This is a genomic window from Bifidobacterium sp. 2450 (genome assembly GCF_041900695.1).
GTDB classification, from domain to species: domain Bacteria; phylum Actinomycetota; class Actinomycetes; order Actinomycetales; family Bifidobacteriaceae; genus Bifidobacterium; species Bifidobacterium longum.
The window spans coordinates 1-57,671 of sequence record NZ_JBHEEA010000011.1 but is presented as its reverse complement, the minus strand read 5'-3'; the positions used below and the strand labels follow the sequence as shown (position 1 = coordinate 57,671).

49 protein-coding genes, 1 tRNA gene and 2 pseudogenes (1 of these 52 running past the window's edge) are annotated in these 57,671 nt (G+C 59.9%); 39 read left to right on the top strand and 13 right to left on the bottom strand.

Annotation, left to right across the window (positions count from 1 at the left end; all coding sequences use genetic code 11):
- The 8 genes and pseudogenes from ACEUKI_RS07590 to ACEUKI_RS07555 form a co-directional block, all read left to right on the top strand.
- A protein-coding gene (locus ACEUKI_RS07590; protein ID WP_007052143.1) for a CTP synthase crosses the window boundary here: on the top strand, positions 1-1,352 show its 3' portion. 310 nt of this gene lie to the left of the window's left edge; only the last 1,352 of its 1,662 coding nucleotides appear in the window; its start codon lies beyond the left edge, outside the window; it ends in the stop codon at positions 1,350-1,352.
- Between the two features lie 246 nt (positions 1,353-1,598).
- Positions 1,599-3,195: pseudogene (locus ACEUKI_RS07585) on the top strand (L,D-transpeptidase).
- A gap of 223 nt (positions 3,196-3,418) precedes the next feature.
- Positions 3,419-4,918 (top strand): Fe-S cluster assembly protein SufB, encoded by a 1,500-nt coding sequence (sufB, locus tag ACEUKI_RS07580; RefSeq protein WP_007055081.1) that lies wholly within the window; start codon positions 3,419-3,421, stop codon positions 4,916-4,918.
- 5 nt (positions 4,919-4,923) lie between these two features.
- On the top strand, positions 4,924-6,159 hold the full coding sequence (gene sufD / locus ACEUKI_RS07575; RefSeq protein WP_374156671.1) for a Fe-S cluster assembly protein SufD: 1,236 nt from the start codon (positions 4,924-4,926) through the stop codon (positions 6,157-6,159).
- A gap of 25 nt (positions 6,160-6,184) precedes the next feature.
- Positions 6,185-6,964: a Fe-S cluster assembly ATPase SufC gene (gene sufC / locus ACEUKI_RS07570; RefSeq protein WP_080784896.1), complete on the top strand. Its 780-nt coding sequence runs from the start codon at positions 6,185-6,187 to the stop codon at positions 6,962-6,964.
- A gap of 137 nt (positions 6,965-7,101) precedes the next feature.
- The gene (locus ACEUKI_RS07565; RefSeq protein WP_374156670.1) at positions 7,102-8,376 is read left to right on the top strand and encodes a cysteine desulfurase; all 1,275 of its coding nucleotides are present in this window, start codon (positions 7,102-7,104) and stop codon (positions 8,374-8,376) included.
- Between the two features lie 11 nt (positions 8,377-8,387).
- Positions 8,388-8,942 carry a Fe-S cluster assembly sulfur transfer protein SufU gene (gene sufU, locus ACEUKI_RS07560; protein ID WP_181896214.1) on the top strand — a complete coding sequence of 185 codons (555 nt, stop codon included), beginning with the start codon at positions 8,388-8,390 and terminating at the stop codon, positions 8,940-8,942.
- 6 nt (positions 8,943-8,948) lie between these two features.
- Positions 8,949-9,542, top strand: a complete 594-nt coding sequence (locus ACEUKI_RS07555) for a metal-sulfur cluster assembly factor (protein WP_374156669.1) — start codon at positions 8,949-8,951, stop codon at positions 9,540-9,542.
- An 89-nt stretch (positions 9,543-9,631) separates the two neighbouring features.
- Here the strand turns inward: ACEUKI_RS07555 and glgC are convergent, their stop codons facing one another.
- The 3 genes from glgC to ACEUKI_RS07540 all read right to left on the bottom strand — a co-directional run bounded on the left by glgC (position 9,632) and on the right by ACEUKI_RS07540 (position 12,106).
- Complete coding sequence (glgC, locus tag ACEUKI_RS07550) at positions 9,632-10,876, bottom strand: glucose-1-phosphate adenylyltransferase (RefSeq protein WP_115770332.1); 1,245 nt, start codon at positions 10,874-10,876, stop codon at positions 9,632-9,634.
- A 203-nt stretch (positions 10,877-11,079) separates the two neighbouring features.
- Positions 11,080-11,958 (bottom strand): RNA methyltransferase, encoded by an 879-nt coding sequence (locus ACEUKI_RS07545; RefSeq protein WP_080784892.1) that lies wholly within the window; start codon positions 11,956-11,958, stop codon positions 11,080-11,082.
- 60 nt (positions 11,959-12,018) lie between these two features.
- Positions 12,019-12,106 (bottom strand) — tRNA-Leu (locus ACEUKI_RS07540).
- A gap of 95 nt (positions 12,107-12,201) precedes the next feature.
- Between ACEUKI_RS07540 and ACEUKI_RS07535 the strand changes: the two genes are divergently transcribed.
- The 6 genes from ACEUKI_RS07535 to era all read left to right on the top strand — a co-directional run bounded on the left by ACEUKI_RS07535 (position 12,202) and on the right by era (position 17,693).
- Positions 12,202-12,999, top strand: a complete 798-nt coding sequence (locus ACEUKI_RS07535; RefSeq protein WP_115770333.1) for a 16S rRNA (uracil(1498)-N(3))-methyltransferase — start codon at positions 12,202-12,204, stop codon at positions 12,997-12,999.
- A gap of 48 nt (positions 13,000-13,047) precedes the next feature.
- Complete coding sequence (locus ACEUKI_RS07530) at positions 13,048-13,386, top strand: histidine triad nucleotide-binding protein (protein ID WP_007055091.1); 339 nt, start codon at positions 13,048-13,050, stop codon at positions 13,384-13,386.
- An 18-nt stretch (positions 13,387-13,404) separates the two neighbouring features.
- Complete coding sequence (locus tag ACEUKI_RS07525; RefSeq protein ID WP_251848050.1) at positions 13,405-14,580, top strand: PhoH family protein; 1,176 nt, start codon at positions 13,405-13,407, stop codon at positions 14,578-14,580.
- Positions 14,570-15,118, top strand: coding sequence for an rRNA maturation RNase YbeY (gene ybeY, locus ACEUKI_RS07520; protein WP_007052156.1), 549 nt, complete (start codon positions 14,570-14,572; stop codon positions 15,116-15,118). The genes ACEUKI_RS07525 and ybeY overlap by 11 nt, the downstream gene beginning before the upstream one ends.
- Before the next feature lie 75 nt (positions 15,119-15,193).
- Positions 15,194-16,627 carry a hemolysin family protein gene (locus ACEUKI_RS07515; protein ID WP_115770335.1) on the top strand — a complete coding sequence of 478 codons (1,434 nt, stop codon included), beginning with the start codon at positions 15,194-15,196 and terminating at the stop codon, positions 16,625-16,627.
- 1 nt (position 16,628) lies between these two features.
- The gene (gene era / locus ACEUKI_RS07510; protein ID WP_007052158.1) at positions 16,629-17,693 is read left to right on the top strand and encodes a GTPase Era; all 1,065 of its coding nucleotides are present in this window, start codon (positions 16,629-16,631) and stop codon (positions 17,691-17,693) included.
- Between the two features lie 51 nt (positions 17,694-17,744).
- Here the strand turns inward: era and ACEUKI_RS07505 are convergent, their stop codons facing one another.
- Complete coding sequence (locus tag ACEUKI_RS07505) at positions 17,745-19,778, bottom strand: long-chain fatty acid--CoA ligase (protein ID WP_181896215.1); 2,034 nt, start codon at positions 19,776-19,778, stop codon at positions 17,745-17,747.
- Between the two features lie 418 nt (positions 19,779-20,196).
- On the opposite strand from ACEUKI_RS07505, the gene ACEUKI_RS07500 reads away from it, so the two are divergent.
- Genes ACEUKI_RS07500 through ACEUKI_RS07490 form a run of 3 tightly spaced genes read left to right on the top strand, consistent with a single transcriptional unit; the run spans position 20,197 to position 23,105 of the window.
- Positions 20,197-21,360, top strand: coding sequence for an NAD(P) transhydrogenase subunit alpha (locus ACEUKI_RS07500; RefSeq protein WP_007052160.1), 1,164 nt, complete (start codon positions 20,197-20,199; stop codon positions 21,358-21,360).
- A gap of 15 nt (positions 21,361-21,375) precedes the next feature.
- Positions 21,376-21,681, top strand: coding sequence for an NAD(P) transhydrogenase subunit alpha (locus ACEUKI_RS07495; protein WP_003829267.1), 306 nt, complete (start codon positions 21,376-21,378; stop codon positions 21,679-21,681).
- Positions 21,681-23,105, top strand: a complete 1,425-nt coding sequence (locus tag ACEUKI_RS07490; RefSeq protein ID WP_115770338.1) for an NAD(P)(+) transhydrogenase (Re/Si-specific) subunit beta — start codon at positions 21,681-21,683, stop codon at positions 23,103-23,105. The genes ACEUKI_RS07495 and ACEUKI_RS07490 overlap by 1 nt, the downstream gene beginning before the upstream one ends.
- A gap of 135 nt (positions 23,106-23,240) precedes the next feature.
- On the opposite strand, the gene ACEUKI_RS07485 is transcribed toward ACEUKI_RS07490, so the two are convergent.
- Positions 23,241-24,278 (bottom strand): alpha/beta hydrolase, encoded by a 1,038-nt coding sequence (locus tag ACEUKI_RS07485; RefSeq protein ID WP_080784884.1) that lies wholly within the window; start codon positions 24,276-24,278, stop codon positions 23,241-23,243.
- 428 nt (positions 24,279-24,706) lie between these two features.
- On the opposite strand from ACEUKI_RS07485, the gene ACEUKI_RS07480 reads away from it, so the two are divergent.
- The 4 genes from ACEUKI_RS07480 to ACEUKI_RS07465 all read left to right on the top strand — a co-directional run bounded on the left by ACEUKI_RS07480 (position 24,707) and on the right by ACEUKI_RS07465 (position 29,065).
- A complete protein-coding gene (locus ACEUKI_RS07480; RefSeq protein WP_374156668.1) occupies positions 24,707-25,330 on the top strand; it encodes a 50S ribosomal protein L25/general stress protein Ctc in 624 nt (207 codons plus the stop codon).
- A gap of 224 nt (positions 25,331-25,554) precedes the next feature.
- A complete protein-coding gene (locus ACEUKI_RS07475) occupies positions 25,555-26,682 on the top strand; it encodes a branched-chain amino acid aminotransferase (protein WP_029679590.1) in 1,128 nt (375 codons plus the stop codon).
- A gap of 196 nt (positions 26,683-26,878) precedes the next feature.
- Positions 26,879-27,769, top strand: coding sequence for a MazG nucleotide pyrophosphohydrolase domain-containing protein (locus tag ACEUKI_RS07470; RefSeq protein WP_374156667.1), 891 nt, complete (start codon positions 26,879-26,881; stop codon positions 27,767-27,769).
- Between the two features lie 531 nt (positions 27,770-28,300).
- Positions 28,301-29,065: a trimeric intracellular cation channel family protein gene (locus ACEUKI_RS07465; protein ID WP_115770847.1), complete on the top strand. Its 765-nt coding sequence runs from the start codon at positions 28,301-28,303 to the stop codon at positions 29,063-29,065.
- A 277-nt stretch (positions 29,066-29,342) separates the two neighbouring features.
- On the opposite strand, the gene rpsT is transcribed toward ACEUKI_RS07465, so the two are convergent.
- Positions 29,343-29,603, bottom strand: coding sequence for a 30S ribosomal protein S20 (gene rpsT, locus ACEUKI_RS07460; protein ID WP_007052167.1), 261 nt, complete (start codon positions 29,601-29,603; stop codon positions 29,343-29,345).
- Positions 29,604-29,749: 146 nt separating this feature from the next.
- On the opposite strand from rpsT, the gene lepA reads away from it, so the two are divergent.
- On the top strand, positions 29,750-31,630 hold the full coding sequence (gene lepA, locus ACEUKI_RS07455; protein ID WP_374156666.1) for a translation elongation factor 4: 1,881 nt from the start codon (positions 29,750-29,752) through the stop codon (positions 31,628-31,630).
- Complete coding sequence (hemW, locus tag ACEUKI_RS07450; RefSeq protein WP_374156665.1) at positions 31,630-33,060, top strand: radical SAM family heme chaperone HemW; 1,431 nt, start codon at positions 31,630-31,632, stop codon at positions 33,058-33,060. The genes lepA and hemW overlap by 1 nt, the downstream gene beginning before the upstream one ends.
- A gap of 78 nt (positions 33,061-33,138) precedes the next feature.
- On the opposite strand, the gene ACEUKI_RS07445 is transcribed toward hemW, so the two are convergent.
- Positions 33,139-34,239: a LacI family DNA-binding transcriptional regulator gene (locus tag ACEUKI_RS07445; RefSeq protein ID WP_374156664.1), complete on the bottom strand. Its 1,101-nt coding sequence runs from the start codon at positions 34,237-34,239 to the stop codon at positions 33,139-33,141.
- A 253-nt stretch (positions 34,240-34,492) separates the two neighbouring features.
- Between ACEUKI_RS07445 and ACEUKI_RS07440 the strand changes: the two genes are divergently transcribed.
- Both ACEUKI_RS07440 and ACEUKI_RS07435 read left to right on the top strand, forming a co-directional pair.
- The gene (locus ACEUKI_RS07440) at positions 34,493-35,554 is read left to right on the top strand and encodes a glycerate kinase (RefSeq protein WP_374156663.1); all 1,062 of its coding nucleotides are present in this window, start codon (positions 34,493-34,495) and stop codon (positions 35,552-35,554) included.
- 128 nt (positions 35,555-35,682) lie between these two features.
- Positions 35,683-35,817, top strand: coding sequence for a hypothetical protein (locus ACEUKI_RS07435; protein ID WP_260847407.1), 135 nt, complete (start codon positions 35,683-35,685; stop codon positions 35,815-35,817).
- Between the two features lie 118 nt (positions 35,818-35,935).
- Here the strand turns inward: ACEUKI_RS07435 and ACEUKI_RS07430 are convergent, their stop codons facing one another.
- The 3 genes from ACEUKI_RS07430 to ACEUKI_RS07420 all read right to left on the bottom strand — a co-directional run bounded on the left by ACEUKI_RS07430 (position 35,936) and on the right by ACEUKI_RS07420 (position 39,049).
- Positions 35,936-37,300 carry an MATE family efflux transporter gene (locus ACEUKI_RS07430; protein ID WP_374156662.1) on the bottom strand — a complete coding sequence of 455 codons (1,365 nt, stop codon included), beginning with the start codon at positions 37,298-37,300 and terminating at the stop codon, positions 35,936-35,938.
- A 366-nt stretch (positions 37,301-37,666) separates the two neighbouring features.
- Positions 37,667-37,798, bottom strand: a complete 132-nt coding sequence (locus tag ACEUKI_RS07425) for a hypothetical protein (RefSeq protein ID WP_272897657.1) — start codon at positions 37,796-37,798, stop codon at positions 37,667-37,669.
- A gap of 297 nt (positions 37,799-38,095) precedes the next feature.
- Complete coding sequence (locus tag ACEUKI_RS07420; RefSeq protein WP_071474917.1) at positions 38,096-39,049, bottom strand: hypothetical protein; 954 nt, start codon at positions 39,047-39,049, stop codon at positions 38,096-38,098.
- A gap of 527 nt (positions 39,050-39,576) precedes the next feature.
- On the opposite strand from ACEUKI_RS07420, the gene ACEUKI_RS07415 reads away from it, so the two are divergent.
- On the top strand, positions 39,577-40,623 hold the full coding sequence (locus ACEUKI_RS07415; RefSeq protein ID WP_374156661.1) for a LacI family DNA-binding transcriptional regulator: 1,047 nt from the start codon (positions 39,577-39,579) through the stop codon (positions 40,621-40,623).
- 339 nt (positions 40,624-40,962) lie between these two features.
- Positions 40,963-41,155: pseudogene (locus ACEUKI_RS07410) on the top strand (MFS transporter); the annotation flags it as partial.
- A 272-nt stretch (positions 41,156-41,427) separates the two neighbouring features.
- On the opposite strand, the gene ACEUKI_RS07405 reads toward ACEUKI_RS07410, so the two are convergent.
- Positions 41,428-41,730, bottom strand: a complete 303-nt coding sequence (locus ACEUKI_RS07405) for a hypothetical protein (protein WP_251848054.1) — start codon at positions 41,728-41,730, stop codon at positions 41,428-41,430.
- A gap of 356 nt (positions 41,731-42,086) precedes the next feature.
- Between ACEUKI_RS07405 and ACEUKI_RS07400 the strand changes: the two genes are divergently transcribed.
- Positions 42,087-43,112: a dihydrodipicolinate reductase gene (locus ACEUKI_RS07400; RefSeq protein WP_374156660.1), complete on the top strand. Its 1,026-nt coding sequence runs from the start codon at positions 42,087-42,089 to the stop codon at positions 43,110-43,112.
- Between the two features lie 51 nt (positions 43,113-43,163).
- Here ACEUKI_RS07400 and ACEUKI_RS07395 read toward each other — a convergent pair whose 3' ends face one another.
- Positions 43,164-43,499, bottom strand: a complete 336-nt coding sequence (locus ACEUKI_RS07395) for a substrate-binding domain-containing protein (RefSeq protein WP_374156659.1) — start codon at positions 43,497-43,499, stop codon at positions 43,164-43,166.
- Here ACEUKI_RS07395 and ACEUKI_RS07390 point away from each other — a divergent pair.
- The 11 genes from ACEUKI_RS07390 (at position 43,396) to ACEUKI_RS07340 (ending at position 56,421) form a co-directional block, all read left to right on the top strand.
- Positions 43,396-43,656, top strand: coding sequence for a transposase (locus tag ACEUKI_RS07390; RefSeq protein WP_374156658.1), 261 nt, complete (start codon positions 43,396-43,398; stop codon positions 43,654-43,656). The two genes, ACEUKI_RS07395 and ACEUKI_RS07390, sit on opposite strands and share 104 nt — an antisense overlap.
- A gap of 398 nt (positions 43,657-44,054) precedes the next feature.
- Positions 44,055-48,626, top strand: coding sequence for a glutamate synthase large subunit (gltB, locus tag ACEUKI_RS07385; protein WP_374156657.1), 4,572 nt, complete (start codon positions 44,055-44,057; stop codon positions 48,624-48,626).
- 1 nt (position 48,627) lies between these two features.
- The gene (locus ACEUKI_RS07380) at positions 48,628-50,166 is read left to right on the top strand and encodes a glutamate synthase subunit beta (protein WP_374156656.1); all 1,539 of its coding nucleotides are present in this window, start codon (positions 48,628-48,630) and stop codon (positions 50,164-50,166) included.
- A gap of 76 nt (positions 50,167-50,242) precedes the next feature.
- Positions 50,243-50,707, top strand: a complete 465-nt coding sequence (locus ACEUKI_RS07375; protein ID WP_080784866.1) for a hypothetical protein — start codon at positions 50,243-50,245, stop codon at positions 50,705-50,707.
- Between the two features lie 129 nt (positions 50,708-50,836).
- Positions 50,837-52,087 carry a glycogen synthase gene (gene glgA / locus ACEUKI_RS07370; RefSeq protein WP_374156655.1) on the top strand — a complete coding sequence of 417 codons (1,251 nt, stop codon included), beginning with the start codon at positions 50,837-50,839 and terminating at the stop codon, positions 52,085-52,087.
- A 173-nt stretch (positions 52,088-52,260) separates the two neighbouring features.
- Positions 52,261-53,109, top strand: a complete 849-nt coding sequence (locus ACEUKI_RS07365) for an ABC transporter ATP-binding protein (RefSeq protein ID WP_007053343.1) — start codon at positions 52,261-52,263, stop codon at positions 53,107-53,109.
- 152 nt (positions 53,110-53,261) lie between these two features.
- Positions 53,262-54,119: an HAD family hydrolase gene (locus ACEUKI_RS07360; protein WP_374156654.1), complete on the top strand. Its 858-nt coding sequence runs from the start codon at positions 53,262-53,264 to the stop codon at positions 54,117-54,119.
- Between the two features lie 97 nt (positions 54,120-54,216).
- On the top strand, positions 54,217-54,384 hold the full coding sequence (locus ACEUKI_RS07355) for a hypothetical protein (protein WP_179133408.1): 168 nt from the start codon (positions 54,217-54,219) through the stop codon (positions 54,382-54,384).
- On the top strand, positions 54,384-54,926 hold the full coding sequence (locus ACEUKI_RS07350) for a hypothetical protein (RefSeq protein WP_165498934.1): 543 nt from the start codon (positions 54,384-54,386) through the stop codon (positions 54,924-54,926). The genes ACEUKI_RS07355 and ACEUKI_RS07350 overlap by 1 nt, the downstream gene beginning before the upstream one ends.
- Positions 54,927-54,943: 17 nt before the next feature.
- Positions 54,944-55,816, top strand: coding sequence for a nitrilase-related carbon-nitrogen hydrolase (locus ACEUKI_RS07345; RefSeq protein ID WP_374156653.1), 873 nt, complete (start codon positions 54,944-54,946; stop codon positions 55,814-55,816).
- A gap of 128 nt (positions 55,817-55,944) precedes the next feature.
- Positions 55,945-56,421 (top strand): peroxiredoxin, encoded by a 477-nt coding sequence (locus ACEUKI_RS07340; protein ID WP_374156652.1) that lies wholly within the window; start codon positions 55,945-55,947, stop codon positions 56,419-56,421.
- Here ACEUKI_RS07340 and ACEUKI_RS07335 read toward each other — a convergent pair.
- Entirely contained in the window at positions 56,373-57,557 is a 1,185-nt protein-coding gene (locus ACEUKI_RS07335; protein ID WP_131218582.1) for an IS256 family transposase, read from the bottom strand. The genes ACEUKI_RS07340 and ACEUKI_RS07335 overlap by 49 nt on opposite strands.
- Between the last annotated feature and the right edge of the window lie 114 nt (positions 57,558-57,671).

The window sequence follows — 57,671 nt, the reverse complement described above, 5'->3', positions numbered from 1 at the left end:
GTCAGATCTATCAGGAAGTGCTGCGCAAGGAGCGCGCCGGCGAATACCTCGGCCAGTGCGTGCAGGTCATCCCGCACATCACCAACGAAATCAAGTCTCGTATGCGCGCCCAGGCTTCCGATGACGTGGACGTGATCATCACCGAAATCGGTGGTACCGTCGGCGACATCGAGTCCCAGCCCTTCCTTGAGGCCGCCCGCGAAGTGCGTCGCGATCTCGGCCCGGACAACTGCATGTTCGTGCACGTTTCCCTGGTGCCGTACATTTCCGCCGCCCACGAGCTCAAGACCAAGCCCACCCAACATTCCGTGATGATGCTGCGTCAGCTCGGCATCTCCCCGGACGCCCTCGTGCTGCGTTCCGACCGCCCGCTCAACCAGTCCATCAAAGACAAGATCTCCCTGATGTGCGACGTCGATGCCGAAGGCGTGGTCAACTGCGTGGATGCGCCGAGCATCTACGATGTGCCGAAGATCCTGTTCGAGGAGGGCCTCGACGCCTATGTGGTGCGTGAGCTCGGCCTGCCGTTCCATGACGTCGATTGGGATGAATGGGCAGATCTGCTTGAGCGCGTCCACCACCCCAAGCACGAGGTCAACATCGCCATCGTCGGCAAGTACATCGATCTGCCGGACGCCTACCTGTCTGTCACCGAGGCCATCAAGGCCGGAGGCTTTGCCAACTGGGCCAAGGTCAACGTCAAGTGGGTTGCGGCCGATCGTTGCGAAACCACCGAAGGTGCGGCCGCCGCTCTCGACAACGTCGACGGCATTGTGATCCCCGGCGGCTTCGGCATCCGCGGCATCGACGGCAAGATCGGCGCCCTGAAGTTCGCCCGCGAAACCAAGCTGCCCGCCCTCGGCCTGTGCCTGGGCCTGCAGTCCATGGTCATCGAATACTCCCGCCACGTGCTGGGCATTGAAGACGCGAACTCTTCCGAGTTCGAGCCCGATTGCGCCAACCCGGTGATTGCCACCATGGAAGAGCAGAAGGACATCGTGGCCGGCAAGGGCGACATGGGCCACACCATGCGTCTTGGCTCCTACCCGGCTGAGCTGGAGGAAGGCTCGCTGGTCGCCGAACTGTACGGCACCACGCATGTCACCGAGCGCCACCGCCACCGTTACGAAGTCAACGTGGCCTACAAGGATCGTCTGCGCGAAGGCGGCCTGCGCATCTCCGGCCAGAGCCCGGACGGCGAGCTCACCGAGTTCGTGGAACTGCCGCAGGACGTGCATCCGTTCTATGTGGCCACCCAGGCTCACCCGGAGTTCAAGTCTCGCCCGACCAAGCCGCACCCGCTGTTCGCCGGTCTGGTCAAGGCCGCACTCGACCATCAGGCGGCGCGCTGACTCACTTTCGTGCCGTGCATAATATCGCGGCATGATGTGCTGGCTGCCGTCATCGGCGTAGCGCAAGACATACGGTAAAGATGCGGTGGCGAAACATCTAATGATGTTTCGCCACCACGTCTTTTTTTGTTGTATGAGCAGCACGCAGCATGATGTATTGGAAGGCGACGGTAAAAATTTACCGTTTCTATGATGTGTTGGTAGTATGCAGATAACGCTTAGTAGGCCATCGCAGAAAGACCGACCATGACCGAGCACCTTGATGACTCGACCCAGCAGTTTGCGCCTCTGTTTGGTGCGAATAATGCCGTCAGCGGCACTGTGGCAGGACAGTGTGGATGCTGCTGCATCAGATTCCATTCAGGGCGATGAGATGAGGAAGCGCCGCATCTGGCCGTGGGTGGTGATTGCTTGTCTGCTGGTTGCCTTGGGGGCTGCCTGTGGCGGCGGTGTTTGGTTCTTCCAAGATCACGTGCTGCCTGGCACAACGCTATGGGGAAATTCAGTTACCGGCAAAACCGAGCAGGAGATTGCCGACCTAATCAACGACCAGGTCGACAACACCGCGGTACGAGCGAAATACCAGGGGCAGTCGGCGACGTTCACGCTGAAAGATCTCGGCATCGAAGTTGATGGTGAAGCAATCGCATCCGATGTCATCAATGCCCAACGCGGTGACGCATGGTGGCAACAGTATGCGTTCTGGATTACGCATGATGTGGCCCCGCAAATCAATCCCGAGCTCGCTGATGGCAGTGTGGTAGATAAGGCGCTGAACATTGATGCGCAAGAACCTGTTGACGCGCAAGTCGCATTGAACGATAACAACAGTGGCTTCAACGTTGTTGTGGGAGAAAATGGCCAGGGAGCCAACGCCACGAGCATTGCGAAGCAAGCCATTTCCACAGTGGAGTCATTGGGCAGTGTCCAGCCACAGACCGTTCGGGTGGAACTCGACGTAACCGAACCGACGATTACCAATGCAATTGCCGATGAGGCGAAAACCACGCTGGAAACCATAGTGAACAATGCAGTGGCCATCAAGGTGGCGGATAAAGACATCGCCACCGTGAATGCGTCCATGCTGGGTTCGGCCATGCGCATCGACGCCAACCAGCAGTCAAAGCTGAAAGACAATGAAGTACGTAATGGCTACGTGGTCTTTGATGCCGATAAGCTGCAGCAATACTATGACGAGCAAATCAAGCCGAATCTCAAATTGGAACGTGAAGACAAGAAGGTCGTCGTCAATAATGCTGGCGAAGTGCTGAGCACTGAAACAGAAGGCCATGATGGCATTGTGATTGCCGATGGCGCGGATACGGAGGTTGGTGCTCGCTTGGCTCAGGTGCTGGCCACGGGAACTGGCTCAGTGAATGTGGACGGCAAGGTCGATCCCAAACAGGAAGTCAAGGTCACTCATCGCGTGGTGATTGACCTGTCCGACCATAAGCTCTATGCCTATGAGAATGACACGGTGGTCAAAACATTGAATGTCGTGGTCGCGGAGGGCAATGACAACGTCACCGGCGAATGCGTTGGCATGATGTGTACGCCGACAGGTGACTTCAACGTATGGCAAAAGTTGCCCAGTCAAGATATGAGCGGCACGCTGAATCTTGCCGATGGCACGGTGGAAACATGGGATGTCAAAGACGTGGGCTTCGTCAACTACTTCTCCTCCGGTTGCGCAATCCACCGTATTGCCGGCGGATATGTAGCGGATGCCGTAATGCCCTCCATTGCCAACGGATCTCATGGTTGCGTGGGCATCGGATGGGATGTGGCCGAATGGTTCTACAACTGGTGCAATATGGGCACGAGCGTGCATATCCAAGTGTGATATGCAACAGTGTGATATGTAACAAATACGGCATGCAGTGGTGCGACACATAATGCCGCATACGCGATGTTCGGTGTGCATGGGACAAGCTTGCCCGGCTCCAATATCGCTGTATCGCATTCGTGTAATCAAGCCCACAGCCAATATGCGTCAGGGCAGCTAGTGTTTGCACTTGGGTTCTGCTAGGTTTTCATAGGATTAAGTGTGATACAAGGAAGGCAGGATGGTGACCGAAAACACAGCACCAAACGCCGCCGCTGACGTGGAGATGAGCCAGTATGTGGCTGATCGTACCCGCGTCAACGAGGACAAGATCAAGAAAGATGACGAGATCATCAGCCAGTTCGGCGACTACAACTATGGTTGGCATGATTCTGATGCCGCCGGCGAAGCCGCAAAACGAGGCATTGATGAGAACGTCGTACGCGCGATCAGCGCCGACAAAGGCGAGCCGCAGTGGATGCTCGACATGCGTCTGCGTGGATTCAAGGCGTTCCTCGAAAAGCCCATGCCCGATTGGGGTGTGGATCTCTCCGGCTTCAACGCAGACGACTTCAAGTACTACGTCAAGCCAATCGACAAGCAGGCGAAAAGCTGGGACGAACTGCCGGACGACATCCGCAACACCTACGATCGCCTCGGCATCCCGGAGGCGGAGAAGAACCGCCTCGTCTCCGGCGTGGCCGCCCAGTACGAGTCGGAGGTCATCTACAACTCCATCCAGGAGGACCTGAAGAAGCAGGGCGTCATCTTCGTCGACACGGACACCGCTGTGCGCGAATACCCTGAACTCGTCAAGAAGTACTTCGGCACCGTCGTGCCTCCGGAAGACAACAAGTTCGGTGCCCTCAACACCGCGGCATGGTCCGGCGGCTCGTTCGTATACGTGCCGAAGGGTGTGCACGTGGACATCCCGTTGCAGGCATACTTCCGCATCAACACCCCGGCCATGGGTCAGTTCGAGCGCACGCTCATCATCGCGGACGAAGGCTCCTACGTGCACTACGTGGAAGGCTGCACCGCCCCGATCTGGTCCGAGGACTCGCTGCACGCCGCCATCGTCGAGATCATCGTCGAAAAGCACGCCCGCGTGCGTTACACCACCGTGCAGAACTGGTCGAACAACGTCTACAACCTCGTCACCCAGCGTGCCTACGTGCGCGAGGGCGGCACGATGGAATGGGTCGACGGCAACATCGGTTCCAAGGCCACCATGAAGTACCCGGCCTGCATCCTCGCCGAACCGTACGCCAAGGCATCCACCATGTCCCTCGGCTTCGCCGGCAAGGGCCAGTACCAGGACACGGGCGCGAAGATGATTCACCTCGCCCCGCACACCAGCTCCACCATCGTCGCCAAGTCCATTTCCCGTGGTGGTGGACGTTCTGCCTATCGCGGTCTGGTCAAAATCGTCAAGGGCGCGTACGGTTCGTCCAACTCGACCGTGTGCGATGCCCTGCTGGTCGACGACTTCTCCCGCTCCGATACCTACCCGCACGTCGACGTTCGCGAAGACGACGTTTCGATGGCCCACGAAGCCACCGTTTCCAAGATTTCCGAAGACCAGCTCTTCTACCTGATGAGCCGAGGACTTACGGAAGAAGAGGCGCGAGGCATGATCGTGCGCGGCTTCGTCGAACCGATCAGCCGCGAGCTGCCTATGGAATACGCGCTCGAACTCAACAGACTTGTGGAACTCCAGATGGAAGGATCGGTGGGCTGATTCCGATGACCGACAACACAACACCCGTCAAGGAAATCAAGATTCCGGTCGCCGACCCCAACGACCCGTACGCGATTCCGGCCGCCATGCCGTCCTCCGTGGACCATGCCGTGCGCTCGTTCAACGCAGGCGACTACCCGGAGCCCTGCCGCAAGCAGGACGAATGGCGCTACACGCCTATCGAGCGCATCAACGAGTTCTTCACCGTGTTCGAGCCTTCCGGCGAAACGCAGATCGAAGTCTCCATGATTGACGGCTCGCCGTTGGCCGAAGGCGTGAAGCTCAGCCAGATCAAGCTCGGTGAGGGCCTGTCCGGCACTGTGTCCAAGCCCAACGACCGCGTCTCCGCAGTCGAATGGGAATCCGGCCACACCGCAACCATTCTGGAACTGTCCGGCGAGATCGCCCAGCCCGTGCTCGTCAAGGTGCACGGCGCGGGGGAGAACCTCGACGCTTTCCATCTGGTGATCGCCGCCGCCGACAAGGCTCATGCGGACGTCGTCGTGGAACACGACGGTGACGCACGACTGGCCGAAGGCGTGGAAATCACCACCGGCAAGGACTCGCACGTCTCCACCACGTTCGTTCAGGAATGGGCCAAAACCGCCAAGCATGTGGCCAACCACCGCATCCACGTCGGCGAAGGCGCATCCCTGCGCCACTCCGTCGTAACCTTGGGCGGCGACATCGTCCGCATCCGCATGGATCAGGACTTCGGCGGCGAACAGGGCGACCTCAACATGCTCGGCATCTACTTTGTGGACCCCGGCGAGCATATCGAACACCGCACGATGGTGGTACACAACCACCCCGACTGCAAGTCCCGCGTGGTCTACAAGGGCGCGCTTGACGGCAAGGGCGCGCACTCCACTTGGGTGGGCAACGCGCTCATCCAGCCCACCGCCCCCGGCACCGACTCCTACGAGCTCAACCGCAACCTGGTCCTGACCCCGGGCGCCATCGCCGATTCCGAGCCGAACCTCGAAATCGAAAACGGCAACATCATCGGTGCCGGTCACGCCTCTTCGGTGGGCCGCTTCGACGACGAGGAACTGTTCTACCTCGAATCCCGCGGCATCCCCGAAACCGACGCCCGCAAGCTCGTGGTGCGCGGCTTCTTCGGCGAACTCGTCGAGGAGATCGGCATTCCCGCCATCTCCGAACATCTGATGACCGTGATTGACCGCCGACTGGCCCGTGGCGAAAACGACGCCATGGCACAGGTCCTCGAAGACAAGTAAGAACAGCATTTTTAGGAGCACAACAATGTCAACACTCGAAATCAAGGACCTGCACGTCCACGTCGAAACCAAGGAAGGCATCAAGCCGATCCTGAAGGGTGCCACCCTGACCGTCCACTCCGGCGAAACCCACGCCATCATGGGCCCCAACGGTTCCGGCAAGTCCACTCTCGCCTACACGTTGGCCGGCCACCCCAAGTACGTGGTCGACTCCGGCGAGGCCCTCCTCGACGGCAAGGACATCCTCAAGATGACTCCGGACGAGCGCGCCAAGGCCGGCCTGTTCCTGGCCATGCAGTACCCGGTCGAAATACCGGGCGTGTCCATGACCAACTTCTTGCGCACCGCCAAGACCGAAATCGACGGCGAGGCTCCCGGTATTCGCCAGTGGGCCAAGGACCTGTCCGTAGCCATGAAGCGCCTCAAGATGGACCCGAAGTTCGCCTCCCGTTCCGTGAACGAAGGCTTCTCCGGCGGTGAAAAGAAGCGCGCCGAAGTGCTGCAGCTCGAACTGCTGAAGCCGAAGTTTGCCATCCTTGACGAAACCGACTCCGGCTTGGACGTGGACGCCCTGCGCATCGTGTCCGAAGGCGTGAACCGCGCCAAGGAAGCCAACCAGTTCGGCATCCTCATGGTCACGCACTACACCCGTATCTTGAAGTACATCAAGCCGGACATCGTGCACGTGTTCGCCGACGGCCACTTCGTCAAGACCGGCGGCCCTGAGCTGGCCGACGAACTCGAAGAGAACGGCTACGACCAGTACTTGCCCGAAGGCGCCGACTCCGAGTCCGCACTGGCCTGAGTCCGTGACCGTGGGAGTCTGACATGCCCTATTTCCGACACGCTCCGGGCCGCTAGGCCAAGTCTTTACGGTCGCGAACAGGCCATGTCAGACTCCCACTCGTTTCGTACAATTGTTACGTAAGTAGGGGGAACATAATGGTTGATTTTAAGGAGATTCGGGTGCAGTTCCCGATTCTGGATCAGGAGATTCACGGGCACCCGCTCGTGTACCTGGATTCTGCGGCCACCTCGCAGAAGCCGAATGCGGTGATCGACGCTGAGGCGAACTTCTACCGTACAATTAACGCCGGCGTGCACCGCGGTGCCCACGAGCTGGCGGCCCGTAGTACCATGGCCTTCGAAGAGGCCCGTGTCAAGGTCGCCAAGCTGGTCGGCGCGAATGCGGCCGAAGGTGAAGAGGAGGTCGTCGTCACCGGTGGCGCCACGGCCGGACTGAACCTGCTCGCCACCGCATTCGGCAATGCATCGCTGGGGCGTGGGGGAGAAGCCGCCAAGCGTTTTGCCTTGAAGCCGGGCGATGAGATCGTCGCCTCGCGTGCGGAACATCATTCAGTGCTGCTGCCGTTCCAGGAGCTGGCCTACCGTACCGGCGCCACCTTCAAGTGGATCGACCTGACCGAGGACGGCCGTGTACGTACGGACAACCTCGACGAAGTCATCACCGAGCGTACCAAGGTCGTGGCCGTCACCCACGTGGGCAACACCACGGGTGCCATCACCAACATCGCCCCTATCATCAAGCGTGCGCATGAAGTAGGTTCGATCTTCATCTTGGACGCGTGCCAGTCCGTACCGCACCTCAAGGTCGATTTCCACGCGCTTGATGTGGACTTCGCCGTCTGGAGCGCGCACAAGATGTACGGTCCTACCGGCGTCGGTTTCCTGTATGGTAAGCGCGAACTGCTCGAAGCCCTGCCTCCGGCCAACTTCGGCGGCTCCATGGTCGAGCTCGCCTACATGGACCACGAGGCCCAATACATGGCCCCTCCGGCCCGCTTCGAGGCCGGCACCCAGCCGGTCGCCCAAGTGGTGGCCGCAGGCGTCGCCGCCGAATGGATGATGAACATCGGCCTTGAGAACATCGAAGCCCATGAGAAGACCATCTCCGCCGAACTGCTCAAGCTCGGCGACATCGATGGCATTCGCATCCTCGGGCCGCGCGAAAACGTGGACCGCATCGGCACCGTGGCCTTCGACGTGGCCGGCGTGCACCCGCACGATGTGGGCCAGTTCATCGACGCCCAGGGCATCGCGATTCGCGTGGGACACCACTGCGCCCAGCCGGTACACCGCCACTTCGGCCTATACGCATCCAACCGTGCCTCCTCCGGTGTCTACAATTCGGTCGAAGATGCCCAAGCGTTGGTCGAAGCGGCCAAGGGCATCCGTAAGTTCTTTGGAGTGGAGTAAAACAGAACACCATGAACGAATTCGGTATGAGCGGGGATGACCTCGAACAGATGTACCAAGAGGTCATCCTCGAGGCGTCGAAACATCCGCATGGCAAGGAATCCTTTGCGCCCAACGCAGCGGTCGAACAGTCCGCGGACGCAGCGGCCAATGTCACCGTGCAAGCCAGCCACGAATACTGCACGCCCGGTGAATCGCACCAGTTCAACCCGACCTGCGGCGACGAGGCGACCATCCATGTCGAAGTCTCCGATGACGAACCGCACACCATCAAGCGATTGGTGTGGGACGGCGACGGCTGCTCCATTTCGCAGGCCAGCCTGTCAGTGATGGTCGATCTGGCGGACGGCAAAACCGTGGACGAGGCCATGGATCTGGAACAGACATTCCACAAGTTGATGGAATCGCGCGGTGCCGGTCTGGACGACGAGAACCTGGAAGAAAAGCTCGGCGACGCCGTGGTATTCCAAGGCGTGTCGAAATACCCTATGCGCATCAAATGCGCTCTGCTAGGCTGGGAAGGGCTGAAGGACTCCATCGCCAAAGCCCTCGCTGCAAAGAACTGAGGAAATATGTCCAACGATAGTTTGGTTCCCGAACCACAGCCGTCCGTTTTCGATGCCGTCAACAGCGTCCTGCAGGACGAGGAGACCGCTCGCCGCGTGATGGCCAACCCGGCCTTGGCCAAGGGCTTCCCGAACGGACGCCCAATCGAGCACTCTGCTGCGTCCGGCGATGACACCTGTGCGTGTGGCGGTCACCACGGCAAATGCGGTTGCCAGGATGACGAACAGTCCGATGGCAGCGAGATTCCGATCAAGGCGATTGACGATATCGGCCGCGCCACCGCCGAAGACGTGTACGAGGCACTGCATCAGGTGATTGATCCGGAGCTTGGCATCGACGTGATCGATTTGGGTCTGGTCTACGGCATTGAGATCGATGAGCTAGGCCGCGCCATTATTACGATGACGCTGACCACGCCGGCCTGCCCGCTGACCGACCTTATCGAGGACGAATGCGCATCCACGCTGGCCGGTCTGGTCGAGGAGTTCCGCATCGACTGGACGTGGGACCCGCGCTGGACCATGGAGCGCATCGCGCCCGAAGGCCGCGACCAGCTCGCCGCCCTAGGCTTCAACTTCGACAACATGCCAAAGTACTGATAGCGCTTAGTAAGCTCCCTCTGATGAGGGAGCTCTATACGAGAAAAGCCCCGCATGATACGGGGCTTTTCCATGTCTGGACTGGTCAATCAGTCATCGACGATGGTGTTCTTCGGGACAACCGTGATGCCGTCCGGCGTGACAGTGAAGCCGCGAGCCAGATCGTGCTCGGTATCGATGCCGACAGTGGAGTTTTCGGTGAGCACCACATTCTTGTCAAGAATTGCCTTGTACACGCGGGCACGGCGGTTGATGATTACACCGTCGAACAGCACGGAATCGACAATCTGTGCCCACGAGTGGATACGCACATTGGGGGAGAGCACGGAGTGGTGCACTTCACCGCCGGAGACGATCACACCGGGGGAGACGATTGAATCGGTGGCGTGGCCCAGACGGTCGCGGCCGGCGTGCACGAACTTGGCCGGCGGCAGGTTGCCGGACATCGTGTAAATCGGCCAATCCTGGTTGTACAGGTTGAACTCGGGCACATAGGCGATCAGATCCATGTGTGCATCGTAGAACTGCTTAATCGTACCGACGTCGCGCCAGTAAGCGTGATCAGTGGCCGTGGAACCCGGAATCTCGTTCGAGTTGAAGTCGTAGACGCCGGCCTCGTTGCGAGAAGCGAAGTACGGGGCGATGTCGCCGCCCATGTCGTGCTTGGTGTCGGCAGCCTTCTCATCGAGAGACAGAGCCTCGAACAGGGCCTTGGTGTTGGCAACGTAGTTACCCATGGAAGCCAGAATCTGGTTCGGATTGTCCGGCAGACCGGTGGTGGCGGCCGGCTTCTCTTGGAAGTTCTTGATCATGTTCGGGTGATCGGGATCGACCTCAATCACACCGAACTGGTTCGATTCCTCGATGGGCTGGCGGATACCGGCCACGGTGAACTCAGCACCGGACTCGATGTGCTGCTGAACCATCTGTTCGAAGTCCATGCGGTAGACGTGGTCGGCACCCACAATCACCACGATGTCCGGCTGGACATCCTCGATGATGTTGATGGTCTGGTAGATGGCGTCGGCGGAGCCGAGATACCAATGCTTGCCGAGACGCTGCTGCGCGGGCACAGGGGAGACGTACGAGCCAAGCAGCGGGGAGAAACGCCAGACCTGGGAGATGTGGCGGTCAAGCGAGTGAGACTTGTACTGGGTGAGCACCACGACCTGACGGTACCCGGAGTTCACCAGATTGCTCAACGGGAAATCGATCAGACGATACACACCACCGAAGGGAACGGCGGGCTTCGCGCGATCGCGGGTTAACGGCATCAGGCGGGTCCCCTCACCACCTGCAAGCACAATCGACAGAATCTTGGGATTCTTGGCCATCGTAACTGTCCTCTCTGTTACTGAGCGTCTTCCGACACCGCACTGCTGGGGCCGGATGCTTCCTTGCATTCGGTTTACATAGTTAATAATTGCAGAAAAATTCGAACATGCAAGGCTTTCGCCCCCCCGCGTGCCGTGAACTTGCGATGAACAGTTTCGTAGATTTGTTAAGGATTCGGCCTTTTCGGAGCGCGTGCGATTCCTTAGCGTGTCGCGTAGAACGCCACTGCGCTGGATGCCGCCACGTTCAGACTATCCACGCCGTGGCTCATCGGAATCTTCACGGTCAAATCGGTGCGGGCAATCGTATGGTGGGACAGGCCGTCGCCCTCGGTGCCGAAGATCAGCGCGAGCTTGTCGATATGCGTCGGATCTTCGGCAGGCGCGTGCATACGGCGTGTCAGTTCGTCCAACGAAATCGAACGATCCTCCAATGCCATGGCCACGGTGGTGAAGCCCAGCGACTTCAACTCGTCGATGCCCTGGAACGGCCAGTAATGCTTGTTTTCGGTACCGTCGTCGTTGAACCCGGTGATACGGGTCCACGGAATCTGGAATACGGTGCCCATCGACACACGAGCGGCTCGTCGGTACAGCGGATCACCGCAGGAGGGTGTGACCAGCACGGCATCCACATCGAGCGCGGCCGCCGAACGCATCAGTGCGCCCACATTGGTGTGGTCCACGATGTTTTCCATTACTGCCACGCGGCGGGCGCTCCTGCAGACCTCGGCTACGGAGGGCAGCGTCCAGCGTCGCATCGCGCATAGGGCGCCGCGATGCAAACGGTAGCCGGTCAGACGCTTGAGCTGCTCAGGGGAGGCCACGTAGACGGGAACGTCCGCGCCCCAGCGCCCGTCGATGAAGTCGAAGGTGTCTTTCATGCCCTCCAGCCAAGGTTCCTCGACCAGCAGTGACAGCGGTTCGCGGTCAGCGGCCAGCGCGCGGTCGATGACTTTGGGGGACTCGGCGATGAACACGCCCTTGGCTGGTTCCAAGCGATTGCGCAACTGCATTTCGGTGAGGCTCACGTACGCTTCGACGCGCGGGTCGTCAACGGTGTCCAGCGTGATGAACTGCATTGGTGGCCTTTCGTGTGTGCAGATAACGAAAAACCCCTTGCAATGCAAGGGGTTTATCTGTGCCCGAGACGGGACTTGAACCCGTACGCCCGTATAAAATAGGCACTAGCACCTCAAGCTAGCGCGTCTACCATTCCGCCACCCGGGCAGGTGTCGTTTGGACAACGAGTAGATAGCCTAACATGAAATTACAGGGATGCAATTCGCGCGTGTGCCCGGCGTGTCGCGTGTAGCCTTGAAGTCATGACTGATGCCCTTTTTCTTTTCGACCCGCAGGTCGACGACGTCCCGGTGAACAGCGACGAACTCCACGCCGGCTGGAGGCTAACCCTGCCCGCTCACATCAAGCGCCATGCCGTGCAGGCCATGCGACTCAAGGCAGGGGACAGCCTGCAACTTTCCGACGGCAACGGCTTGAGAATCCAGGCAGTGATGGCCGATCCTGAAGCCGGACTGGCTGAAGTCGTGGAAGTGGGGCGCGAACCCGAGCCGCTCACCCGTTTGGCGCTGATTCAGGCATTGGCGAAAACCGGCCATGATGAGCGGGCCATCGATATGGCTACGCAGATCGGCGTCGACCAAGTGGTGCCATGGCAGGCGGACCGATCCATTGCCAAGTGGAAGGTCGGTCGTACAGACAAGAAGTGGAATTCGGTACTGGATGCCGCCACCGAGCAGTCGCGGCGCGCCTTTAAGCCGCAACTGGAGGCGTGCGCGTCCAGCAAGGAGGTCGTGGCCATCTGCCGCAGGGCCTGCGTGCATGGCGATGTGGTGATTGTGCTGCATCAGGATGCTACCGATACGTGGTCCGGCGTGGAGGAGAAGGTTGCGCAGTTGGTGGAACGCACGCTCCAGGACGGCCGGCCGCGGACTGTCAGTGTGGTGGTCGGGCCTGAGGGCGGCATCAGTGAGCAGGAGGTAGCTGATTTCGTCAAGGCCGGAGCGGTGAGCTGCGTACTGGGGCGCAATATTCTGAGAGCCGCGACGGCCGGTCCTGTAGCGTTGTCGCTGTTGTCTCGGGTGTTGGGACGTTACGAGTAACGCCCACGCACTAAGCTGGTGCGTAGCAACATCAAACCAAGGAGCATGATGAGCGAATCCGACGATTGCCTGTTCTGCAAGATCATCGCAGGGCAGATTCCCAGCAGCAAGGTCTACGAGGACGAGACGACCTACGCATTCAACGACATCAATCCCAAGGCCAAGGTCCACGTGCTCGTGGTGCCCAAGAAGCACTACGCCAACGTCGCCGAACTTGCCGCCGATGACCCGACCGAGCTGGCCCACATCGTTTCCATCGCGCAGAACATCGCCGACAAGGAATTTCACGGCGCCTACCGACTGGTGTTCAATACCGGTCTCGACGCCGGCCAGACCGTCTTCCACGTGCACGCGCACGTGATGACCGGCGAAAAGCTCGACGAGTAGTAGGAGAATATCCGCTTCGTGGCAACGACTACACGTACCATCACCATCCCGCCCCAACTTGACCCCGTCGCCGTGCTCGGCCCGGTTGACGAGGTCATTCGCGAGGTGGAGCGCGCCTTTCCAGACCTGACGATTATCGTGCGCGGCAACCGCGTGGCGATCGTCTCCCGCTCCAAGCAGACCGAAGCCCAAGCCGCACAGGCCGAGGATTTGGTGAACACCATCATCCAAGCCGCCTACACCGCGCCTATGGACGCCGATACCGTGCGTCGCATGCTCGACCAGAACGTGCTCAAGAACCACGTGCGCCTCGAACATCCCGGTCACGGCCCGGTGCGTGACAAACTGGCGCAATCGACCTCAAACGAACGCGCCCATGCACGTTCTGCCGGCTCCCACGACCCGACGTACCGCAAGCCCACGGTTCCCGGCGTCATCACCTTTGCTGCCGGCGTGCCGGTCCGTGCGAAAACCGCCGGACAAGTGGCCTACGTGAACGCCATCGAATCGTACACCATCACCTTCGGCATTGGTCCCGCAGGCACCGGCAAGACGTATCTGGCCGTGGCCAAGGCTGTGCGTGCCTTCCAGGACAAGCAGATTCGCCGCATCATCCTCACACGCCCGGCCGTGGAGGCCGGCGAAAGCCTCGGCTTTCTGCCCGGCACGCTGAACGACAAGGTTGACCCGTATCTGCGCCCGCTGTACGACGCGCTTGGCGACATGCTCGGCGCCGACCAGCTCAAGCGGTACATGGACGACGGCTCCATCGAAGTGGCGCCGCTCGCCTACATGCGCGGCCGTACGCTGAACGACGCGTTCGTGATCCTCGACGAGGCTCAGAACACCACCGAACAGCAGATGAAGATGTTCCTGACCCGTCTGGGCTTCAACACCACGATGGTCATCACCGGCGATATCTCGCAGGTGGACCTGACCGTGCCGCGCTCGGGACTGGCCACCATCGAACGCATCTTGGGCGGCATCAACGACATCGCATTCGTGCATCTCAAAACCGAGGACGTGGTACGTCACCAGCTGGTCGGCCAGATCGTGGTCGCCTACGACCGTCACTCCGCCATCGCCGGCGACCACCGCGACATCGAACGCAAGGGGCGCCGCAACCATACCGACTTCGATGCCCGCCAGCAAGCGGATTCAACCAACCAAAGTGAGACAGACGATGAGCGTTGACGTCACCAATGAAACCCAGTGGGTCATCGACCCCAAGGTCTTCTCCGATTTGGGTATTTGGGTACTCGACCAGATGCGCGTGAGCACCCAGTCCGACCTGACCATCATGTTCGTGGATCCCGATCCCATCGCCGAACTGCACATGCGTTGGATGAACCTCGAAGGCCCGACCGACGTGATGAGCTTCCCGATGGACGAGCTGCGCCCTGGCGACGGCAAAACCGTGATGGAAGGAGTGCTCGGCGACATCGTCATCTGCCCGTGGGTCGCTGCCCAACAGGCTGCCGCAGCTGGACACAGCACCATGCAGGAGATGCTGTTGCTTACCATCCACGGCATCCTGCACCTGCTCGGCTACGACCACGTGACCCCCGAGCAGGAGCGCCAGATGTTCGGCCTGCAGCGACAGCTGCTGCTCACCTTCTTCGCCCTACGCCACGATGCCAACGTGCAGGCCACGCTGCCCGCCGGCACACCCGACGCGCTGGCCCTGTACGACGCCGCGCACGGTGCTGGCCGCGACCTCGATTCCAAATAAACTCCCAAATCAATCACACCAAATCCGGATTATTCGATACCGTTCAAGGACATTCAAGGACACCGAAAAATCATTATGGAGTATTCCAGTACCACGCTGATCGCCATCACCGTCATTCTCGTACTTGTGGCGGCCTTGTTCGTCTGGCTCTCGCTGACCATGGCCGCCGCTGAAGGCGCCGTGGCCCGCGTAACGCGAGCCAGCCTCAACAATCTCATCCTCGAGGTGCAGACCGACTCCGAAGCAAGCCAGTTCCTCACGATGAAGAAGATCGACAAGATTCATCGCGTGCAACGGCTCATCGCCGACCGTTACGCCACCGCCGGCAGCTGTGCGTTCTTCCGCATCGCCTGCAATGTGCTCGACGGCGTACTGGTGTCTTCCATCGCATCCCTGTGGGGTGCGGAACTGTGGGTTGAACTGCTCGCCGGATTCCTGTTCGCGATTATCGTAGCCGTGGTCTCCGTACTGGTCCGCCCGCGCACCGCCGGCATGACCAAGCCGGTCGGCATCATGATTTCCAACTCGCGCATCGTGTCGTTGGCCACCAAGCTCACGCCGTTCGCACGCATCGGTGGCGACAAGTCCGGTTCCAAGGGGCCGGGCCGCCGCTCCAAGGACTCCGATCTGTCCGACGACGAGGAGCTTGAGAAGATTCAGCTCGAGCAGGGCAAGGCCGCCATCGACCGACTGGTGGAGTCCAACGACTTCGATCCGGAAGTCTCCGAAATGTTGCGCAACGTGCTCACCCTGTCTGATACGTTGACTCGCGAGATCATGGTGCCGCGCACCGATATGATCTGCATGGAGCGCGACTCCACACTGTCTTCCGCGCTGAAACTGTTCTCCCGCTCCGGTTTCTCCCGCGTGCCGGTGATCGGTGAGGATGTGGATGACCTGATCGGCGTGGCCTATTTGAAGGACGCCGTGCGCGCCACCGCCTTCAACCCGGCGGCCATGGAGCGCGCGGTCGAATCCATCGTCCGGCAACCGCTGCTTGTTCCCGAATCCAAGCCGGTGGACGACCTGTTCCATGAGATGCAGCGTTCCCGCCAGCATGTGGCCGTGGTGGTCGATGAGTATGGCGGCATCGCCGGCATGGTGACTATCGAGGATGCCATCGAACAGATTGTCGGCGAGCTGGAAGACGAGCACGACCGCACCCAGCGTACTGAGCCGGAGAAAATCGGCGACAACAAGTGGAAGATGCCCGCCCGTACGCCGATTGCCGATCTGGAGGAGATCTTCGAGATCGACATTGATGAGGACGATGTCGATACCGTGTACGGCCTGCTGACCAAGATTCTGGGCCGCGTGCCGATTGTCGGTGCCTCGGCTGTGACGCGCGGTCTGCGACTGACCGCCGTGGACTCCGCCGGGCGCCGCAAGAAGGTGTCCACCATCGTCGTCGAACCGGCGCACGTCGAGGGCGGCGAGGAAAATAACAAGACCCATGAGGAAACTGACGGCGAGCCCGTCGAAGGCGATGATACCGCCAGCAAGGAGTGATATGACCGACCAGAACAACAGCACGAACGACGTCGATGACATTGACGTCACCGATGCTTCCGATGTTGCCGGTGTTGCCGAAGTCGACGCGACCGGTGAGACGGAGAACGTGACCAAGCAGGACGTGCCGTATCGCTCCGGATTCGTGGCCGTGGTCGGCCGCCCGAACGTCGGCAAATCCACGTTGATCAACGCGTTGATCGGCAAGCAGATCGCCATCGCATCCTCTCGCCCGGAAACCACCCGTAAGGCGATTCGCGGCATCCTGACCGCCGACCACGCGCAGCTCGTGCTCGTGGACACGCCCGGTATTCACCGTCCGCGTACGTTGCTCGGTCAGCGTCTGAACGACGTGGTCGACGAATCTCTGGCTGATGTGGATGTGGTGGCCTTCCTGCTGCCCGCCGATCAGGAAATCGGCCCTGGCGACAAGCGTATTCTCTCCCGACTGCGTACCGACTTCGCCACCAAGCGTGAGGACGGTACGTTTAAGTGGCGCATCCCGCTGATTGCCATCGTCACCAAGATCGACGAGCTTGGCCGTCAGCAACTCATCAACAAGCTCATCGAAATCAACGATTTCGCCGATTTCTCGGACATCGTGCCGGTGAGCGCCCTGAAGCACGACAATCTGGCTGAAGTGAAGAACGTGCTCATTGAGCACACACCCGAGGGTCCGCAGATGTACCCGGACGATCAGATCAGCGAGGAACGTCCGGAAGACACCATCGCCGAACTCGTGCGCGGTGCGTTCCTTGAGACCCTGGACGACGAGCTGCCGCATTCGCTGGCCGTGGTGGTCGATTCCATCGACTATCCGGAAGACAACGAGACCGGTCAGGGCTATGACGGCAAGGCGCAGGTCAACGTATCCATTTACGTGGAGCGCGACTCCCAGAAGCCGATCATCATCGGCAAGGGCGCCTCGAACCTCACCTACGTCAAGAAGAAGCTACGCACCCCGGTCAACCGCATCGTCGGCCAAAAAGCCAAGCTCGACCTCCACGTCAAGGTAGCCAAAGGCTGGCAGTCCGACCCCAAGCAGCTGGAGCGCCTGGGCTTCTAAGGCGTATAGACGAAAAAGCTCCCTCGTCAGAGGGAGTTTTTGCTATACGGTTCACTTCCGCTTCGTGTACATCTGGGCGTTGAGGAGGGTGGAGTAGCGCTTGATGACCTTGGGACGAATCACCTTCATGGAAGCGGTCATCAGGCCGTTCTCCTGAGTGAACTCCTCGGGCAGGATGATGAACTTGCGCACGGACTCGGCGCGGGAGACGCCCTCGTTGGCCTGATCGACCCATTTCTGCACTTCGGCGCGCACGGCGGCGTTCTTGGCGGCATCCTCCAGCGGCATGTTCTCGTCCAGACCCTTGGCGGCCAGCCACGGGCGCAGCGACTCCTCGTCCAGCGTCACCAATGCGGAGATGAACGGACGCTTATCACCCAGCACCAGCGCCTGGGAGACGAACTCGCAACGCTGAATGACTTCCTCGATCGGGCCGGGGGAGACGTTCTTACCACCTGCAGTGATAATCAGATCCTTCTTGCGACCGGTGATGTACAGGAAGCCATCGTTGTCGATACGGCCCAAGTCGCCGGTGACATACCAGCCATCTTCGGTGAACGACAGCTCAGTGGCCTCGTCGTTCTTGTGATAGCGCGGGAACACGGCACGACCCTTGACCTGAATTTCGCCGTCCTCGGCGATGCGCAGGGAGAATCCGGGGAATGCGATGCCCACGGAACCAGCGTGGAACGGCGTACCCAGCGGGTTGAACGCGCACGGTGCGGTGGTCTCGGTTAGACCGTAGCCCTCGTATACAGGCACACCCGCGCCACGGAAGAAAGCCAGCAGTTCCGGGTCAAGCGGGGCACCGCCGGCCACAATCCACTTGGCGCGACCGCCGAGCACTTCGCGCAACGAAGAGTAGACAATCGGATCGAAGGCAGCGCGGCGAGTGCGGGTCAGTGCACCTGCCTTGCCATTGGTGGAGACTTCCTTCATATAGTTCTGCGCAGCCACCACGGCGGAGGCGAACACCACGCCCTTTGGACCGTGTCCGGCCTTCTGAGATGCGGCGTTGTACACCTTCTCCAGCACACGCGGCACCACGATCATGATGGACGGCCTGGCCACCTGCAGGTCGCTGATCAGCGTCTTGATGCCGGCTGCGATATAGATGTGCACGTTCGAGGCCACGACGATGTAGTTGATGGCGCGGGCGAAGGAATGGGCCTGCGGCAGGAACAACAGGATGGTGTTTTTCTTGTCGTGCAGCAGTTCGGGCATGTAGGTCGGCAGATTCAGCGCGGTCTGGCAGTAGTGCTCATGGGTCATTTCCACGCCCTTCGGCGCGGCCGTGGAACCGGAGGTGTACACGATGGAGCACAGGTCGGTCTTCTTGACCGAGTCGATGCGTTCGTCCAGCTCTTCGTCCGAGATGCCGGCGCCATAGGCCTTGATTTCGTCCAAGCCACCGGTCTCGATGGTGATGATGTGCTCCAAAGACGGGCATTCCTCGACGGATCCATCCGCCTTCTCGCGCATGTCCGTATCTTGCACGATCAGCAGGCGGGCGTCGGAATTATTGACGATGTTGCGAATCTGCTCGGCCGAATCGGTGTCGTAGATGGTGGCCAGCACACCGCCGCAGGCCATGATCGCCGCGTCGGTCAGGTCCCAGTCGTAGGAAGTGCGGCACATGAATGCCACGGCATCGCCCTTCTTCAGGCCGTAATGAATCAGGCCCTTGGCCACGGCACGCACGTCAGCCAGGAACTCGTTGGCGGTGACAGTCACCCAATCGTTGCCGGACTTGTAGGTGTACAGCGGCTCATCGCCCATACGTTCGGCGCGGTCCGCATACAGGTCGTAGATGGACGTACCTTCGTCCAGCGGAGGATTGCCTTCGGTGGAGGTGGTGAGCAGGCCGGTGGCGGGGTCGATGTCGGTGACGGTCAGGTGGCCGTCGTCCCAATCGTCGCTGTGAGGCAAAGCGATATTGGCCTCGACCGGCACGTCGGCGTTAGACAGGTAATCGGGCTCGTCCGGAGTGTCGTCGTGGACCGGGTGGACGAAGTCGGATCCCAACCTGAGCGCCTTACGGGTGAGATTGATAGTGTGCTGCGTGAAGGAATTGATAACCGACAAGTCTTGCTCCTGTAAACCTTTCAGTGTCGTCCAGCCATGAGGCGAACGCTTCTCAAAGTTCAAATTGTAATCGCCCAAACCGAACTCGTCACCTTACGCAACCGTAGGATTCTGGCTGGTTAGGGGAGTGCGTGGCAAAATATTGCACAGGTCCCGATATTGTTGAGTAACCGTGAGCTACGAAACGGTGATTGTCGATAATTATTGAGCGGTTGGTTGCTAATCGATGCCAGGTGATCGTTGGACGACTTCCGAGCAATTCATCTGCAATGCACATGGACACATTCGTATTTCTCACTAGTTTCGGGTTCGTTTCTGTTTCGATTGGCGGAATCTCAAGTCATGGTCTTTACCTTCCGACTACACTTACCATGCGGATAACCATGTCCATTTTGAAGAAGAACAAGAAAGGGCTCTCATGGCGCAAAACCCAGAAGCCACCGTGGTGTTCGGCGTTTTGAACGAAACGTCCGAAACGGAATCCCGCGTCGCGCTGACGCCGGATATCGTCACCCGGCTGAAGAGGAGCGGTGTCTCCTCACTGATTGAAGCAGGTGCCGGCATTGCTGCCGACTACACCGATGAGGATTACGAAAAGGCCGGTGCGAAGGTGACCAGCCGTGACGAGGTGCTCGCCGAAGCCGACGCGCTCGGTTTTGTGGACCGACCGTCCGCCGAGACCGTGGCCAAGCTCAAGGCCGGCCAGTGGGTCATTGGCATGCTCGGTTCCTTCACCGATGCCGATTACGTGGCCGCGCTCGAGAAGGCCGGTCTGGTGGGCATCGCCATCGAAAAGCTGCCCCGTAAGCTTTCCAGCGCCCAGTCCATGGATGAGATGACCTCTCAGAACTCCGTGATGGGCTACAAGGCAGCCATCACCGCCGCCGATGCTTACGGTTCCTTCCTGCCGATGATGACCACCGCCGCCGGCACGATTCGCCCGGCTAAGGCGCTGGTGCTCGGTGCCGGCATCGCCGGTCTGCAGGCCATCGGTACGCTGAAGCGTCTTGGCGCGGTCGTCACCGCGTACGACGTGCGTCCCGCCTCCCAGGGCGAGGTCGAGTCCCTCGGCGCGAAGTTCCTTGATCTGGGACTTGACTTCTCCAAGGGCCAGGGCGAGGGCGGCTATGCCCGCGCGCTGAGCGCCGAAGAGCAGGCTCAGCAGCAGGCCGCCGTCGACGAAAAGGCCGCCGGCTTTGACATCATCATCACCACCGCCAAGGTCCCGGGCCGTAAGCCCCCGGTGCTGCTCACCGCAGCCGGCGTCAAGGGTCTCAAGCGTGGTGCCGTGATCGTGGACTGCGCAGCATCCGACCTCGGCGGCAACGTCGAGGGCTCCGCCGTTGGTGAGCAGGTCACCGAGGGCGGTGTCAAGCTGATTGGCGCTCCCTACCTGGCCTCCGGCGTCGCCACCACCGCATCCAACCTGCTTTCGCGCAACGTGGCCGACATCCTCGTGCACTTCGTGCGTGACGGCAAGCTCGGCCAGGATCTCACCGAAGAACTCGACGACGCGCTGGTGGTTGCCGGCCGCGCCGCCGCCCCGGCAGCTGCTGCCGATGCCGAGAAGTCCGAGAAGTAAGGAAGAAGGAATACCATGCCTACTCTCGTCGTTTCCATTACCCTGTTCGTCCTCGCGCTGCTCATCGGCATCGAGGTCATCGGCAAGGTGCCCGCCACCCTGCACACGCCGCTTATGTCCGGCGCGAACTCCATCCACGGCATCGTCATCGTCGGCGTTGTGATCGTGGCAGCCGAAGCCAATACCCCGCTGGCCTACGTGTTCATCTTCCTGGCCGCTGTGCTGGGCACCATGAACGTCGTTGGTGGCTACGTGGTCACCGACCGCATGCTTGAGATGTTCAAGTCCAGCAAGAACGAGAAGAAGGGGGAGTCGAAGTAATGACCTCCGCAACCGTTGGCGCCATCGACATCGTCGCTTGGTTCGTCTACCTGTTCTCTGCCGTCCTGTTTGTGGTCGGTCTGCATTTCATGAATTCGCCGAAGACCGCCCGCAAGGGTAACCAGATCTCCGCGTTCGGCATGGTCGTGGCCGTGCTCATGGCGTTCATCGTGCTCTTCGCCAAGGGCTTCGTGAACATTGTCGCCGTGGTGGTGCTGGTCGTCGGCATCCTGATCGGTGCCGTGGCCGGTGTCGTCTCCGCCAAGAAGGTGAAGATGACCGATATGCCGCAGCTGGTCTCCGTGTTCAATACCGTGGGTGGTGGCGCCGCCGCACTCGTGGCCCTGAACGACATCCTGACCAAGGAAGGCACCCCGGACATCGTGGTGCTCATCACCGCTGGTCTCGGTATTCTCATCGGTTCTGTGACCTTCACCGGCTCGCTCATCGCAGCCGGCAAGCTGCAGGGTATCAAGTGGGTCAAGAAGCTGAACCTGCCGGGCAAGGGCGTATGGAACATTCTATTCGCCGTGCTGCCTGTCGCCTCGCTGGTCATGCTGTGCGTCCAGCCCGAACAGCGCCTGCTGTGGTCGATTCTGACCACCGTGTTCGCCCTGTGCTACGGCTTGGTCTTCGTGATTCCGATCGGCGGCGCCGATATGCCCGTCGTCATCTCTGTGCTCAACGCCTGCACCGGTACGGCTGTGGCTATGTCCGGTCTGGCGATTGACAACGTTGCCCTGATCGTGGCCGGCGCACTCGTCGGTTCCGCCGGTGTGACCCTGTCCATCCTCATGGCTCAGGCCATGAACCGCCCGCTGCTCTCCGTCTTGGCCGGTGGCTTCGGCGGTGGTGCTGACGCCGCCGCTGCTGGCGACGGTCCGGAAGGCACCATGAAGGAGACCACGCCGGACGATCTGGCCGTTCAGCTCGTCTACGCGCAGAAGGTCATCTTCGTGCCCGGCTTCGGTCTGGCTCAGGCTCAGGCCCAGCGCGAGCTCGCTGACCTCGGCGAACTGCTCAAGGGCCACGGCGTGGAAGTCTCCTACGCCATTCACCCGGTCGCAGGCCGTATGCCTGGCCACATGAACGTGCTGCTGGCCGAGGCCAACGTGCCCTACGAGGAGCTCGTGGATCTCGATGAGATCAACCCGCAGTTCCCGCAGGCCAATGTGGCTCTGGTCGTCGGCGCCAACGATGTGACCAACCCGGCCGCTCGTCGCCCCGGCACCCCGGTCTCCGGCATGCCGATTCTCGACGTCGACAAGTCCCAGAACGTCGTGGTCATGAAGCGCGGCCGCGGCATGGGCTACGCCGGCATCCAGAACGAGCTCTACTTCGAGGACAACACCCAGATGCTGTTCGGTGACGCGAAGAAGAGTCTGCAAGCCGTCATCGCCGCCGTCAAGGAATTGCTCGCGTAACCATTCTTGGCTCCCCTCGGTGAGGGGAGCTGTCGAACGGAGTGAGACTGAGGGGAGTAGCCCATACGCGGGTGCTCCCCTCAGTCAGCTTCGCTGGCAGCTCCCCTCACAGAGGGGAGCCAAGCTCTATATCTACTACAGCCCAAACACCCGCTTAACAAAGCTGTTAACGCGGCGCCAATAGCGGTCCGGATCGGTGCTGGCGCTCATCGTGTGGTCGGCGCCGGGAATCAGCAGCTTCTCGCGGTCGATGCTGGCGCAGGCGTTGTAATTGATGTCCAGATACTTCGGATTGACAAAAGTATCCGCTCCGCCATGAATGAACATCATCGGAATAGTCGCGTGCCGTAATGCCTTCACACAGGAGGCGTCCTCAAACCGGTATCCAGCCTTGCGTTTAGACACATGACTGGCCACTTTGACCAGCAGCACGGCCAACGAGTGCGGCAAACGGAACATCGCCTCGGCATTATCCGTAAACTGCGAGACCACGGAACTGTATCCGCAATCGGAAATCGCGGCGACGACGTTGCGGGGGAGTCGCGCATCGCCGGCCGCCATCATCACCGTGGCGGCGCCCATCGAATTGCCATGCAACAGAATGCGTGCATCCGGATCAGCTGCGGTGATCAGCGAAACCCAGCCCAACAGATCGTCTCTTTCCAGCAATCCCATACCCACGTAACGCCCTTCGCTCAACTCATGGGCGCGCTGCGCGGGTAGCAGGACCGTAAAACCGAGTTGCGCATAGCGATGCGCCCATTTGGCCATTTCCGCGGGCTCTCCGGTATAGCCATGGCAGCAGATCGCGTATAGATGCGGCTGTGGGTCGGAACAATCCGGGTCCAACAGCCAGCCGTGGAGTTTCAATCCATCATGGCTGCGCAGCGTGACCGATTGCTTGGCCTCCTCGAACCACCGGGCGGCCTCAAGCTGCTTGGACATGTCGAATTCGATGCCTTTCGGCGTCTCCTCGTGCGGCATGTTGAACATCGAACGTTTGGCCTTGGTGTCCAGCGCGAACGTGAACATGACGTTGGCGGCCGCGGCTGTGACGCCGGCTCCTGTGGCGGCTATCGCGGCAAGTGCCGCAGCCATACCCCTGACAACGCGAGTGTGTGCGGCGATGACGTCATGGCCATCCTCATTGACGACGTCGTCCGAACGAGTCATATCAACCTCCCGATACGGTACTCACCATCGTACGTTATTTTTCGAAATCATCCCCAACTTCGTGAAAGACCGTACACTGAGTGCCGCTGAGCGTACGTTTTTCACGAAATGGCGGACGATTTCGTGAAAACCGTATGATGAGAACGGGTAAGCGTACGTTCTTCACAAAGTTAGGGATTATTTCGCGGAAACCGTACGTTGACGTGGCTGGGACGGCCGGGATGCAGTGTCATTGAAGCATCACCACGCAAAGTCCGGAGTTGGCGTATACTTGACAATTGTTGCTTTGGCGAGGGAAGTGTGCGTGCTGACACATGACACAGCTTCCGTTATCGACTCGGCGTATTTCACTCCTTGTAGGGTGTCTTTCGGCGCGTCGTGGCGTCTGAGCGAGACAGTACGAAACGAAACTACAAGGAGTATCCATTATGGCTACCACCATTAAGCTTGAGGGCGAGGCCCGTTCCGAGTTCGGTAAGGGCGTTGCTCGTCGTCTGCGCGTTGCCAACAAGATTCCGGTCACCATCTACGCCGGCGGCGAAGAGCCCGCCTTCGTGACCTTGCCGATGCGCGAGACCACCCTGGCCCTGCGTCGCACCAACGCCCTGTTCACCATCGCCTTCGACGGCAACACCAAGATGGCCGTCGTCAAGGACGTGCAGAAGAACCCGGTCAAGCGCATCATCGAGCACATCGACTTCCTCGAGGTCAAGGCCGGCGAGAAGATCGACGTCGAGGTGCCGGTGTTCGTGGAAGGCACCCCGAAGGGTGCTGCCGTGGCGTTCGTCGACATCCAGGAGCTCAAGGTCCGCGCCGACGTCACCAACCTGCCCGAGAAGATCGTGGTCAGCGTCGAAGGCCTGACCGACGGCACCAAGGTGTTCGCCAAGGATGTCGTCCTGCCTGAGGGCGTCGAGCTGGACGTCGAGGATCCGGAAGAGTCCGTCGTCACCGTCGAGGTGCCGGAGGATGCCACCGAGTCCACCGCCGCTTCGGAAGCTGCTGCCGCCCCGGCTAACGCCGCTGCTGCTCCGGCTGCCGACGCCAAGTGAGTCGGTCGCTTCGATAGCGAACAATTCAGAACATAACTGAAACGTGGAAGCCCGCAGCCGTTGAGAACGGTGCGGGCTTCTTCGTTTTTTCACCATGTGAACTCTGCCATACGAGTAACACATGGGTGTGCAAGAGTATGCAACAGAGCTCGCGCCACAAGCGCACAGCACACACCCCATATGGTGGCTTTCGGGCCGCCAAAGCCTAGAAGAAGTAGCTAGTAATGACTGAAAACACGCACCACGATCCGGCAGCGCTCGACAAGCTCACCGAACCGTTCACCGTACTGCCGAACGACAACCCCGCATCCGATGAGAAGCGTCAGTCCCTCATCGACAAGCCGGCTTTCGGCCAGGTGTTCTCCGACAACATGACCCACATGACCTGGACCAAGGGCGAAGGTTGGTCCGACCGCCGCGTCGAGCCGTACGCGCCGCTCAAGATGGATCCGGGTGCTTCCGTGCTGCACTACGCACAGGAGTGCTTCGAGGGCCTCAAGGCTTACCGTCATGCCGACGGCTCCACCTGGCTGTTCCGCCCGGATGCGAACGCCGAGCGTTTCCAGAACTCCGCCAAGCGTCTGTACCTGCCTGAGCTGCCGATTGACGACTTCCTCGGTTCCGTGGCCGCGCTGGTCAAGCGCGACGCCAACTGGGTGCCGTCCCGCCGCGAGTACACGCTGTACATGCGTCCGTTCATGTTCGCTTCCGAGCCGTTCCTCGGCGTGCGCGCCCCGCAGGAGGTCGACTACTGCGTGATCGCCTCCCCGTCCGGCCCATACTTCCCGGGCGGCGTCAAGCCGGTGAGCATCTGGGTTGAAGACAAGTGGTTCCGCACCGGCCCTGGCGGCACTGGTTTCGCCAAGTGCGGCGGCAACTACGCCGCCTCCCTGCTCGGCGAGTACAAGGGTGTTGAGAATGGCTGCGAGCAGGTGTGCTTCGTGGACGCCGCCACCAAGACCTACCTCGAAGAGCTCGGTGGCATGAACATGATGGCCGTGCACAAGGATGGCCACGTGGAGACCCCGTCCCTGACCGGTAACATTCTGCCGGGTGTGACCCGTCGCTCCCTGATTCAGCTGCTGCAGGACAAGGGCCACGACGTAGTCGAGACCATGATCGCCCTCGACCAGCTGCTCGAGGACATCAAGTCCGGCGAAGTCACCGAGGTGTTCGCTTGCGGTACCGCCGCCATCATCACCCCGATCGGTCGCTTCAAGTCCGAGAAGTTCGATGTCACCGTCGCCGACGGCGGCTCCGGCAAGCTCACCTGCGAACTGCGCGACGAGCTGCTCGGCATCCAGCTCGGCGAAGTCGAGGATCCGCACAACTGGATGTGGAAGGTGTGCTGAACCAGCACCTTTTGTTTCTGACTAAGACCCCTTGGAACGTCAACAATTCCAAGGGGTCTTGGCGTATTGGAAATGTTCTTGGCTAGAGAGATACAGATGGATTTAGCAACATTTCGCAACAAATAATATGATTTAGGTCTTCTGCACGTTGCGGGGGTTGGTTATGGTTCATCCAGATGAGAACAGGAGCAAACCTATGAGCAAGATGAGTGACATGACGGAATACCATGCTTCAGCCTACCGTTTGCCGTCAGGCTTCAAGCATTGCTCGAAATTAAAGCCGGTGGTTGAGGCGGTTACGGCGCTGGACCGGGTCAAGGCTGTGGTGGATGTGCTGTATTCGCCGGGCGGCTGCCCGTGGGATGGCAAGCAGACGAACGAGTCACTGCTCAAGAATCTGCTTGAGGAAACCTACGAATACGTCGACGCGGTGGAGACTCACGACCGCGACAACATGCGCGAGGAAATGGGCGATGTGCTGCTGCAATCCGTGTTTCAGGCGCGGGTCTGCGAATCGGATGCCGAGGATCCTTTTGGTATTGACGAGGTCGCCGACCGCCTGGTGAACAAGCTCATTACCCGTCATCCGCACGTGTTTGCCGCTGATGATGCTGCCGATTCTTCTGATGCTTTTGATGCTGACAGTAACGACGGGGGAGAAGCTGCCCAACCCGAATCCCCGGAAGCCGTGCTGGCTCTATGGGAAAAGATGAAACAGCAGGAAAAGCATCGTAAATCCGTGCTTGAAGGCATTTCCCGCGCTCAAGGTGCGTTGCCTCGCGCGGCCAAAGTCGTTTCTCGTATCTCCAAATCGCCGAATGCTGATAGATTGTTCGCGGCGTTTGATGAGCCGGCTGCGGCTGATGCTCAGCGAGATGATGTACATCCTCAAGCGACGAACCAATCCGAATCAAGCGGCGACAATTCCGCTGAACGGGAGAAGGCCGATGCCTACGCCGATGAAATCCTCGCCATCGTGCGTCGAGCCCGCGCGGACGGTATCGATATTGAAGCAGCATTGTGCAACCGTCTACGCGATGTTGAATCACGCGTTGAATCCATTGAAAACTACATTCGGATGCGATGAGTGAATCTATATTTGGGCTCTTGATGAAGGCCTCCACTACTATAGCGTCGGTGGTGAACAAGACATGAGCTTCTGGCGACGCTGGGGGATGTTCAATGTCAGTAATGGTTCAAGGTTTGGACTGCTGACGTCGCTGAGACACTTTAGCGTCGTTAACGGGTCAAGTTCTGGCGATCAAACGACGGTAAAAAGGGGCTTAGCGTCGTTAGCTGTACATAAGTTGGCGCGGCAACGACACTGGAGCGCGTGATCGTCGGTGCCGTGCCAAACTTTGGCCGACCTCCGACAAATGAGAAGGACTAACGTCGGTGGCTGCTCAAAGTTTGGCGCGCTGGCGACGCTGTAAGAGAAAAAGAGTGGAGTCGAACCGGCAATAGCATTTATTCGGTTTGTTCTCTAGTCCAATATTGCGTCAGGCAAGGCCTGTTTGTAGGCTCGGGTACGACGGACTGTAGCGCCGAATAAGGATGAACGGGAACAGAACGAAGACGGACTGAGACGAACCGAAGCGGTACCAGAGGGGAGTGGCTCATGCAGGTGGCGTTGGAGAACAACATCGTTTTTGTGGTCATCGAGTATTTAGCAATCCTGTGTTGGGGATTATCGGGCGGACTTGCCGCCATTCGCAAGGGCTACGACATCTTCACCATCATGCTGTGCGGATGGCTCACCGCTCTCGGCGGCGGACTGGTGCGCGACGTGATGCTCGGTGCCCTGCCGCCGGTCGGCATCACCGACAAAGGCTATGTGCTCACCACGCTGTTTTCCGGCATTATCGTGGTGGTGGCCCATCCGGAGATCACCAAACTCAAATGGACGATGATCGTTATTGACGCTCTGGGCCTCGGACTATTCGCAGTCAACGGCACCGCAAAAGCGCTGGCCTACGGCTCATCAGGCATGACAGCCGTATTCCTTGGCATGTTCACAGCACTGGCCGGCGGCCTCATTCGTGACATCTTCATTGGCGACGTGCCAATGATTATTCGAGACAAACACCTCTATGCTGTGCCCTCGTTTATCGGCTGCATATTGACTGTGTTGGTATGGCGTGGCGTGAGATACGGCTGGTTCGACATGCGCTCGGAAATGCTGCTCGACGTGCTGATCGTCATCATCGTGGTGGCGCTGCGCCTGCTCTCGGTCGGCTTCAACGTCACCTTGCCCGGTGCCATCGAACGCCACCGCGTCTACCTGCCCAGTGAAAGCCGATATCTCAAGCGCCCGGTCATCCATCCGCACGCCGATACCGTCGATCCCGGCGATACCACCAAGGACGAAGAAGACAAGTCTTAGGATGATTCAAGGCTGCCTCAGGGCTAGCTGCCTTCAAAGAGGTACATTTGGCCTTCTGCAGAATGACAACTGCTTTCAAAGAGGTACCTGAAGCACGAAACGTCGAGTATAAGCGTTGCAATGACGGCGTTTATACTTGGGCTTTCTCGGATTCGGTACCTCTCTGAACGGAGATGTCATTTCGCAAGACCGCCAATGTACCTCTTTGAACACAGATACAAAAGTCCCGCAAGCCAGATGACTTGCGGGACTTGCTAAAACCTTAAGAGGCTTATGCTCACAGAGCGTTGATCGCAACAGCGAGGCCGGACTTGCGGTTGGCGGCCTGGTTCTTGTGGATCACGCCAGCGCCAGCAGCCTTGTCGAGCTTCTGGGCGGCAACCTTGTAGGCGGCCTCGGCGGCAGCCTTGTCACCGGCGGCGATGGCTTCGCGGGTGGCGCGGATGGCGGTCTTCAGGCCGGACTTCACAGCCACGTTGCGAAGGTGCGCCTTCTCATTGGTGAGCACGCGCTTCTTCTGCGACTTAATGTTTGCCACGTTTACTCCAAACGATGTGTGTTATAAGGACATACAAAAATTAAAGGATAGCATGAGCCCCGGAAAAACCCGCGCAATGCCACGCCGAATACAGTCCCTCGGCTACACTAGGTGAAGTTTGAGTATATGCCAAGAGGAGGAATGCGTTGGTCGTTCAACACAATCAGCCGGGTTCCACGGATCAGTCGGTGATTCGCAACTTCTGTATCATCGCGCACATCGACCACGGCAAGTCGACCGTGGCCGACCGCATCCTGCAGTTGAGCGGCATTGTGCCCGAGCGCGAGATGCGCGATCGCTTCCTCGACCGTATGGATATCGAGCAGGAGCGCGGCATCACCATCAAATCCCAGGCCGTGCGCGTGCCATGGACCTTTGACGGCACCGAATACACGCTCGGTATGATCGACACCCCCGGCCACGTGGACTTCACCTATGAGGTGTCCCGCGCACTGGCCGCCTGCGAAGGCGCGGTGCTGCTCGTCGACGCCACCCAGGGCATCGAGGCGCAGACCCTGTCCAATCTGTATATGGCCATTGACCATGATCTGGCCATCATTCCCGTGCTCAACAAAATCGACCTGCCGTCCGCCGAGCCGGACAAGCATGCCGAGGAGATCGCAGGTCTGATCGGCTGCGAGCCGAGCGACGTGCTGCGCGTCTCCGGCAAAACCGGCGACGGCGTGGCCGACCTGCTCGACCAGATCGTCATGGACGTGCCCGCCCCGCACGGCGACCCCGATGCCCCCGCCCGCGCGCTGATCTTCGACTCTGTCTACGACTCCTACCGCGGCATCGTCACCTACATCCGTATGGAGGACGGCGAACTGCACGACCGCGAAAAGGTCCACATGATGAGCATTGGCATGACCCACGATCCCATCGAGATTGGTGTGATCAGCCCCGATATGACCCGCACCAAGGCACTCGGTGCCGGCGAGGTCGGCTACATCATCACCGGTGCGAAAGATGTGAGTCAGTCCAAGGTGGGCGACACCCTGACCTCGGCCGTCCGCCCGGCCACCGAGCCGCTGCCTGGCTACCGCGACCCCAAGCCGATGGTCTACGCCGGTTTGTTCCCGATCGACAACGCGCAATTCCCCGAACTGCGCGATGCGCTCGACAAACTCAAGCTCAACGACGCTGCCCTGATCTACACGCCGGAAACCTCTGTGGCCCTAGGCTTCGGCTTCCGCTGCGGCTTCCTGGGTCTGCTGCACATGGAAATCGTCAACGAGCGACTCTCCCGCGAGTTCGGACTCGACCTTATCCAGACTGCTCCGAACGTCACCTACGACGTGACCGCCGAGGATGGCGGTCAGCATCATGTGACCAACCCGAGCGAATTCCCGGACGGCAAGATCAAGAAGATCGTCGAGCCGATGGTTGCCGCCGACATCATCACGCCCAAGGAATTCATCGGTGCGGTGATGGATCTGTGCCAGGACCACCGCGGCATTATGGGCACGATGGAGTACATCTCCACCGATCGTGTCGAGATGCATTACCGCATTCCGTTGGCGGAAATCGTGTTCGACTTCTTCGACCAGCTCAAGTCCCGCACCAAGGGCTACGCTTCCCTCGATTACCATGAGTATGGCGAGCAGTCCGCCGATTTGGTCAAGGTGGACATCCTTATTCAGGGTGAGAAGGTCGATGCGTTCAGTGCCATCGTTCACCGCGATAAGGCGTATTCGTACGGTGTGATGATGACCAAGAAATTGCGTAGTCTGATTCCGCGCCAGCAGTTCGAGATTCCGATTCAGGCCGCGATTGGTTCGCGTATAATCGCGCGTGAGAACATTCGTGCGTTGCGCAAGGACGTGCTCGCCAAGTGCTATGGCGGCGACATCACCCGTAAGCGCAAGTTGCTCGAAAAGCAGAAGGCTGGCAAGAAGCGCATGAAGATGCTCGGCCATGTGGAGGTGCCGCAGGAGGCGTTCATCGCCGCCCTGTCCACCGGCGAGGACTCCAACGACCGCGACACCAAAGACAAGATCCGTGCCGCCCAAAAGACCGAGGGCTAGTGTTCGAGGTCTACATCCACGTCCCGTTCTGCTTGCGGCGCTGCGGTTACTGCGACTTCAACACCTACACGGCCACAGACCTCGGCGCGGGAGCCTCGCGCGGCAATTATGCCAATATGGTCATTCGTGAAATGGCCCTGACCAAGCAGTGGCAGCTCGACCACGGCATCGAGGAGCCACCAGTCTCCACCGTGTTCTTCGGGGGTGGTACACCCACGATTCTCGCCGCCCGCGATTTGGTCGCCATGCTCGATGCCATCCGCAAGATCTGGAGCATCGCGCCCGACGCCGAAATCACCACCGAAGCCAACCCGGACACGGTCAACGAATATTACATCAATGAGCTCGCTGCCGGCGGCTTCACCCGTGTTTCCTTCGGCATGCAATCTGCCGTGCCGCACGTGCTCAAAACCCTTGACCGCACGCATACGCCGGCCAACGTGGCCGCAGGCGTCAATGCCGCCAATAAGGCCGGCTTGCGCTCCAGCGTGGATCTGATTTACGGTGCACCGGGGGAGAGCCTTGACGATTGGCGCACCTCGGTCACGACCGCCATCGACCTCGGCGTGAACCACATCTCCGCCTACGCACTGACCGTGGAACCCACCACGAAAATGGGTCGTCAAATCGCGGCCGGCACTCTGCCCAAACCCAATGACGATGACGAAGCAGCTAAATACGAAATCGCCGACGACCTGTTCTCCCAAGTCGGCCTCGAATGGTACGAGGTCTCCAACTGGGCCCGCCCCGGATACGAAAGCCAGCACAACCTCGGCTACTGGCGCAACGTCGATTGGGCCGGTCTAGGGCCAGGTGCCCACTCCCACTACAACGCGGTGACCGAGGCTGACCACCCCCAGTCGGCTTCGCTGACAGCCCCCGCCAGCGGGGGCAAGTCCGAAGCCATCGCCTCTGCCTCAGCTGATGGACAGGCCAACGCCGAACTTGGAAAAACCAACGCCGAACTAGGTATGATCAACGCGCATGGGAACAACTCCCAAGAAATTCATGCCCCCGCTGGCGGGGGCTGTCCGACGGATGCCGGACTGGGGGTGGTTTCTGTCTCACACGGTCTGCGCAGCTGGGACATCGCGCACCCGCGTTTGTGGGGCACGGCCATCAACGAGAACCGTGCGCCGTGGGCCGATAGCGAGACGATCACTCCCGAGGGAAACCTCGAAGAGCTCATCATGCTCGGGCTGCGCCTGCACGAGGGCCTTGACCTCGACCGCATCAACCGCGCCATCAACGATGCGGGTATGAGCAGCACGCCCCAGACTCTCCGAACCGTTTCGGTTGACCAACTCGCCCCCATGATCAGCGAAGGCCTGATTACCGTATCCGATAACCATCGAGTGGTGCCCACTCGTCGTGGCCGGTTGCTCAATGACTCGGTAATCGAACAGTTCTTCGATTTCGTCGGTGTATGAGTCGGTGGTATGGTGCGTGGCAGTCGCCATTACCGTTCGCTAGTTGTGGTTACACCGTCAGAGGGAGCTATTTTTGTTTTACCGGTGGGGGAGGGAGCCGCGTAGGACTACGTCCGGGGCGCTTTGCACGTAGATCAGGCGGTTGGCAGTGCCGCCGGTGGCCTCCGCGTCATCGCGGTTGGACAGAATGCTGTCCGCGGCGGCCTGGCCCATTTCGGCCAGCGGCAGATGCACGGTGGCCAGCGGCGGAAACACGTCGGCGGAGTAGGGGATGTCGCCGAAACCGGTGACGCCGATTTCCCGACCCGGCTCGATGCCGTTGGCGCGCAACGCGGTCATCGCACCGATGGCCATCACGTCGTTGAGCGCGATGATTGAATCGATGCCTTTGCCGTTGTACAGTGCGCCTTCGCCCGGCTTCAGCAGTCCGGATCGGGCCATTTGCATGACGGCCGCATAGCCGTCGGTGCGGCTGAACTTACCGTTCGCCACGGCTTTCGGATCCACGGTGATGCCTGCCTCGTCCAGCACTTCCATCACACCGGCCAATCGTTCTTTGGAGGAGCGATGTGCGTCATCGCCCTTGAGAATCGCAGGGCGCGTATACCCGGAATCGACGATCAGCTTTGCGATGGCGCGCGCGCCGACATCGTTCGCCACGTCCACGGCCGGGAAGGGCAGGCTGCGGTTGAGCACGAACACGGCACGTCCGCCGGATGCTTCGTACTGGGTGAGTTCCGTCTGCAACGCCTGGCGTTCCGGCGCGTCGGTGTATTCACTTTCGGAGATGATGATGCCGCGCGGCCTGGTGGATACGGACTTACGCACCGCCTCCAACTCTTCGTGCGGGGTGGTTGCCACGCCGATGGTCACGGAAATGCCGCGTTCGGCCGCCGCCTTGACCACGCCTTGCGACACGGATGCGAAGTAGGGGTCGGAGATATCGGAGACCAGCAGCACGATGTTCGGTGCGGTGCCTTTGGCCACTGCCTGAGCATAGGCGTTGGGACGATAGTTGAGCTTGGTGGCTGCTTCCATCACCTTGACATACGATTGGTTGCGTACCTTGCGGGTGCTGCCGTTGAGTACGCGGGATGCGGTGGCGATGGAGACTTGGGCTTCTTTGGCGACATCCATCAATGTCGCTGGCGATTGCGCCTTATCGTTCTGTACAGCCACGATCGAATCGGTCCTTTTCTTCCTTGGAACGGAAAACATCTCTAAACGTTTACCGCAATGATATCGCAATTTTGCTTGCAATAGTAGCATTGTGGATTGGAAAGCCTGAATTCTGAACAAAAATAATCGCGCGAATTACGGAAAGCGTTTACCGTTTCGGCGTGTCGTGCGGTATGCTCGAAGCATGACGCGATACTTATGCGCCCCTGACTCCTTCAAAGAGAGCCTGACCGCCATGGAGGCGGCCCGGGCGATGGCTCAGGGGATTGAGAATGCCGACCACGATGCCGAGGTCCGTTGCCTCCCCATGGCCGACGGCGGTGAAGGCACCGCACGCGCGCTTGTCGACGCCACTGGCGGATCGATGCACGCCGTGCCGGTCCACGACCCGCTCGGCCGGCCTGTCGAAGGCCACTTCGGCCTGCTCGCCGACGGCACGACCGCCGTGGTCGAGACAGCCGAAGCCAGCGGCCTCGCACTGCTTGAAGCCAAAGAACGCAACCCGTTGATCACCTCCTCCTACGGCACCGGCGAACTCATGCTCGCCGCCGTCCGTTCCGGAGCCAAGCGCATCATCGTCGGGCTCGGCGGCAGCGCCACCAACGACGCCGGTGCCGGACTTCTGCAGGCCCTCGGCGTTCGTCTTCTGGACAAGAACGGTAACGACTTGGCACACGGGGGAGCGGCCCTCGCCAATCTGACCACCATCGATATCAGCACGATGGACCCGGCCCTCAAGAACGTCGCCATCACCGCCGCCTGCGACGTGACCAACCCGCTGACCGGCCCCACCGGCGCCAGTGCCGTGTTCGGCCCGCAGAAAGGTGCGTCCAAAGATGATGTCGCCACATTGGACGCCGCCCTCGCGCATTTTGCACAGGTAATCGACAGCCAGCTCGGCGTCGCCGTGAACGACGTGCCGGGTGCCGGCGCGGCCGGTGGCATCGGTGCAGCACTGAAGGGCTTCCTAAACGCCGAATTCCGCCCGGGCATCGCCATCGTCATCGAACAATCCGGACTTGATGCGGCCGCGCAATGGGCTGACGTGGTGTTCACCGGCGAAGGCTCCATCGACTCCCAGACCAAGTTCGGCAAAACCCCGGCCGGCGTGGCGGCTACCGCTAAGCGCCACGGCAAGCCAGTCATCGCAGTAGCCGGGCATATTGGCACCGGCATCGATGAGCTGCATGAGGTCGGCATCGACGTGGTATTTGGCATCGCGCCCGGAGCCGCCAGCCTCAGCGAACTGCTGGCCGATGCGGCCGCTAACGTAACTCGAACCACCGAACAAATCGTACGAACCCTACAACTGTGAGCAGGCTCCCGCTGGCGGGGGCTGTCGGGCTTCGCCCGACTGGGGGTGGTCCCAGCGCTGAGAACCACCCTCAGTCTCGCTACGCGAGACAGCTCCCGTCAGCGGGAGCGAGTACTGGAAAGGAAGACATGCGCGCCACACTGGAAACCGTGAACTGCGGCGAACTGACCGCCGTGTATCGCAAAGACAGCGACACCGGCATCGTGGAACTGGCATCATGGATCGTCGACGCGAGCTCGGTCTTGTGGCATGATTGGTGGTGATGGAATCAACGATGAGTCCAACAAAACGGCGCCGCCTCCCATTGCGCAATATCATGCGCAATATCACGCAGCGTATTGGCTCTCCGAATGCGTGTCTGCTAAACCTCGTGTTGCTCTATCAGCGAGCTTTCCGACTGCGCAGCTCAGGCAACATCACGACGAACAGGACGACCGCCACAATCGCGGTCAGCAGATCGGCGATGGCCTGCGCGGCGATCACGCCCTGATAGCCGGCCAGCCGGGAGCCGACGAACAGGGTAATCGCCAGCATCACACCCTGCCTGCTGATCGACAGCACAAAGGCGCCGACCGCCTTGCCCGCGGACTGGAAGGTGCAGGTCGTGACCATCACGTCGGCTACGCACACCAGGCTCAGCAGCTGAACCCGCAGCATGCCGGCGCCCAGCGTGATGATGGTGGCGTCCTCGATGAAGAATCTCATCAGCAGACGGTCGGACAGGCTGAGCACCACGGTCATCACCAGGGCGAACAGGGACAGGAACAGGTAGGAAAAACGCAGAATGCCGCGCAGTCGAGGCATATTGCGGGCGCCGTAGTTGTAGCCGATCAGCGGCTGTGCGCCGAACGCGAATCCCACGAAAACCAGCACAGCGATCATGATGACTTTCAGCGCGATGCCCATCGCGGCCACCGCGTCGGTACCGTAGGGGAGCAGGAACAGGTTGATCATGACGATGCCGACGCTCTGCGTGAGGTTCGTGATCGCCGAGGGGATGCCGATGGCGAGGATGCTCCCGACCTCCCGGGCCGTGACCGCCAGACGCCGGCGCGCGCGGTCGATGACGGTCCGCGGGTCGATGGACAGGTTGCTGCTGTGACGCAGCATGAACCAGACGAAATAGGCGTCGGTGCAGATGTTGGCGATCACGGTGGCACCGGCCGAACCCGCAGCACCCCAGCCGAACCCGTGGATGAACAGGGGATTGAGCACGATGTTGACCGCCGTGCCGGCCACCGAACCGATCATGGACTGCACGGCGTGGCCTTCGGTGCGCAGCAGGTTGGACGGCGTCATCGACACGATGATGAACGGCGAGTCGACGATGATCAGCGTGTAGAAGTCGGAGGCATACTGCCAAGTGTCGTCAGTGGCGCCGAGCAGCGCGAGCATCGGGTCGCGGAACGCCAGGCCCAGCACCAGAATCAGCAGGCCGGTGGCGATGGCGGCATAGAAGCAGAACGTGCTGAGTCGCTTGCCGTCGGCGAACCGGTGTTGGCCGAACAGGCGCGAGATGACCGAACTGCCGCCGAGGCCGAAGATGTCGCCGAGGGCGATCATCACGGTGAACACTGGCGCGGTGAGGGAGACGCCCGCCACCATATCGGTGTTTCCCGTATGCGCGATGAAATAGGTGTCGACCATGTTGTACACCAAGGTGACCAGCATGCTGAGCACCACGGGCATCGCCAGCGAGAAATACGCCTTCGGAATCGGCGCCTTTTCGAAGAGCTCGTTATCCATTTCCGTCCCTTGGTGTTTCGTTCTTCAGTCACTGTGCAGGATGCCGTTCGGCGTGCATCACAGGCATTGTAGAGGCAACAGTGTGGACAACGGGCGGGGAGTATCTCATGATGCGGTGAGGGCGTTGATGATGACGCATCGTGTATTGGTGGCCGTGTGCATCGTATGTGAACCTGTGCTGGCGCGGCGTGCGCACGATGGGAAAAGAAAGAATATATGGACCCCGTTGTCCCGGTTATTGTTCAGTTATTACTGTGTTGAATTATTGCGTTATTCAATTATTGTGGTGTGCCGGCCGATTGCGGCCTGCGGGGGATTGCCTTCGTATGTGTCATGCAATCTCATGAACGGGATTGTTCGCTAGATTCAGCGAGCGTCCTTGTTGGCTTCGTTGATCAGGTCGACGAGCGTGCTGCTGTTGGCGCGACCGTACTGGCTCATGGAGCTCAGGCCGTACATAGCCAGACCGCGAATCATGGAATCCTTGAGAGACATCATGTTTCCTTTCGTTGGTCAAAACCTTGTGGCTTTGAGTTTTGTTTATCGGCTTCTCTCTGAAACCGGTTTCAGAATAACGCAGTCCGATGACAAACGCAAGGGGACTATTCCGCTCTCGGCGTTTCTGGCGGAATATCGCCGTTCTTTAGATACCGTTCGGTAGTTAAGAGGCTGTCTAGTCGACCTTCTGACGGCCTTGTTCTGAGCGTACGGTTTTCACGAGGTATGGCCTCATGTCGCGGAAATCGTACGCTGAGTCGTCGTAAGCGTACGGTTTTCACGAAATGGGGCCTATCTTCACCGGATTTTGGGCACACCGGCCTTGAGCAGCTTGGTCTCAAGATTGATGGGGCGTAGCAGATCCTCATAGAACACATGGACGATTTCGGTGACGCCCTGTTCCCGGAGATGCCGATCACGTCTGCGGTCGTACTCCATTTTCGCCTGGAGGCTTGCGCGATTCTTGTTGCTGGTGTCGGCGTATTTGGCCATGCCGTCGTATTCTGCCACGATGATGCGGCCGTCTGCGAGCTTCCAACAGAAATCGACGCGATATGGCATTGCGGGATTGTCGGGATTCATGAACTGCACCTGCAGCAGGGGAATGCCGAAAGACAATTCGGTGATCTGGCCACGCATCAATGATTCGCCGCCGTTTTCGCTCAGGGGATCCGCGTACTTCAGCAGCTTGGTCACGGAGACCTCGTCGCAGACGCTTTGAATCATCAGCGACTGCACCTCTTCGATGGTCGTCAGGGACTTTCTCAGAGCCGAATCGTATATGGGCAGCGCCTGTGGGAATGGGAATGCCGCGCAGTCGAGCAGCGTTCGCGCCGGAGTCGTCAAGAGAATGCCGTTATGCTTCCGCGTCGGAATCCGATTGATATAGATGCGGTTGAGACGCGCCTCGTCTCCGCCGCCGATGCCGGACTTCGAGGCGATGTGCACTGTGCCGTCGTGCAGGGAATAGTTGTGCTGCAGTCCGTATACGCACGCCGCACTCAACCCCGCAAATACCCACTGAGGGTGGATTGCGGACAACGCACGTATGACCTGCAATGACTGTTGCTCTCTGGTCATGGTGTTCCAAAGTATTCGGTCGGCGTACAGGTTCTTATACGGTGACACCAGCTCCCCGGCATGCAGGCGACGTTTCAGGGCGCGCCGTTGCGCATCGCTGGTGCCATAGCAGCAGCGACGCTCCTGCTTCGCCTGCTGCAGCAGTGCAGAAACTTCCTTGTGTTCTTTCATATCTCGACGCTAAGGGTGATTTTGATCGTTGCACAAGCTCAACCGGCAAATGTGGATACTATGTCACGCGAATTGTTGCTGTGGATAACTTGAATCGACGTCGACGGTTTTGCCGACGGTTTTGTCGGAGGCGATATTAGCCTAGGACACCTTGCTGCGCCGCCTTCCATACCGGAAACAGTCATCAGTGACACCGAGGGCATCTTCAGCGTACGTTCTTCACGAAATCAGCTGCCATTTCGTGAAAACCGTACGTTGACGACGATTCAGTGTACGTTCTTCACGAAATTAGGGATGATTTTGCGGAAACCGTACACTCACCGCAACTCAGCGTACGGTTTTCACGAAGTTATTGATTTGGGTATAGGTTCCCCGTCATGAACTACAATGAACCGCGGCGAAAAACGGAGAACCGAAGTCGGAGCGCGGCTGAACGGATATGGGTGTGACTGGATGACTGCCATAGTGATGCCGGTTCTCCTTGACGTACGCAATAACAACAACTGACAACAACAGGGGAGACAAGGATGGCGAGAAGTGCGGGCCGCACCCGACCGGTGATCAAGGACGTGGCCAAACTGGCCGGAGTCTCGGCACCGACCGTCTCCCGGTATCTCAACGGCACCGTCAATGTCACCGAAGACAAGCGTGAACGCATCGCCAAGGCCATCAAGGAGCTGGGCTACGAGCCGAGCATTGTGGCACGCGCCCTGTCGAACCGGGAGATGGACTCCGTGGTGGTGTTCGCGGCCAATCCTTCCGCCTTCTCCACGTCCGAAACGAACCATGGGGTGGATGCCGCCGCCCGTAAACGTCGGTTCCTGCTCAATATTGTTTCTTTGGATGAGTCCGACATGGATTCTGTCAAGGCTCGCGTGCGCATGGGTTTGTCGATCAGGCCGGCGGGCGTGATCGTCTACGAGTACGACCGGGCCGGCATCGCCGCACTGGAATACATTCCCAAAGATATGCCGATGGTCGTGGTGGGTGGCAGCTTCGGCGACGGCGAATACCAGGTCATCAACGCCGAAAGGGATGGCGGCCGTTGGATGACCATGCATCTGCTGGATCTCGGCCATCGCACCGTGTTCCATGTGGGGCGTCCGGAAGGTCCGACCGATAACACCCGCACCAATGGGTGGCGTGACGCGCTCAAGGAGCGCGGCGTCACGGCACCTGACCCAATCATCGTTCCCGACGATGATTTGGAGGAGTCGGTCAAGGCTGGGCGCACCTTGGGCCGTCGTGGTGATGTGACTGCGATTTTCGCCGGCAACGACGAGACCGCCATCGCTGTGATCCGGGGTCTAAGGGAGGTTGGTCGCCGCGTGCCTGCTGACGTGAGCGTCGTAGGCTTTGACGACCGCAACTTCGGTGCCATGTGGAATCCGGCGCTGACCAGTTACACCCAGAACTTCCTGGACATGGGGGAGCGATCCTTCCGAATGCTGTTCGAACAGATCCAGGCCAAGCGCGCCGGCGATGACGCGTCGCCCTCGCAGGTCGAGGTGGTGCAAGGCAAGCCGTGTCTGCGAGCCTCCGAACGCGCGTACGGCGACGGTGAAATCGCGTAGTCGATGGGGCTGCGTATCAATCGATAGTGACTGTAGCGCATTCATATCGTGATGAGGAGTCTCTCATGCCGAACTGTAAGCGATTACCTTAAGTAGTTTGTAATGTGGTTTACGTCATACTAATAGATGTTCTAAATCATAGTGTTTTGCAAGGATTTTTTGCGGAAAATAGCTATTTATCAACAGTTTTCGAAAAGTCTGCATGATGGGCGACTGTGAGCACGCTTTATGGTAACCGCTTTCCGTAGTGTTATCGTTACAGTATGACTTTTTGAACAATCGGCAACTCTGAAGACTCAGCCCCAGACCTCGGGCACTATCTCAGCGGCAGACGCCGCGATGCAATCGGCCCGCGACGAACGCATCCCCGGCAAACTCATCTGCGCGATCGTGGCCGTCGGCTCACTCGCGTTCTTCGGCATCCTGACCGAAACCGTGATGAATGTGCTGTTCCCGCAGCTGATGGGCGTACTCCACATCAGCGCGGCCACCATCCAATGGCTCACCACCGGCTATGCCGCCACCATGACCGGCGCACAGATCGACTACGCGATCATGGCCGTGGCCATTGTTATCGTGTTCGTCGCCATGCTCCACGCCCTACGTAACCGGAAGTAGGTTATAGGCGGGATTGGTCTGACTGGTATCCGCCGCAGCCGGGTTCGGTAGAGCGGCTACCAATCGGCCAGTGTCTCTATGGCATCGAGTCCTGTTCTGCGATGTTGTTCGTCAAGGTTGTTCCAGTAAGGTGATTCATCGGTGAGCATGTCGTACAGGAGCTTGATACGTCTGCGATCCGTGTGGCTATGTATGTAGTCGTTGAGTTTCGGCATCAGGGTCGGTGATGAGGGATGCGAGCATTGCGGCATCGTACAGATGTCTATCCCCATATCCGGCATGGTCTGCCTGGTATGCGGCGCTCTTAAGAATCAGCGCGCCAAGCAGATCCGCGTCGGTAGTGGGACGCACGTCGAGACCGCCCATGATGGCGTGCAACTGCACCATGAGACCGCCGGTGAGCAGCCATGATTCGGTAATGCGCTCGGCCACCATGTATACGATAATCCACGGCTGAGCACCGCTGGGGATTGCAATGCGGGAAATCATTGCCCATTTTCCTTGTTGTATGCCGTGATGAGTTCTGTAAGGGTTTCGAGCCCTGCGCGTCGTTCTCTCGGGTCGTTGGATTCGGCCAGATCAGCGGCGCATACGCCGATGGGCATGGGCCCCTGCCCGGCGGGCAGAAAATTAGCGAGATGCCGTGATTCGGCGGGAGGTCTCGTACTGGCCCCAGCCCTTCTGCTCGGTAGTGGTACCGCTACACCGACTCTTCCCGACGCTCCAGTGCCGCCGATATCAGTGAATGCCCAGCCTGATGTCGGTAGAGTTAAGGCTATTGGCTTGGTCTCGACGGTGAGACTTCTCCAATGGCCAATATGCACTGTTGCAAAGGAGTATGCGGTATGCAACCAATCAAAGCCATTCAATACGGCTGCGGCAAAATGGCGAAGTACACGATTCGCTATATGCACGAGAAAGGCATTCAAATCGTCGGTGCCATCGACGTGAATCCGGAAGTCGTGGGCATGGATGCCGGTGTGTATGCAGGCATCGGCCCCATCAATGTGCCGATTCGCGCCGATGCCGAGGCTGTACTCAACGAGTGCGACGCGGATATCGCGGTAGTCACGCTATTCAGCTTCGAGAACGAAATCGCCACCATGTGCGAGCAGTGCTTGGCCCGCGGCATCAGCGTGATCACCACCTGCGAGGAATGCATCTACCCGTGGACCACCGATCCGGCCACCACGAACCGTCTCGACATCATCGCCAAGGAAGCCGGTGCCACCATGGTCGGCTCCGGCATGCAGGACATCTACTGGGTGAACATGGTCTCCACCGTCGCCGCCGGATGCCACAGCATCAAGAAGATCACCGGTGCGGTGAGCTACAACGTCGAGGATTGCGGCCTGGCTTTGGCCAAAGCGCACGGCTGCGGTCTGACCGCCGAGGAGTTCGAGGCCGAGCTTGCGCATCCCGAAACCGTGGTGCCCTCGTATGTATGGAATTCCAATGAAGCGCTGGCCCAGAAGCTTGGGCTTACCATCGCATCGCAGACCCAGGCCAGTGTGCCGTATTTCAGCGATGTCGACGTGTATTCCGAAACGATGGGCGAGACGATTCCGGTCGGCAAATGCATCGGCATGTCCGCCGTGGTAACCACCGAAACTAATCAGGGCATCACGTTGGAAACTGTCTGTATCGGCAAGGTGTACGGGCCGGATGATGGCGATATGTGCGATTGGAAGATCGAGGGTGAACCGGACGTGGAGTTCCACGTGGTCAAGCCGGCGACCGTCGAACATACGTGCGCCACAATCGTCAACCGTATTCCGGACGTGCTCAACGCGCCAGCCGGATATGTGACGGTCGATCAGCTCGATGAGATTTCGTATCTTACGTATCCTGCCGCGCTGTACGTGGCATAGACCCATATTTTCAGGGATGAAGGCCGGCGCTCATAAGGGTGCCGGCCGGTATCAGGCGGCCAAAGTCGACGTGCGTGGCATCACCTGGAACTGGATATGGTCATGGGTGATGTCATCGGGCCGTTCATGCCGTAGGTTCGACTCGATCAGCGTCACCATGCGATCGATAACCGTACGAGCCATTGCGGGGACGTCCATCGCCACAGTGCTAATGGGTGGGTTGGCGCAGGCGGAGAAGGGGATGCCGTCGAATCCCATGAGCCGTACGTCGTCGGGCACGCGGATGCCATGTTCGGTGAGTTCGCGGAGCGCGCCGATCGCTATGGTGTCAGACATGCACAGGATGCCACAATCGCCCGGGACAGGCGTCAGGACCGCAAGCAGCATCCCGCTCGGCATCGGCGGCGACATCGCCAACTTCAAAAGCGCGGCCCACCTGGCCGTCCACCTGGCCGCCCGCGCCGGCATCGCTCCGGTCGCCGGCCAGCCCGGCACCAGCATCAAAGGCGAGAGACCCTCCAGACGGGGCAACAAACGCTTATAGACTATTGCGCCTTGTATCAATGCGAACTGCCAGTCAACCTTACCGTTGACTGGCAGTTCGCATTTATCGCTCCCGCTGGCGGGAGCTGTCATGCGAAGCATGACTGAGGGTGGTCCACAGCCGCCAATCCGTAACATCACCCAACGCAGCATTTCACGATACGGACGTTTCCGTATCGTATTTTCGTGTGGTCAAATAGACATTTCGAGCGAAAAAGTTCGAAATACCCCCATAACTGGCCATAAAAAAATTGCTTAAGAATCACTATTGACTTTTTTGCCTACTCGGTATATGGACACACGAAACGTAAATGACATGGAGCAACGGTACTGTGTCAACGGCAATGAACGAAGAGACACGATTTCCTTACGTGTCCACAACCAATTGAGGTGATTTCGGTGACATTCAAAGCCCCGCTCGATCTCACGGTCCACGCTCCGGACGGCATGTATGATCCCGCCAACGAGCATGACGCCTGTGGTGTGGGTATGGTCACCACTTTGAACAAGCGTCCTGAACGCAAAATCGTCACCGACGCCATTGAGGTGCTGGTCAATCTCGACCACCGCGGTGCCGTGGGTGCCGAGGAGAACACGGGCGACGGCGCCGGCATTCTGATGAGCATGCCGGATGAGTTCATGCGTGCCACTGTGCCCGCCGAACTGCCGGAAGCCGGCCACTATGCCGCAGGCATCGCCTTCCTCGACCGCGACATCGAAGCCTCCGGTCAGCAGGAACAGGCCATTGCCAAGATCGTGCGCGAGGAGGGACTCGAAGTCCTCGCATGGCGCGTGGTGCCTACCAACCCGGACGGTCTTGGTCTGCAGGCCCTTGCCGCCATGCCGGGATTCAAGACCCTTGTGGTCGCCTCTCCGGACGGCTCTCTGGCCGGCGTGGACTTGGATCGCAAGACTTTCCGCATCCGCAAGCGCGTCGAGCATGAGGTAGGCGTCTACTTCGCCTCCTTGTCCGCCCGTACCATCACGTACAAGGGCATGCTCACCACCATGCAGCTCACTCACTTCTTTGAGGATCTGAACGACGAGCGCATGAAGGCCACCATCGCCATCGTCCACTCCCGCTTCTCCACCAACACGTTCCCGAGCTGGCCGCTGGCCCAGCCGTTCCGCCTGCTGGCCCACAATGGCGAGATCAACACCATCCAGGGCAACCGCAACTGGCTCTCCGCCCGTGAAGGTCGCCTGAGCAGCGAATTGCTCGGCGAGTTCGAGCCGCTGCTGCCCATCACCACCCCGGGCTACTCCGATTCCGGCACCTTCGACGAGTGTCTCGAACTACTGCACCTCGCCGGCCGTTCCCTGCCGCACGCCATCTGCATGATGCTGCCGCCGGCTTGGGAGAAGAACCCGGATCTCGATTCGGACGTGCGCGCCTTCTACGAGTACAACAACACGCTGATTGAGCCGTGGGATGGCCCGGCCGATATCGTCTTCACCGACGGTACCCAGGTCGGCGCTCTGCTCGACCGCAACGGCTTCCGTCCTGGCCGTTGGCAGCTCACCGATGACGGCTACATTGTTCTGGCTTCCGAGGCCGGCGTGATTCCGGAGATCGCGCAGGAGCACATCGTGTCCAAGGGCCGTCTTGAGCCCGGCGAGATGTTCCTGGTCGACACCGCCGAAGGCCGCATCATTCCCGATGAAGAGGTCAAGAAGAACCTCGCTGCCCAGCACCCGTACCGCAAGTGGGTGGAAGGCAACTCCGTTGAAATGAGCGACCTGCCCCGCCGCGAGCACGTCAGCCACTCCGGCCAGTCCGTCCAGCGCCGTCAGCGCGCCTTCGGCTACACCGAAGAGGATCTGAAGCTCTTGCTCACGCCGATGGCCAACACCGGCAAGGAACCGCTCGGTTCCATGGGTAACGATGCGCCTATGCCTGCGCTTTCCAGCCGCAGCCGCATGCTGTTCGACTACTTCACCCAGAAGTTCGCGCAGGTCACCAACCCGCCGCTGGATTGGGAGCGTGAGGAGATCGTCACCTCGCTCGAATCCGCCATCGGCCCCGAGCCGAACCTGCTGGCCGATTCCGAGCTGCACGCCAAGAAGATTCTGATTCCGCTGCCTGTGGTCAACTCTGATGAGATGGCCCAGCTCAAGCGCCTTGACAAGGCCCGCATCCTCGGCGGCTACTACCGCCCGTACGTGGTCAAGGGCCTCTACCAGGTCGCCGGCGGCGGCAAGGCCCTCGAAGAGCGCCTTGCCGAGATCTTCGCCGAAATCGACGAGGCCATCGCCAACGGCAAGAACTTCATCGTGCTCTCCGACCGTGAATCCAACCACACGTGGGGCCCGATTCCGTCCCTGCTGCTGACTTCCGCCGTACAGCATCACCTGCTGCGCCGCCACACCCGTACGCAGATCTCCATGGCCGTCGAGGCCGGCGATGTGCGCGAGATCCACCATGTCGCGCTCCTCATCGCCTATGGCGCCGCCTGCGTGAACCCGTACTTGGCATTCGAATCCGTGGAAGATCTGGCCCGCAACGGCTACCTCAAGGTCGATGCGGACACCGCCGTGAAGAACCTCACCAAGGCGCTTTCCACCGGCGTGCTCAAGATCATGTCCAAGATGGGCGTCTCCACCATCATGAGCTACCGTGGCGCGCAGCTGTTCGAGGCTGTGGGCCTGAGCCAGGAAGTCATCGACGAATACTTCACCGGCACCACCTCCCGTGTGGGCGGCGTGGGCCTTGAAGAAATCGCCGAGGAAGTGGCCATCCGCCACCGCGTGGCCTACCCGAACCAGTGGAGCGCATCCCCGCACCGCAACCTGCGCACCGGCGGCGACTACAAGTGGCGTCGCACCGGCGAGGACCACCTCAACGATCCCGAGGCCATCTTCCTGCTTCATCAGTCCACCCAGCGTGGCGACTACCAGATGTTCAAGAAGTATTCGCACCACATCAACGACACGTCGAACCGTCTCATGACCCTGCGTGGCCTGATGAAGTTCAACACCAACCGCAAGCCCATCGACATCTCCGAAGTCGAGCCGGCCTCCGAGATCGTCAAGCGCTTCTCCACCGGTGCCATGAGTTACGGCTCCATCTCGCAGGAAGCCCACGAGACGCTCGCCATCGCCATGAACTCGATTGGCGCACGCTCCAACTCCGGTGAGGGCGGCGAATCCGACGACCGTATCAACGACCCGCAGTGCTACAGCCGCATCAAGCAGATCGCGTCCGCCCGCTTCGGCGTGACCTCCGATTACCTCGTGCACGCCACCGATTTGCAGATCAAGCTCGCCCAGGGCGCCAAGCCTGGTGAGGGTGGCCACCTGCCCGGAGCCAAGGTCCCGCCGTGGATCGCCAAGGTCCGCCACGCCACCCCGGGCGTGGAACTCATCTCTCCGCCGCCGCACCACGACATCTACTCCATCGAGGATCTGAAGCAGCTGATCAACGATGCGAAGATGGCCAACCCGAAGGCACGTATCCACGTCAAGCTCGTTTCCGAGTTCGGCGTCGGCACCATCGCCGCAGGTGTGGCCAAGTGCCATGCCGACGTGGTGCTTATCTCCGGCTACGACGGCGGTACGGGTGCAGCCCCGCTCAACGCCATCAAGCACGCCGGCACCCCGTGGGAGATCGGCCTGTCCGAAACCCAGCAGACGCTGATCCTGAACGGCCTGCGCTCCCGCATCGTCGTCCAGTGCGACGGCGAGCTCAAGACCGGTCGTGACGTGGTCATCGCCGCCCTGCTTGGTGCCGAGGAATTCGGCTTCGCCACCGCAGCCCTGATCGTGGAAGGCTGCGTCATGATGCGCGCCTGCCAGAAGAACACCTGCCCGCAGGGCATTGCCACCCAGGACCCGGAGCTTCGTGCCCGCTTCAAGGGCAAGCCCGAGTACGTGGTCAACTTCTTCATGTTCATTGCTGAGGAAGTGCGCGAGATCCTCGCCCAGCTCGGTTTCAAGACGCTGGAAGAGGCCATCGGCCACGTCGAATGCCTGGACCAGAACGAGGCCATCAAGCGCTGGAAGTCCGACGGGATCGACCTGTCCAACGTCCTCAAGCAGTCCGGCCCGGTGCCCGGCACGATCCTGCACCAGACCATCGAGCAGAACCACGAGCTCGAAAAGGCCCTGGACAACAAGCTCATCGAGCTGGCCCAGCCGGCCCTCGAACACAAGGAACCCGTGCGCATCGAAATGCTGATTCGCAACGTCAACCGTACGGTCGGCACCATGGTCGGCTACGAGATCACCCGCCGTTACGGCGAGGAAGGTCTGCCGGACGACACCATCGACATGACCCTGCACGGTTCCGGAGGCCAGTCCATCGGTGCGTTCATCCCGCGCGGCGAGACCATGCGCATCTACGGCGAAGTCAACGACTACGCCGGCAAGGGCCTGTCCGGCGGTCGCATGATCGTGCGCCCGGAAGACAACGTCACCTTCGACAAGCACAGCAACGTCATCGCCGGCAATGTCACCGGTTTCGGCGCCACTTCCGGCCAGATGTTCGTAGCCGGTCGCGCCGGCGAACGTTTCGGCGTTCGTAACGGCGGTGCCACGTTCGTGGTCGAAGGCGTGGGCGACCACGGCTGCGAGTACATGACCGGCGGCACTGTTGTGGTGCTCGGCCCCACCGGACGCAACTTCGGCGCAGGCTTCTCCGGCGGTAACACTTATGTGCTTGACCTCGATATGAAGAAGGTCAACCCGGGTGCCATCAAGTCCGGTGCACTGCTCTTCAAGTCGCTTGATGCCGAAACCTCCAAGCTGGTGTACGCACTGGTCAAGCAGCATGCCGAGGAAACCGGTTCTCAGTTCGCTGCGGCTCTGCTGGAGGACTGGAACGAAACCGTCAAGAGGTTCACGCACGTAGTGCCGAAGCAGTTCGTGGCCATGACGAAGGCCATGGAAGAAGCCAAGGCCAACAATGTAGATTTCAATGCGCCCGGCGCCTGGGAAAAGGTGTACGAGCAGGTTATGGAAGGAGCGCGCTGACATGGGCGACCCGAGAGGATTCCTGAAGGTCCGTACCCGCCGAGAGCTGGCTGAACGCCCCGTTGAGGAGCGTATCAAGGACTGGTTCGACGTTCACGCCGAAACCGGCCTGCAACCGTGGACCCGAACGCAGGCGGCCCGCTGCATGGATTGTGGCACCCCGTTCTGCATGACCGGCTGCCCGCTGGGCAACCTGATTCCCGAATGGAACGATCTGGTCCGTCAGGGCAAGTGGGAGGACGCCTACAACCGTCTGTCCATGACCAACAACTTCCCCGAAGTCACCGGCCGCATCTGCCCGGCCCTATGCGAGCAGGCCTGCGTGCTCGGCATCCACCAGCCGCCGACTATGATCAAGCTTGACGAGCAGACCATCATCGACCAGGCATGGGATTTGGACTACGTCAAGCCGCTGCCCCCGCAGCGTCTGACCGACCAGACGGTCGCCATCGTCGGCTCCGGCCCTGCCGGCCTCGCCGCCGCACAGCAGCTCACCCGCGCCGGCCACACTGTCGTCGTCTACGAGAAGGACGACGCCATCGGTGGTCTGATGCGTTATGGCATCCCGAACTTCAAGCTTGAAAAGGGTCTGCTCGACCGCCGTGTCAAGCAGATGGAGGCCGAAGGCACCCGCTTCCGCACCAACGTGGAAATCGGCAAGGACATCACGTGGGATGACCTGCGTGACCGTTACGACGCCGTCGTGGTGGCCATCGGCTCCCGCGTGCCGCGCGATATGAAGATTCCGGGCCGCGAGCTTGACGGCATCCACTTCGCCCTCGACTTCCTGCCCGACGCCACGCGCCGTATCTTCGGCGTCAAACCGGTGCACGACATCACCGCCAAGGACAAGCACGTCATCGTCATCGGCGGTGGCGACACCGGTTCCGACTGCCTCGGTACCTCGATCCGTCAGGGTGCGAAGGACGTCACCGTGCTGCAGATCATGCCGAAAGAGCCGTCTTCACGCCCGGACGACAGCCCGTGGCCGACCTTCGCCCGCACCTACCAGAAGACTTCCTCCATGGAAGAGGGTGGCGAGTACATTTACTCGACCGACTCGGTGAACTTCGAAGGCACCGAAGAGGAGAAGGCCAAGGTCACCATCGACAACTCGACCACCGCCGAAGGCTTCGTGGCCGATGAACGCGGTCACGTCACCGGCCTGAAGGTCGTCTCCGTGGCCCCCGGCGAGAACGGCCCCTTCACCCGCCAGCCCGGTACCGAGCGCGTGCTGCCGGCCGATCTGGTCCTCATCTCCGTGGGCTTCCTGCACCCGGACACCGAGACCATCCTCGACCAGCTGCCCGTCGAACTCGACGGGCGCGGCAACATCGCCCGCAATGACAAGTTCGCCACCTCCCAGGACGGCGTGTTCGTGTGCGGCGATGCCGGCCGTGGCCAGAGCCTCGTGGTCTGGGCCATCGCCGAAGGCCGCTCCTGCGCCGCAGCCGTGGACGAGTACCTCTCCAGCGAGCAGACCAGTGAGCTGCCGGCTCCGATCAAGGCCAGCCAGCGTCCGATGATGCTGCCTCGCTGAAAACGCGCTGTTTGGATGAATCCTGCGGTAATATCTACCGCAGGATTCTTTTTTTGCGGATAAAGGGGTGAGTGAGATGGCGAATCGTGCAGAACGTCGTGCACAGGCCAAGGCCAATCGTAGGGGAGTGCCGTCGCAGTACGACCAGACCCACGGCCGCGGTCGCTCGGGAATGATTGACGAATACCAGCTGCAGCAGAAGTCCCAGCGTCTGCAGGACGGCACCGACGGCACCGAATGGAAGCCCAGCGGCGGTACGATTGCGGACACCGAAACCCTGCTGACCACTAACCCGAACTACACGAATCCGAGGATGTTCAAGGCACCGCATTCGCTGCGTCAATGGTTCCGCGTGGGCAGCTGGACGCTGATCGCCATCGCGATTATCGCGTTCTTCGTGGTTATGTGGCTGCCAAGCCATCCGATGTGGCTGATCATCACCGTTTCCGCGGTGTTCATTGTGGGTGTGCTGAGCCTGTTCTTTACGGCTGGCGATTCCAAGCACAATCCGAATTTGGATCAGAACGGCACGGCCGTCTGATCTTTTGTCTGGTAAATCCGGCTTGAAAAAGCAAAACGCACGACGGAAGTTGTGCGTTTTCTCGTATGCGGTGCCCTAAAGTAAGAAGTGCTTGAGTTTCTTTCTGACGCACGAAGGAGAGGCAGTCCGATGAAAGTTGATATTCTAACCCGCGAATACCCGCCGCATGTGTATGGCGGTGCCGGCGTACACGCCGAGGAGCTGTCCAAGGTTTTGGCCGAGCGCATTGACGTGACCGTGCGTGCGTTTGATGGCAAGCGCACCGAGGCGGACATTCCTGCTATCCCGAATGCTGCCGATGCTAAGGGCACCTTGAAGGTCGTCGGCTATGACACGCCTTCTGAGCTGGCTGATGCCAACCCCGCATTGAAGACCTTCGGCGTTGATTTGCAGATCGCCAATGATGTGGACGCCGACATCATCCACGCGCACACCTGGTATGCCTGCTTAGCGGGCTACATGGCCAAGATGCTGCACGGCACTCCATTGGTTATTACCGCGCACTCTCTGGAGCCGTTCCGCCCGTGGAAGCGTGAGCAGCTCGGCGGCGGCTACAATCTGAGCTCTTGGGCTGAGAAGGATGCTTACGAACACGCCGATCGTGTGATCGCCGTTTCCGGTGGCATGCGCAAGGATATTCTGACTGCTTACCCGAACCTCGATCCGAACAAGGTGGTTGTGGTGTACAACGGCATCACCATGGCCGACTTCGCCACCCCGGCCCCTGACGACCCGGGCTGGAAGGTGTTCGATCGTTACCACATCGACCGTTCGAAGCCCACCCTGCTGTTCGTGGGCCGTATCACCCGCCAGAAGGGCCTGCCGTACCTGCTCAAGGCACTGCACCTGATTTCCAAGGACATTCAGGTGGTGCTGTGCGCCGGTGCGCCCGACACTCCGGAAATCGCCGAGGAAGTCAAGAACGCGTTCGCCAAGCTGGATGAGGAGCGCGGCAACATCGTGTGGATCGAGGAAATGCTGCCCAAGCCGGAGCTCAACGCGCTGGAGCATGGCTGCGATGCCTTCATCTGCCCGAGCATCTACGAGCCGCTGGGTATTGTGAACCTTGAGGCCATGGCCTGTGGTCTGCCGGTCGTCGCATCCGCCACCGGCGGCATCCCGGAAGTCGTGGTCGACGGCGAAACCGGCTATCTGGTTCCGATCGACCAGCTGCACGACGGCACCGGCACCCCCACCGATCCGGACAAGTTCGTGCACGATATGGCCGCCGCTATCGACAAGATCATGGCTGACCCCGAACTCGCCAAGAAGATGGGCCAGGCCGGCTACGAACGCGCCCGCGACGTGTTCAGCTGGGAGTCCATCGGTGACAAGACCGTCGAGGTCTACCAGTCCGTGCTCGACGAGCAGAAGAAGTGAGTAGCGCTGCTGCGTTGTCTCCCCTCAGTCCGGCTGCGCCGGCCAGCTCCCCTCAGGTGCCGGTTTCTTGGCTCCCCTCTCTGAGGGGAGCTGTCACCGCAGGTGACTGAGGGGAGTCGGCGAAGCGGACTGGGGGAGTCCTCAGACCGCGAATCATAGGTAGTATTTCACTCATGACAAACACCGTCCTCCAACTCGACAACGTCGAATTCCGGCGCAACCGTCGCGTCATCATCACCGACGTGAACCTCACCATCAACGCGGGGGAGCGTTGGGTGCTGTTCGGTCCGAACGGCATCGGCAAATCCACCGCAGTCGGCATGCTGGCCACCCGCACCTTCCCCTCAGAGGGCCGCGTATTCATCCTCGGCCATCAACTCGGCAAATACGACGTATTCAAACTGCGTACCCGCATCGGTCTCGCCTCTGCCGACCTGGGCCGGCAGTTCCCCGAGTTCGAGGACCCGCTGGACGCCGTGGTCACCGGCCTGTCCGCCGTGACCGGACGCTGGCGCGACACCTACACGCAAGAGGAATACGCCCGCGCCCGCCAGCTGCTGCGCGATTTTCGCGTCTCCTATCTGGAAGGCAAGGAGATGTGGCGACTGTCCGAGGGCGAGCGCACCCGCGTATTGATCGCCCGTGCGCTGATGGGAGATCCCGAGCTGCTCATCATGGATGAGCCGACCACTGGCCTCGACTTGGGTGGTCGTGAGCAGGTGATGCGCACATTGAGCCGAATCGGCGAAGAGAACTCCGAGCGTGCCGTGGTGCTGGTCACCCATCGACTGGAGGAGATTCCGGCCGGCTTCGACCATATCGCCATTATGGGTCGCAAGCCGATACCTGCTGAGGACGCCACTGAAGCGGGCGTGGATTCAATGGGTAATCCCGGTGCTGGCACCATCGTCTACACCGGTTCGTTGGAGAATGGCCTGACCGACGAACGCTTGTCGGAATTGTTCGGTATGCCCATCGAAGTCCAGCACACCCACGGCCGCTGGGCCGCCTACGCCGTGTGATGCCGTTTTGGCCTCCGCCAGCGGAAGCCGTCGGCCAAGCCGACTGGGGGAGGTGTCAGCAGTACTTTCCCTTTTTCGGCAGGTTTTATTTTTCTCTTCGTCCCCCTCTGGAGGGGGCTGTCAGCGTAAGCTGACTTGGGAAGGTTCGACATATGACGGAAAGCGACATGACTAGTAGCAAGCTCGTATTCATTGATATCGACGGCACGCTGGCTGATGAGAATCATATTGTGCCGGAGTCGGCAAAAACGGCGTGTGCGCGAGCCCAAGCCAACGGTCACAAGCTCTTCATCTGCACCGGTCGTTCCGTGCCGAAAATCGAACGCAACATTCTGGGTCTTGGATTCGACGGCGTGGTGTCCGTGGCGGGCGCGCAGGCAAACATCGGTGACAAGCTGCTGTTCCAGCACCTCGTATCGCCCGAAGCCATCGATGCGGCGATGGCGTATTTCGCCGAGCATCATATCGAAAGCTACCAATGGCAGGGTGCGGACGGCATGTACATTTCCGAAGGTTATCGCCGCCATCTGGAGTCCAAGGGCAAGACGTGGAATCGTGGTGAGTTTGTGCGGTTCTGGCATCTGCTGGACGAGGTCGAGGTCCCGGCCGGCTCCACGTTGGGACATACGATTCATGTGAGCAAGGGATCATATTTCACCGGGCCCGAGCCGGATGTTTCCTTCGAGGACACCCAGCATGATCTTGCCTCCTGGTTCGAGCTCGTGCACGGCTCATACGACAAAATCTCGCCGAATAACGGCGAACTACTCATCAACGGCATCGACAAGGGCACCGCCGTACGCGACGTGGCTTCCTTGCTTGGCTACTCCGTTGCCGACACCATCGCCATCGGCGACTCCGACAACGACACCGCCATGCTCAAAGCCGCCGGCACATCCGTGGCCATGGGCAACGCCATCCACGGCATCCAAGCCTTTTGTGACTTCACCACCACCGATATTCACCAGGACGGCCTGGCCAACGCCTTCAAGACGTTGGGACTGGTGTGAGGCTATGTCGTTTGCTCTCAGACGAAGGATCCTTTCGTGCTGTAGTATTAATAAATAAGTTGAATATATACTGAACGGGGAAGGAGGGAACGATCTTATGCCGACGATAATGAAAGAACAGATGGAAGTCAGCGTTCGTGTCACTCCTCAGCAGGCTTTTGATTTCATCAAGCAGCAGGTAGACACCAATGAAGGCTTTGATGAGGATACTCGACCAGTGCGGGTGCATGATTCAGCTTATTTGAAGCAACTTCTGGAGAGCTGATGAGCTCCGCCGTATGTGTCATTTTCGACTGCAATATTTATATCGATGTGGCAGAAGCTCTAGGGTTTGACGCGTCGCTAGCTAATTTGCGTAATTTCAGAACTGCAAGTAGGCCTTTACAAGCCGAAATCGATGCTTTTCAATGCGTGCTAGCAGGAAAATTTGGTCCGTATGATTTAAAGCTTGGCAGCTCGCTGCACATCAAAGACACGGTACAGCATGAGCTAAGCAGATTGCCGGAATGGTCGGAATCTTCGGCGAAATCATTCCTCGATCAATTCCATGACAATCTTGTTGATATTATGTTGACCGGATTTATCGGGGAAGAACACGTGCCACCCTTGGATCATGAAGATGGAGTGGTATTCGGCACATGCCATGAAATCAGGAATACTCCGGGCATCGTGCAAACGATCCTTGTCACACGAGATAAGCAGTTCGCGGATTCATTCAAAGATGTGCCTTCCCATACTACGGTGCTTCATCCGATTGGCTTCATGAAACTTTGCGACGCGGCACAACGTATGCTGCGCCGAGCATAGAGAATTGTGAATTCAAAATGGTTTGTTCATCATGCGAAGATAGTGGTCATCTGTCCGTCGCGGTTGCGCAGTTTACGGTGGCGGAGGAGCCGGAACGGAATCTGGAGATTATTGACGGATTTGCGCGTGATGCTGCGGCGGGCGGCGCGAAGTTGCTGGTATTGCCGGAAGGTTTGATTGCGCGGCGTGGCGATGACGATTCATATGCTGCCGCGCGTGCGCAATCACTGGATGGACTGTTTGTAGACGGCTTGCGGCGTATCAGCGCGCAACGGCATATTGCGCTGATGGGCACCGTACATGTTGCGCCGGAAGTGAGCGCGTCGGGATCAGGCATTCCGGAATCGATGAAGAATGCGGACTCGCGCGTTTCCAATATGTTCCTCGTGATTCGTTATGGCGAGATTATCGCTGCATATCGCAAATTACATCTGTACGATGCGTTCTCGGCCCGCGAGTCCGACGTGGTGAGGCCTGGTGCCGAGTTACCGCCCATCGTTGATATTGACGGTTGGAAAATCGGCGTCATGACCTGCTATGACGTGCGTTTCCCGGAAACCGCGCGCTCGCTGGCCGTACGTGGTGCCGGTGTGATCGTCGTAAGTGCCGCTTGGGTGCGCGGTCCGCTGAAAGAACAGCATTGGAAGTTGCTGACTACGGCTCGCGCATTGGAAAACACTTGTTATGTGTTGGCCTGCAGTGAGGTGAGTTCGCGGAATATCGGATGCAGCCGTATCATCAATCCGATGGGTGAGATTGTTGCGTCGGCGGGTGATGAGGGAGCCGAGCTTATTGCTACTGGGCTTAGTCGCGAATGCCTTGTTTCCGCACGCCAGATAATGCCGGTTCTGCAGAATTGTCGTTTTACCGACCCGCAGTTGCGTGATTAGTCGAGCCTTTTGGAGTTCGCTGTCGACGCTTTGATGGCATATTACTTCGAATGTAACGTGCCGAATTATTGACGCAATCAGTGGTCAGAGAGAGTCCGTGATAGATATCGCGGGCTCGGACGCCTATTATGGGACGCATGACTGCTACTGTTCATGATTCCTCCCAAGCTCCTGCATACGCTCGTCTGAGTGAGGGGAGCGAGGCACCAGATTTCACTCTGCCGGCGATTGTCCCAAATTCTGCATCACCTGCTGAAGCCGAATCTGATATCGATTCGCAAGAAACTTCTCTCACCTTGTCCGAAGTGCTCAAGGGCGGCCGCAAGGTAGTGCTGTATTTCTACCCGGCCGCGATGACGCCCGGTTGCACCACCGAGGCCTGCGATTTCCGCGACAATCTCGCCCGATTGGCGTCGAAAAACGTTACGGTGCTTGGCGTCTCCAAGGATTCGCTCGATAAGCTGCGCAAGTTTGCCGAGCGTGATCATCTCACGTTCCCGCTGGTAGTGCCCGAACTCTTGCGCACTTTGGTCTTCGCCCGTCCCTGTGGCGGTGATCAGTTCGCTGCTGGTACGGTCTCACCGAGCCTTGACATGTCGAGGTAGCGGCGCGTCGACCACTCGTCGGATGTCACGTAGCGGACCCTCGCGCAGACGAGCATCAACGCGCTGCGTCCGTCGGGGAACGAGCCGACCACGCGGGTCCTGCGCCTGATCTCGCGGTTGAGCCGTTCGATCATGTTGTTGGTGCGGATCCGACGCCTATGCTCGCGCGGGTAGTCGTCGAGCAGGTAGGTCGTGGTCTCGCCGATGCCCTCGCGCAGGCATTTGGCGGCCTCCTTGAGTTTCCTGGATTCCATGTCCCGGGCGACGGATTCGGCCTTCTCCAACGCCTTGTCGCGTGATTCCATGGAGAACACGGCCTTCAGTGCGTCGGCCGCCCAGTCGCGGTTCCCGGGGTTGACCCTGGCGAGTATGTTGCGCTCGAAATGCACCATGCACCGCTGGTAGCGGGCATCGGGCAGCAGCTCGCCCGCGGCGGCGACCAGCCCCGCGCACCGATCTCCCGTCACCAGTCTCACGCCCTTGAGGCCTCGTGCGAGCATGCCTTTGATGAATTCGCGCCAGCTTTCCGCGTCCTCCTTCATGCCCTCGGCCACCGAAAGCACCTCGCGCCGCCCGTCCATGCCGACGCCGATGGCCACCAGGATGCTCACGTTCTCCACGGACCCGCCCCAGCACCTTTTGTGCCACACGCCGTCCATGAACAGGTACGGGTAATCCTGTTCGAGGGGCCTGCCCCGCCATGCGTCGATATCCGCATAGACGCGCTTGAGCTTGTCGCTCAGGGTCTGCGAGGGCATGCGGTCGCCCCACAGGAGCCGGCTGACATCATCGACCTGGCGGGTGGAGACGCCGGCCAGGTACATGTCGATCAAGGCCTCCTCGACGCTCTCCTCACGCCGACGGTATCGTTCGATCACGGCCGACTCGAACACCGCGCCCTTGAGTTTCGGCACTTTCAGGCTCATTTTGCCGGCCTTGACGGTCAGGTCGCGCTCGTAGTGGCCGGCCCGGTACGCCTTGCGGTCCCCGCTGCGCTCGTAGCGCGCGGCGCCGGTGATCTCGTCGGCCTCGGCGTCGAGCATCGCGTTCAGGGTCTCCTCGACGCTTTTGCGGACCATCCGGTCCAGGGTGGTTTCCAACATGGCCTGGTCGACCTGTAGAATCTGCTGTGACATGGCTTCGTGCCCTCGTTTCCAATCGCGGTTTTCTAATGTCTGGCGACTGAAAATCGTACACAGGACACGGGCCATGCCCCTATCTCAAGCCCAAACCAAAGTGCGCAAAATCTC

Coding starts and splice junctions, on each gene's coding strand:
- sufB (WP_007055081.1), top strand. CDS start 3,419: ATGGTGACCGAAAACACAGCACCAAACGCCGCCGCTGACGTGGAGATG.
- sufD (WP_374156671.1), top strand. CDS start 4,924: ATGACCGACAACACAACACCCGTCAAGGAAATCAAGATTCCGGTCGCC.
- sufC (WP_080784896.1), top strand. CDS start 6,185: ATGTCAACACTCGAAATCAAGGACCTGCACGTCCACGTCGAAACCAAG.
- ACEUKI_RS07565 (WP_374156670.1), top strand. CDS start 7,102: ATGGTTGATTTTAAGGAGATTCGGGTGCAGTTCCCGATTCTGGATCAG.
- sufU (WP_181896214.1), top strand. CDS start 8,388: ATGAACGAATTCGGTATGAGCGGGGATGACCTCGAACAGATGTACCAA.
- ACEUKI_RS07555 (WP_374156669.1), top strand. CDS start 8,949: ATGTCCAACGATAGTTTGGTTCCCGAACCACAGCCGTCCGTTTTCGAT.
- glgC (WP_115770332.1), bottom strand. CDS start 10,876: ATGGCCAAGAATCCCAAGATTCTGTCGATTGTGCTTGCAGGTGGTGAG.
- ACEUKI_RS07545 (WP_080784892.1), bottom strand. CDS start 11,958: ATGCAGTTCATCACGCTGGACACCGTTGACGACCCGCGCGTCGAAGCG.
- ACEUKI_RS07535 (WP_115770333.1), top strand. CDS start 12,202: ATGACTGATGCCCTTTTTCTTTTCGACCCGCAGGTCGACGACGTCCCG.
- ACEUKI_RS07530 (WP_007055091.1), top strand. CDS start 13,048: ATGAGCGAATCCGACGATTGCCTGTTCTGCAAGATCATCGCAGGGCAG.
- ybeY (WP_007052156.1), top strand. CDS start 14,570: ATGAGCGTTGACGTCACCAATGAAACCCAGTGGGTCATCGACCCCAAG.
- ACEUKI_RS07515 (WP_115770335.1), top strand. CDS start 15,194: ATGGAGTATTCCAGTACCACGCTGATCGCCATCACCGTCATTCTCGTA.
- era (WP_007052158.1), top strand. CDS start 16,629: ATGACCGACCAGAACAACAGCACGAACGACGTCGATGACATTGACGTC.
- ACEUKI_RS07500 (WP_007052160.1), top strand. CDS start 20,197: ATGGCGCAAAACCCAGAAGCCACCGTGGTGTTCGGCGTTTTGAACGAA.
- ACEUKI_RS07495 (WP_003829267.1), top strand. CDS start 21,376: ATGCCTACTCTCGTCGTTTCCATTACCCTGTTCGTCCTCGCGCTGCTC.
- ACEUKI_RS07490 (WP_115770338.1), top strand. CDS start 21,681: ATGACCTCCGCAACCGTTGGCGCCATCGACATCGTCGCTTGGTTCGTC.
- ACEUKI_RS07485 (WP_080784884.1), bottom strand. CDS start 24,278: ATGACTCGTTCGGACGACGTCGTCAATGAGGATGGCCATGACGTCATC.
- ACEUKI_RS07480 (WP_374156668.1), top strand. CDS start 24,707: ATGGCTACCACCATTAAGCTTGAGGGCGAGGCCCGTTCCGAGTTCGGT.
- ACEUKI_RS07475 (WP_029679590.1), top strand. CDS start 25,555: ATGACTGAAAACACGCACCACGATCCGGCAGCGCTCGACAAGCTCACC.
- ACEUKI_RS07470 (WP_374156667.1), top strand. CDS start 26,879: ATGAGCAAGATGAGTGACATGACGGAATACCATGCTTCAGCCTACCGT.
- ACEUKI_RS07465 (WP_115770847.1), top strand. CDS start 28,301: ATGCAGGTGGCGTTGGAGAACAACATCGTTTTTGTGGTCATCGAGTAT.
- ACEUKI_RS07440 (WP_374156663.1), top strand. CDS start 34,493: ATGGCTCAGGGGATTGAGAATGCCGACCACGATGCCGAGGTCCGTTGC.
- ACEUKI_RS07435 (WP_260847407.1), top strand. CDS start 35,683: ATGCGCGCCACACTGGAAACCGTGAACTGCGGCGAACTGACCGCCGTG.
- ACEUKI_RS07430 (WP_374156662.1), bottom strand. CDS start 37,300: ATGGATAACGAGCTCTTCGAAAAGGCGCCGATTCCGAAGGCGTATTTC.
- ACEUKI_RS07425 (WP_272897657.1), bottom strand. CDS start 37,798: ATGATGTCTCTCAAGGATTCCATGATTCGCGGTCTGGCTATGTACGGC.
- ACEUKI_RS07420 (WP_071474917.1), bottom strand. CDS start 39,049: ATGAAAGAACACAAGGAAGTTTCTGCACTGCTGCAGCAGGCGAAGCAG.
- ACEUKI_RS07415 (WP_374156661.1), top strand. CDS start 39,577: ATGGCGAGAAGTGCGGGCCGCACCCGACCGGTGATCAAGGACGTGGCC.
- ACEUKI_RS07405 (WP_251848054.1), bottom strand. CDS start 41,730: ATGATTTCCCGCATTGCAATCCCCAGCGGTGCTCAGCCGTGGATTATC.
- ACEUKI_RS07400 (WP_374156660.1), top strand. CDS start 42,087: ATGCAACCAATCAAAGCCATTCAATACGGCTGCGGCAAAATGGCGAAG.
- ACEUKI_RS07390 (WP_374156658.1), top strand. CDS start 43,396: ATGCCATGTTCGGTGAGTTCGCGGAGCGCGCCGATCGCTATGGTGTCA.
- ACEUKI_RS07395 (WP_374156659.1), bottom strand. CDS start 43,499: ATGCTGCTTGCGGTCCTGACGCCTGTCCCGGGCGATTGTGGCATCCTG.
- ACEUKI_RS07380 (WP_374156656.1), top strand. CDS start 48,628: ATGGGCGACCCGAGAGGATTCCTGAAGGTCCGTACCCGCCGAGAGCTG.
- ACEUKI_RS07375 (WP_080784866.1), top strand. CDS start 50,243: ATGGCGAATCGTGCAGAACGTCGTGCACAGGCCAAGGCCAATCGTAGG.
- glgA (WP_374156655.1), top strand. CDS start 50,837: ATGAAAGTTGATATTCTAACCCGCGAATACCCGCCGCATGTGTATGGC.
- ACEUKI_RS07365 (WP_007053343.1), top strand. CDS start 52,261: ATGACAAACACCGTCCTCCAACTCGACAACGTCGAATTCCGGCGCAAC.
- ACEUKI_RS07360 (WP_374156654.1), top strand. CDS start 53,262: ATGACGGAAAGCGACATGACTAGTAGCAAGCTCGTATTCATTGATATC.
- ACEUKI_RS07355 (WP_179133408.1), top strand. CDS start 54,217: ATGCCGACGATAATGAAAGAACAGATGGAAGTCAGCGTTCGTGTCACT.
- ACEUKI_RS07350 (WP_165498934.1), top strand. CDS start 54,384: ATGAGCTCCGCCGTATGTGTCATTTTCGACTGCAATATTTATATCGAT.
- ACEUKI_RS07345 (WP_374156653.1), top strand. CDS start 54,944: ATGGTTTGTTCATCATGCGAAGATAGTGGTCATCTGTCCGTCGCGGTT.
- ACEUKI_RS07340 (WP_374156652.1), top strand. CDS start 55,945: ATGGGACGCATGACTGCTACTGTTCATGATTCCTCCCAAGCTCCTGCA.
- ACEUKI_RS07335 (WP_131218582.1), bottom strand. CDS start 57,557: ATGTCACAGCAGATTCTACAGGTCGACCAGGCCATGTTGGAAACCACC.